The following is a 57,671-nucleotide window of genomic DNA, read 5'->3' on the forward strand; positions in this document are numbered from 1 at the left end:
CAAAAATTAATCAAAAGTCAACTACAGCAGTGGATTAACGGTCTGCCTAACTATATCAAGGCTTATTTGTCGATTTCAGTCTGCGAAGTTTGAGTTAATAGTAAAAGTTTAAATTCATACTTTTAATTAGAGATTTAATAAAGTTTATTCGCATTCCTTCTATTTTCATGATATTATAAGTTGTGATTTTTTTGTCATAAACTATTAAATTTATTGTGCCAACTATCATGTTTGGTTTTTTTTCTTTTTCAGACATTGTTCGGCAAAAGATTAAGTATAAGAGGGGTTCGTCTAATGGAATATTCAGATGCTTATATAGAATCCTTAGTTCAACCGCGTAATCAATTATTAATGGAGATGGAAAACTACGCAAGTATTCATCATGTGCCGATTATGCAATTGTCTGCGATCGATGCATTAAGTCAAATTCTTCGTATTCAAAAGCCATCTAACATTTTAGAAATCGGAACAGCAATTGGTTATTCAGCATTACGAATGGCTATTGCATTACCTGATTGCAAAATTGTTACAGTTGAAAGGGATTCTGAACGGGTAACAATGGCGAAGCATTTTCTATCTCGTTCGGAAGCAGCTAACCGAATTACACTCATTGAAGGGGATGCGTTAGAAGTAGATGTAGAATCATTACATTCTACTTTTGAGGCAGTTTTTATAGATGCGGCAAAAGGTCAATACCAGCGATTTTTTGAGAAGTTCTCTCCTCTCGTTCCATCCGGGGGGATATTGTATATCGATAATATGTACATGCACGGATTATCTGATTTAGATTTAAAAGATGTTCCTCGTCGTAAGAGAACGATGATTCGTAATTTGAAAAACTTTACCGATTGGATTATGAACCACCCAGACTATGAAAGTACATTTTTTCCAATTGGTGATGGATTGTTAATTTGTTTGAAGAGGTGAATAAATTGAAAAAACCTGAATTATTAGTTACACCAAAATCCGTTGATCATATTAAAGCACTTATTGAAGCTGGTGCTGATGCCTTTGTGATTGGTGAACAAAAATTTGGCTTACGTTTAGCTGGTGAATTTAATGTAAATGATGTAGAACAAGCAACAACTATTATTCACGAAGCTGGTAAAAAAGTATATGTAGCTGTAAATGCTATTTTCCACAACGATCGATTAGATGATTTAGACGACTATTTAAAAGACATGCAACGAATTGGTGTGGATGCACTATTATTTGGGGATCCCGCTGTTGTAATGGCTGTTCGTGAATTAGGCATTACCATTCCACTACATTGGAATCCCGAAACAATTGCGACAAACTGGTTCCAAGTAAACTACTGGAACGAACGTGGGGCAAAACGAGCTGTATTAGCACGCGAGCTTTCATTAGATGAAGTTGTTGAAATTAAAGAAAACGCCAATGCTGAAATTGAAGTTCAAGTTCATGGTATGACAGCGATGTTCCAATCAAAACGTTCGCTATTAGGGAACTATTTCTTATATCGTGATGAAGTAATGGAAATTGAAAATCGTAAAGAAAATAAAAACATGTTCTTACATGATAAAGAGCGTAAAAATAAATATCCAATTTATGAAGATTTAAATGGAACACATATTTTCTCACCAAACGATATGTGTCTAATTGATGAGTTAACAGAGCTATTTGAAGCAGGTATTGATTCATTAAAATTTGACGGTGTTCTACAAACAGAAGGATATATTACAACTGTTACAAATTGTTATCGTCAAGCAATTGATGCTTACTTTGACAATGGTGAAGATGCTTATGATGAAATGAAGGACGAACTGTTAGAAAAAATTGAAGAAATCCAACCAGCTATTCGTCCGTTAGATACAGGATTTATCTTCAAAGAAACAGTGTATTAGGAACGGAGGGTATGACTTGTTACAACTAATAGAAAATGAAAAGATTCGCAAAGTCGTTAACGGAAAACGTGTCATAACGAAAAAGCCTGAATTATTAGCACCAGCAGGAAGTTTAGAAAAATTAAAAGTTGCTGTACATTATGGAGCAGATGCAGTTTTTATTGGTGGACAAGAATTCGGCTTGCGTTCAAATGCTGACAACTTCTCTATTGAAGAAATGCGTGAAGGTGTCGAATTTGCAAATAAATATGGTGCCGTAGTTTATGTTACAACAAATATTTTCGCTCATAATGAAAATATGGATGGTTTAGAAGAATATTTACAAGCAATTGAAGGTGCTGGGGTTAAAGGAATCATTGTTGCCGACCCTTTAATTATCGAAACTTGTCGCCGTGTAGCTCCTAAACTTGAAATCCACCTTTCGACACAGCAATCATTATCTAACTGGAAAGCAGTTAAATATTGGAAACAAGAAGGCCTGCATCGTGTTGTATTAGCACGTGAAGTGGGTGCTGAAGAAATGCTAAAAATGAAACAAGAAGTGGATATTGAAATTGAAGCCTTTGTACATGGTGCAATGTGTATCGCATATTCTGGGCGTTGCGTATTATCAAACCATATGACGGCTCGCGACTCAAACCGTGGTGGATGTTGCCAAAGCTGTCGTTGGGACTATGACTTATATGAAAATGTAGGTGGTGAAGAAAAAGCGTTATTTAATGAAGGTGACGCACCATTTGCAATGAGTCCTAAAGATTTAAAATTAATTGAATCCATTCCTCACATGATTGAGTTAGGTATTGATTCTTTAAAAGTTGAAGGTCGTATGAAATCCATTCACTATATTGCAACAGTTATTTCAGTATACCGAAAAGTAATTGATGCATATTGTGCAGACCCTGACAACTTTAAAATTAAAAAAGAGTGGTTAGAAGAATTAGATCGTTGTGCAAACCGCGCAACTGCATCTGCTTTCTTTGAAGGTGAACCAAGCTATAAACAACAAATGTTTGGATTCCACGCACCAAAAATGAAATGGGATTTTGCAGGACTAGTCCTTGATTATGATCAGACAACAAACATGGTGACATTACAACAACGAAATTACTTCAAACCAGGGGACACAATTGAATTCTTCGGTCCAGAAATTGATTCGTTCAAAATGGAAGTAGGCCAAATTTGGGATGAAGAAGGCCAAGAAATAGAAGTAGCAAACCACCCATTACAAATTGTGAAGTTTAAAGTAGATCGTCCGTTGTTCAAGTTCAACATGATGCGGAAGGAGAATAAATAAATGTCAAAAAAGCGTCCTCTAGTTATAGGGATTGCAGGAGGTTCATGCTCGGGAAAAACGAGTGTAACCCATGCCATTTATGATGTTTTCAGAGAGCATTCCGTAGTTGTTATTGAACAAGATTTTTATTACAAAAATCAAAGTCATTTAACATTTGAAGAGCGTTTACAAACAAATTATGACCATCCTTTAGCCTTTGACAATGATTTACTCATTGAACACTTAAATCGCTTATTGAATCGTCAAGCTATTGATAAGCCGGTCTATGATTATGTAAACCATACCCGGGCAAACGAGGTAATTCACGTCGAACCAAAAGATGTAATTATTTTGGAAGGTATTCTTGTTTTAGAGGATAGTCGATTACGAGAATTAATGGATATCAAACTGTTTGTGGATACAGATTCAGATTTACGTATAATTCGTCGTATTGAGCGGGATATTAAGGAACGTGGTAGAACAATTGATTCTGTCATCGAACAATATTTAACGGCTGTACGTCCAATGCATAATTTATTTATAGAACCTACAAAGAGATATGCTGACGTTATTATTCCAGAAGGTGGAGAGAATGAAGTCGCAATTGATCTAATGGTAACAAAAATTAAAACAATTCTTGAAACTATGACCAATGTGTAATATGATGTGTTACAGTTGGTATAATTTAGTATTACTAATTGAAAATTAATATGTAAAATGTAAAATTCGGTTACTAGTTAAGTTGACAATATTGCTTCTAATTGGGGCAAGTGTCTCATATGCTTAACTACTAACCGGGTTTTATTATTACATTTTTTAATATTGTTCAATTTGTACTAACTGTTGGAACAATATTAAAAAGATTGTGAAACAGAATATACGCCAATAACTTTCAATTAATTAGATGTGTATCGTTTTTAAGAAAAGCAAAAATGAAAACGATTGCGTTTTTCGAAGGTGTATAGTAATGTTTCAAATAAATTTATTGCGAGTATTTAAGGAGTGATTGTCTTGTCAAATGAAAAACAGTATCCAATGACACTAGCGGGAAAACAAAAATTAGAAGAGGAATTAGAGCATCTAAAGACGGTTAAACGTAAAGAAGTTGTTGAGCGTATTAAAATCGCTCGTAGCTTTGGGGACCTATCAGAGAACTCTGAGTACGATTCTGCAAAAGAAGAACAAGGGTTCGTTGAAGGGCGTATTTCTGCCATTGAATCAATGTTGCGTAATGCTATCATTATAGAAGAAACTGCAGGTCAAAGTGATATTGTCACTTTAGGAAAGACAGTTAAATTTATTGAGCTTCCTGATGGTGACGAAGAAGAATATACAATCGTAGGATCAGCTGAAGCAGATCCATTCGAAGGTCGTATTTCGAATGATTCACCAATTGCAAAAGCATTACTTGGTCATAAAGTTGATGACATCGTAAAATTAACAACACCTGGTGGAGACATGGAAGTTCGCATCGTTTCAATCAGTACTGCAAAATAATACCATTCATAATTTGGCTAACTTTCATACATAGCCATATGACAAATGTCGGCAAAACCTTACAAAGGATTTGTCGACTTTTTCAATTTCGTAACAGATATATTAAATATAAGGCTTGTAATGGAAATAACAGATCAATTATTGATAAAATATAGTATGTTTAAAAGCATGAAGGAGGTTTCAATCGAATGAAAAATGGTAAGCCTGAGAAATCTACACGTCTTGAAAAAAGACAACGCTATCAAGCTAAAAAACCACGTAAAAAGATGGATCGCCTTCTAAATATACTTATCGCAATTGTTTCGATCTTGATTGTGCTGAACTTGGTAAGTATTTTTACGGGGGATGACGAAAAACAAAATACGAAAGAAACTAAACAGATAACAGAAGAAAACAAAAAAACAGAAGAATCTAAAGAAGTTACGACTAATATATCGGACGTAGAAGATCAATCTAATGGTGATCACTCCACAGAACAGATGTCTAATACAGAAACTTTAGAAAGTGAACTAATCGTTCAAACATCAGCAGATCCTGTTGTAGATGAAGTACTGGTAGATCCTAATTGGCAAGCTACACCTACAAAACAGACAGGCGAACATGTTTCAGCTTATGAAGAAGGACACATCGACTATGAAGAGAAAAAGGAAACATTCCGTAATGCAGTTGGACTTGGAGAAGATGAAATTATTTTCTGGTCAGTAAAAAATAACGGAAATGCAAATTCATCAGTGGCTGTTGTTTCTTCAAATGACTCCAATCGTTCAAATAAATATCGTGTATATATCGAATGGATCGACAATGAGGGATGGAAACCGGTAAAAGTAGAAAAACTAAATCAACTGGCTGATTCATATTAATTTTATTGACGTACCGTGGAAAAATCTTTATCGTTAAGTTGACGTAGAATGGAGGAGCTTATGAAAATCGCAGTAATTGGAGCAATGGAAGAAGAAGTAGAACTATTACGAAATGCCCTAGAAAACACAAATGTAACGACGATTGCCAACAGTGAATATACGTTAGGTACATATAATAATAAAGAGGTCGTTTTATTAAAAAGTGGTATTGGAAAAGTGAATGCAGCAATGTCAACAACGATCTTATTGCATGAATTTAAACCAGATGTTGTCATTAATACAGGTTCTGCAGGTGGTTACGACCCAAGTCTAGATGTGGGTGCTGTTGTTATTTCTGATGAAGTACGCCACCATGATGTAGACGTAACAATTTTTGATTATGAAATGGGGCAAGTTCCACAAATGCCACCAGCTTTCAAATCCGATGAAGAATTGATTAAAGTGGCACAAGAGGCAGTTACTGAAATTGGTGAGCATCAGGTAGGTGTAGGATTAATTTGCTCTGGTGACTCATTTATGAATGATCCAGAACGAGTGGAAAAAGTAAGGTCATATTTCCCGCAAATGAAAGCCGTTGAAATGGAAGCCGCTGCAGTAGCACAAGTTTGTTACCAATTCAAAACACCATTTGTTGTAATTCGTGCATTATCAGATATTGCCGGGAAAGAATCTAACATCAGTTTCGATGAATTTTTACCAGTGGCAGCAAAGCATTCCACTGAAATCGTTTTAAAAACAATTGAAAAGCTTTAATATGTTAAACGCACTTGACGGTATTGAAAAAATGCAAGTAAGATAGAATGGTATTAATGTATATTAAAAATGTAAATAAATAGGAGGTTTGGACAATGTTATTATTAATGGGTGGTTCAGTAGCGATTACAGCAATTTTAGGAATTCTTATCTACTTCGGAGCTAATAGCGAATCAGCAAATCACTAATATAGGCAAAGCTCATTTAAGCTGGAGACAGTTTAAATGAGCTTTTATAATGGGAAAATGCTATTCAATTTTTGAAAGTCTCAAATCGTTTTCCGCCGCCTTTTTGCTTTCACGCTCAGCCTGATTGTGTTTAAATTGTTGGTAAAGTTTAACGAGAGCTCTTTTTTCAATTCTTGATACATAACTTCTAGAAATTTTCAGTTTTTTTGCAATTTCTTTTTGTGTTAACGGTTCATTATTTTTTAATCCATAACGATATACAATAATTTCTAGTTCCCGTGGTTCAAGCGTTCCTAAATATTCATATAATTGTTCAAAGCTTTCTTTTTGCTCAATTTTATCGATTGCGGGTTGTTCGTCAAGCTGCAACAAGTCTCGAATTTGTAAAGATTGTCCTTCTTTATCCACCCCAATAGGTTCAAAGAGCGATACATCTTTTTGAACTTTCTTTTGTGCTCTTAAATGCATTAATATTTCATTTTCTATACAGCGGGCTGCATAAGTTGCAAGTCTTGTTTTTTTATCTGGTGTATAACTGCTAACCGCTTTCATTAGACCGATAGTACCAATAGATATATAATCATCTAGTTGTTCGTGTTGTGGATGAAATTTTTTTACGACATGAGCGACTAGCCTCATATTTCGTTCAATTAAATCTAGCCGTGCTTGCTCATCTCCTGCCATAAACCGTTCTATACATTTTGCTTCTTCTTCTTTTGTGAAAGGACGATGAAATGCCTGCCCTTTTAAGTAGCCTAAAAAAGATGGGATGTCGAGCCAAAGCTGCATAAGAGACGCAAAAATACCGCTCAAATTACGTCATCCTTTCTGCCTTTTTCGACATTATATGATATGTTTTTATAGAAAATGATTAATAATTTTTAGTAAAAAAATGACCGATGCATACGCGGGTAAAGGATGCATCGATCGGGTCTAGACTTTCTTTAATTTAAATGTGCTAATCATTAAGAACGATAAGAAAGGGAATAAAAATAAATAACTTTGTGGTTCTACAATTGTGGTGAAAAAGTAAGAAAATGTTAGAAAAGTACCGGCTGCTGTAATCGGTAAACCTATGAAATATCCTTTTGTATCAGTTATATTAAATCTTGCTAAACGAAATGCTCCGGTTGCAATGTATAATATTGTTAAAATCATTCCAGCCATACCAAAATCCGTCATGATATTTTCATACATTAGTAGGGCGGGTGCGACACCAAATGATATAATATCACCCATAGAGTCTAATTGTTTTCCTAATTCTGATTCTTGATTAAACTTTCGAGCTACTTTTCCATCGTACCGATCAAGGAAAGCAGCAATAAAAATAAATAAGACGCTATAACTATAAGCTTCATTTAGTGTGGCCATAATGGAGGCACCACCAAATGACATATTACAGATTGTTATTAAATTAGCAGCGTGCGATTTTACTTTTTTAATCGTGGAATCCACCATATGGAGAAGAAACATGGGGGAACACTCCTTTACGCTCATTGTATTTTTATATTATACTTCGAAAAATAATAAATTGTAAGTAAATCAAAATATCCTATAAATGTTACACTCTTTTAAATTTTTAGGATATTTGACTCTATAGAACTAGGGGGGTACCTATGAAAGAGAAGATTTATCAACGTTTGATTGAATTAACAAATGGAAAGTACAGCTCCCTTTTGCTAAAAAGCATTGTAACATCTTCATTTAGTAAGAATCTTATTCGAGAGTATAGTAAAGTATACGAAATAGAACTGGCAGAAGTTTCAAAGGATTTGAACAGTTTTACAAGTTTACAAGATTTCTTTACAAGACAGCTAAAAACGGAAGCTAGAACAATCGATGCAAATGCAGAAACATTCGTAAGTCCTGTCGATGCAAAAATTGAATCCTTTGGTACAATACTTGAAAATGCGGTCTTCACAGTAAAAAATAAACCATATACATTAATCGATTTATTTGGTAAAGAAGAACTAGCCAAAAAATATATCAATGGAAAATATATTGTTTTCTACTTAAGCCCGGCAAATTATCACCGTATTCATAGTCCGTTTGATGCTACAGTTGTCCGTCAGTATGTGTTGGGCAACAAGTCTTATCCCGTAAATAATACGGGATTAACATACGGGAAAAAACCATTAAGTCATAACTATCGTATGATTAGTGAGTTGCAATACCAAAATAATAAAAATTTTACTTTAGTAAAAGTCGGAGCAATGTTTGTAAATAGCATTAAATTGACGAATACATCAAATCAATGGAAAAAAGGCGAAGAAGTGGGCTATTTTGCTTTTGGTTCAACCGTTGTTATGTTTTTTGAGGAAAATACGATTGCCTTCACTGAGAACCTCGTACAAGGCTATGAGGTGAAAATGGGAGAACGAATAGCAATTATGATATAATGAATAATAATGTTATCCAGAAATAGCAGCTAAGGGAAAAATTTCCCTAACTGATAGTATATAATTTACTGATGATCTTAGTTTTATGTCAGTATTTTGAAAAAATTAAGTTAAGGGGTTAAAGTGTTGTATAATTTTCTATTGCCGGATGAATATGTAAATACTGTATTTGAAATTACACCTGAAAAACTGAGTAAGCTAGGAATACGAGGAATTATTACCGACCTAGATAATACGCTCATCGAATGGGACAGACCCCATGCAACAGAAGAAATAGCAGCATGGATGGAAATGCTAAGAGAAGCAGGGATTCGTGTCATTATTGCATCAAATAACAATGAGGAACGTGTGAGACGTTTTGCAGAACCATTAGGCATTCCTTTTATCTATCGCGCAAGAAAACCATTGGGAAATGCTTATTATGCTGCATTGAAGGAGATTCGTTTAAAAACGAACGAGGTTGCCATGGTTGGAGATCAGTTACTTACGGATATTATGGGAGCTAATCGTTTAAGCTTATATACATTTTTAGTTCGACCTGTTGCAGAGTCGGATGGTTTTGTTACGCTTTTTAATCGGTTTGTAGAACGCCGAGTATTTAATATTTTAAAGCGTAAAGGAATTAAAACTTGGGAGGAACAGAAATGAACGAAATGCCAAATTGTATTGGCTGTGGAGCAGTAATTCAGACAGAAAACCCTAAAGAGGTAGGCTTTGCTCCAGCATCTTCTCTTGAGAAAGAAACAATAATTTGCCAACGTTGTTTTCGCCTAAAAAATTATAATGAAATTCAACCAGTCAATTTAACGGACGATGATTTCCTAAGAATATTAAATGGTCTTGGAAATCAACAAGGGTTAATCGTTAAGATTGTTGATATTTTTGATTTTAACGGAAGTTGGTTGCCTGGTTTGCATCGCTTCGTTGGAAAAAATCCAGTATTGCTCGTTGCGAATAAAGCAGATTTACTACCGAAGTCTGTGAAAACGAAAAAAGTAATCAATTGGCTAAAACGCGAAGCACGAAGTTTAGGACTACAACCGATTGATGTCTTGTTAGTTAGTGCCCATAAAGGAATGGGTATGAGTGATGTGGTTGAGGCTATCGAAAGTTATCGTGAAGGCAAAGATGTTTTTGTTGTTGGAAGTACGAATGTAGGGAAATCAACATTTATTAACCGAATTATTAAACAAGCTACTGGTGAGGGGAATGTTATAACAACATCTCATTTCCCGGGTACAACTTTAGATATGATTGAAATCCCATTAGATGATGGTGCTTCATTGTATGATACGCCAGGAATCATTAATCACCACCAAATGGCACATCATATTGATAGTAGTGAGTTAAAGTACATTACACCGAAAAAAGAAATTAAACCAAAAGTATACCAACAAAATGCCGGTCAAACTTTATTTATCGGTGCACTTGCTCGATTTGATTTCATTAAAGGCGAACGCTCTGCTTTTACAGTTTATGTCGCAAATGATTTACCAATTCATAGGACAAAACTAGAAAAAGCTGATTCCTTATATGCAGAACATAAAGGGGAACTTTTATCTCCACCTTCGAAAAAATATATCGAGCAACTACCAGAGCTTGTTCGGCATGAATTTGCGATTAAAGAAGGAAAAACGGATGTTGTTATATCTGGACTTGGATGGATTACGATTCAGCATGCTAATGTCGTCGTTGCAGCTCATGCACCAAAAGGGGTAGAAGTATTTATTCGTCCTTCCTTAATCTAAATGAGAGATGCTCAAAAAAATCAACTATACGTGACCTGCACTTTTGTCGGGAGTTACTGGTTTCTTTGGCAACTGTGTAAGTCGCTTTCTATTGGAAAAGAGGTTTGAAAATGAAGAAATGGTTTGCTGTTATTGGTGACCCAATAGAACATTCAAAATCACCTACCATGCATAATGGTTGGTTTGAAGAAATGAACATTGATGCCACATATATTCCGATTCATGTAAAGAGTGAGCAATTAGAACAAGCGATTTCCTCTTTAAAAACGTTAGGAGCAAGTGGTTGGAACGTGACTATTCCACATAAACAAGCAATCATTCCATTTCTAGATGAACTAGATGAGATGGCCCAAAAGATGGGGGCTGTTAATACAGTTGTTCGTAGCGCTGATGGAAAATTAAAGGGTTATAATACAGATGGTCCAGGATTTGTTCATTCTCTTGAAGAAGCAGTTGGAGATGGATATAAAGAAAAGCCTGTGCTATTAATCGGAGCTGGTGGGGCTGCAAGAGGAATTGCCTTTGCTCTTCAACAATATGGCTATCGAAATTTAACTATTGCTAATCGTACAGTCACAAAGGCACAAGAAATCACCCATGAACTGGGTGAAGGGCAAGCTTTATCTTTAGTGGATGCTGAACAAAGATTAGATGAGTTTGGTATAATTATTCAATCTACATCGGCTGGCTTAGCGAATAGTGAATTTAGCTTACCACTTTCATTAGAAAAGCTACAACAAGGAGCAATTGTAGCGGATATTGTGTATAATCCATTAATGACGCCATTTTTGTTGGAAGCTCAAAAGAAAAATGCAATCGTTGTAACTGGTCTAGGGATGTTTGTTCACCAAGGAGCAATTGCATTTAATCATTGGTTAGGACAATACCCTAATACAGAACATACAACAAACAAATTAACTGAGGAATTACAGGTAACAACCTGTTCGTAATAGGAGGAAATAAAATTGCTTACTGGCAAACAAAAACGATTTTTAAGAGCTGAGGCTCATCATTTAACACCGATCTTTCAAGTTGGAAAAGGTGGGGTTAATGATCAAATGCTGCGTCAATTACGTGATGCATTAGAAGCGCGTGAGTTAATTAAAGTGCGTATTTTAGACAATTGTGAAGAAGAAAAAGACGATGTTGCACAAGCACTTGCAGAAGGAACTGGGGCAGAACTAGTTCAATTAATCGGCTTAACAGTTGTTCTATATAAAGAATCTCGTAATAATAAGAAAATTGTACTACCAAAACCGAGCAAAAAGTAAGGTGTAAAACGGATGAAAAAAGTTGGCATTTTGGGAGGAACATTTAATCCTCCTCATATTGGGCATTTAATAATGGCAAATGAGGCGTATGATGCTTTGCAACTGGATGAAGTCCGTTTTATGCCAAATGCTATAGCTCCACATAAGCAATTGATTGATGATGCCTCTATGGAAAACCGTTTGCGTATGGTTGAAATTGCAATCGAACCGTATGAACATTTCAAAATGGAAACAATTGAGTTAGAAATGGGAGGCATTTCTTATACATATCAAACAATGGTTGAATTATGTAAGAGAGAGCCTGATGTTCAGTTTTATTTTATTATTGGCGGCGATATGATTGATTCCCTTCATTCTTGGCACAATATCGATGAATTAGTTCAACTAGTTCAATTTGTAGGTTTAAAGCGGCCTGGTACGCAATCTACAACTACTTACAACATTACGATGGTGGAAGCGCCACAACTTAATTTATCTTCAACATTAATACGGAATCGGTTAAAAAACGGCGGTACATTAAGATTTTTATTACCAGATGGTGTCCATGATTATATTCGAGAGGAAGGGCTGTATGGAGCGGGATGATTATTTAGCCAATGTGAAAATACGTATGCCTGAAAAAAGATATATTCATACTATTGGTGTAATGGAAACGGCAATATCGTTAGCGAAAAAATACGGTGAAGATGAAAAAAGTGCTGAAACGGCTGCAATTTTACACGATATTGCCAAATATGCTGATGAAAATTGGATGCGTGAAGTTGTCCAAACAAAAGGACTTGATCCAAGACTATTAGGGTGGGGTTCGGAAATTTTACATGGACCAGTAGGAGCATGGATAGCGCAGCATGAATTTAATATAACAAACGAAGATATTTTAAATGCGATTCGTTTCCATACAACAGGTAGAGCTGGCATGTCTAAGTTGGAAAAGATTATTTATATTGCAGATATGATTGAACCTAATCGTAATTTTCCAGGGGTTGAAAATTTGCGACAAATTGCAAATGAAAATTTAGAGTTAGCCATGGAATCATGTGTTAGTCATTCAATTACGTTTTTAGTTCAAACAAAACAACCAATTTTTCCAGCATCAGTTGAATGTTTTAACGACATCATTTCATAACCATTTGACATGATGATGAACGCATAAAAGAGAGGAACAGTGGAGAATGACAGAAAACTTATTACAAATTGCTTATAAAGCGATTGATGATAAACGTGGGGAAGATATAGTAGTATTAAATATGCAAAATATTTCTTTATTAGCAGACTATTTTATTATTTGTCATGGTAACTCAGACCGTCAGTTACAGGCAATTGCAAAAGAAGTTCAAGATAAAGCAGAAGAAAGCGGCTATAACATTAAACGAGTGGAAGGGTTCGATTCAGCTCGATGGATTTTAGTCGATCTTGGAGACGTTGTTGTACACATCTTCCATAAAGATGAACGAGCATTTTATAATTTAGAAAGACTTTGGGGAGATGCTCCTCAATTAGATGTTCAATAATCATGGTACAAGGTAGTTACGAACGATTTGCTCATATTTATGACGAGCTTATGCAAGACATACCTTATGACCAATATGTAAGTTGGGTTATGGAACATGCACCGAGTAATGACTACCCAACATTATTAGATGTAGGTTGTGGTACTGGCACCCTTTCCTTACAATTTCATGAGGCAGGCTATAATGTTACAGGTATCGATTTATCTGAAGAAATGTTGGCTGTTGCAAATGACCGTTTCCAAGAGGTGGGCGTTTCAATACCTTTGTTTGCGATGTCAATGGATCAACTTGAAGGATTTTCAGAAATTGATGTAGTCACGATTCCAATTGACTCAATCAATTACTTACAAGAAGACCGTGAAGTTGTTGAAACGTTAAAAAGAGTTCATTCTACCTTACGTGAAGGTGGTCAATTATTTTTTGATGTACATTCTCTTTATAAGATGGATGAAATCTTCATGGATAGTCCATTTACTTATGATGATGGAGTTATCACTTATATCTGGTTTACTGAACCGGCAGAATATGAGCATTCCGTTTTTCATCAAATGACTTTCTTTGTAAAAGATGAAACATCTGACCTTTTTGAACGATTTGATGAAGAACATTTTCAAAGAACATATCCAATTGAACAATACATTGAATGGTTGACTAATATTGGTTTTTCCAAAGTGATTATTACGGCTGATTGGCAAAACACAGAGCCAACAGAAGAAAGTGAACGCATCTTTATAAGAGCAATTAAATAAAAATAACACCTTTTCAGCAGAAGGGAAATTATGTATATTATTAATATACTCCATATGACACCCTCTGTTGTGAGGTGTTTTTAGATTTTGCATCTTTTGAAAAAATACGCTAAAACAATGCTATTCCCCAGCTTTGTTTTGATTTTTATCCTATTTTATTTCCTTCAACAAGACTCAAAGGATGAACCCTTTGAAAGTATTTCAACAATTCCACAACAACAAAGTGAACAACTAAATAATGAAAACGAAGAACAACCGATAGTGAATATTATGGTTGACGTAAAAGGTGAAGTATATTTTCCTGGTGTATACGAATTAACTACAGAAGATCGTGTAATTGATGCGATTAATCTGGCTGGTGGATATACAGAACAAGCAGAAACGAAACATGTAAACCATGCGCAAAAGCTTCAAGATGAGATGGTAATTTATATACCGAAGAAGGGTGAAGAACTAGAAAACCAGCCAATTGAATCCATTGTAATGAGTGGACAAGTCTCAAATGATACGAGTGATAAAATAAATATTAATACTGCTGATGAATCTCAGCTTACTACTCTTCCCGGTATTGGACCATCTAAAGCACAAGCTATCATTGCATACAGAGAAGAAAATGGGTCGTTTAAAACGATTGAAGATTTGACAAATGTTTCGGGTATTGGTGACAAAACCTTCGAAAAATTAAAAGAATTAATCGATATTAAGTAGATATACAATTGCATGATTCTTTTTTTACATCTAAACTAAATGGTATAGAGTTTGGAGGTTAGTCATATGGAGCGTATTACTTGGGATCAGTTTTTTATGGCACAAAGTCATTTATTAGCATTAAGAAGTACTTGTACAAGACTTGCGGTTGGGGCAACGATTGTAAGGGATAAAAGAATCATCGGAGGGGGCTATAACGGCTCTATTTCGGGAGATGAACATTGTATTGAAAAAGGATGTTATGTAGTAGACAATCACTGTGTGCGTACAATTCACGCAGAAACGAACGCTTTATTACAATGTGCTAAATATGGAACATCATCGAACGGGGCAGATGTTTACGTGACTCATTTTCCGTGTTTACAATGTACAAAAACGATCATTCAAGCAGGTATTCAAAATGTATACTATGCGAACGATTATAAGAATAGTCCCTATGCTTTGGAATTGTTCGAAAAAGCAAAAGTAAATGTCGTTCATATTCCTTTTGAACAATCAAATATTGATTTTTTAAAGGATGAAAAGTTTGATTTAGCTTTAGAGATGTTAATTAAGTTACGTAGTCTCGGCGCATCTGCCGAAGTATTAAAACCTTTTGAAGAGAAGGTGAAGTCCTTATTTGGAATCGTTGAAGTCTAAATCGATATATTATGCCTTATCAGTTCTAGTTGCCACAATAGCAGCCTTTGAATCGATGAGGCTTTTGTTTATACTTATTTTTCTCGTTTTGTTTCTAATTTATAAAAGATTGCACTTTATTCATATTCTAGGTGTAATCATCGCATGCTTTGTATTCTTTTATTATATCTCAGACGAATTAAAGAAATTAGAAGTACCTCTAACATTGCCACAAACCTTAACATGGACCCATGAATATAAGTTTAATGGTAATAAACTGCGCGGTTTTATGGAGGATCAAGATGGCAGAAATGTTTATGTCGTTTATACATTTCCCACTGAGAACGAAATGAAAAAATTCAAACAAATTTCATTAGCGGGGCAACAATTTTTAGTCTTTGGTCTCCTTGAAGAGCCGAATCGACCAGCACATCAATATGCTTTTAATATGAAAAAGTATTTAAAAAGTAAAGGCGCAATTGGTATCGTTGAGATAGCAAATTGGTCTTATGTTGGAACAAAAGAATCGATTGCTCAGAAAATTAATGTGCAACGTTTTAAATTAAAAACACATATTGAGCAAACCTTTCCCCAATCCCTCGTTGGAGAGGCACAAGCATTGCTCATTGGCTTACAAGAACATGTTGATGATGAAATGACACGAGCCTATCAAAAGCTTGGCATAACTCATTTATTTGCTATTTCTGGGCTACATATAGCCATCGTTTCATTTATCTTTTTCCAAGGATTGATTCGATTAAAAATTAGAAGAGAATTAGCAACGTTGATTCTTCTTGTCATCCTTCCTATCTACGGTATTCTTGCAGGTGGTGCACCTTCTGTATGGCGTGCTGTTACAGTGGTAGAGCTTATTCTTTTAAGTCGCGTAAAATGGCGTTTATCTGTCGATGATGCGTTGTCTATCTCTTTTATTTTATTTGTACTTTTAGAGCCATGGTCAATTTATCAAATAGGTTTTCAATTGTCTTATTTAGCAACAGCAAGTTTAATTTATTCCGGGAAAATTCTTCACCAATTCTCATCCTGGGTAGTACAATCGTTTTTCATTACTTTTGTATGTCAGTTACTCGTTTATCCTCTTTTACTTTTCCACTTTTATGAGATAAGCATCTCATCCTTCATCGTTAATATTTTTTTCGTACCGTTATTTAGTTTTATTATCTTACCCATTAATATTATTTTGTTAGTTGTTTCGTTTATACCGGGAGTACTGCAAAAGTTATTATTCACTTTGTACGAACCTAGTAGAGAGTTATTAACACATCTTATTAATTTGCTACAAAGCATCCCATATCAAATGTGGAACCCAGGAAAGCCATCACTAATACTAATTTTAATAGCATATCTGTCTATTTTTATTGTGTTTTATAGATTTGAAAACTATTCGAAGCTATACAAAACAGTAGCCATATTATGTATCCCACTAGTATTAATACATGTCTCGGGAAAACTATTTAACGAGATGAAAATTTCCTTTGTTAATGTTGGCCAAGGAGATTGTATTGTTGTTGAATTGCCGTGGCAGGAGGAAGTTTACATGATTGATACAGGGGGCTTATTAAGGTTTGAGCAGGAGAATTGGAAGTTGAATGATCGCCCCTTTGAAGTAGGAAGACAAATCGTGGTCCCTTATTTAAAAGGGAAGGGGATAACAAAAATTGATAAATTAATTATTACTCACGCGGATGCAGACCATGTTGAAGGTGCCGAAGAAGTTTTACAGGAAATTAAAGTAGAAGAGATTCACATTACCCCAAATTCTTATAAAAAGGACATTATGAGCGATTTATTAAAAGAAGCGCAAAAACAAAAAGTTGCGATAAAAGAGCAAATTGCCTCTAATTTATGGAGGGTTCGTGATATTTCATTTAGCTATCTTTGGCCTTTAGAAACAAACTATGAAGGTAATAATGATTCTCTAGTGTTGTTAATCACAAGAGGGGATTTTCAAGGTTTGTTTACGGGTGATTTAGAGAAAGAAGGGGAAGAGAATATACTTCAAAATTACCCTCATTTACAAGGCATTCACTTACTAAAAGCAGGCCATCATGGAAGTAAAACATCTAGTAGTGAAAAGTTTGTAGAGCAATTAGTGCCTAATTTAACAATCTTTAGTGCTGGTGAAAATAACCGCTACGGACATCCACACGAAGAAGTTGTAGAAAGATTTCAAAGGCTAAATTTACATTCATTAACTACCGGCGTAGTAGGAACAATTGAAGTGTCCATTAAGAATAATGGAATGGCAGTTAGTTATCCTAAATAAAAGAAAAAAGGACATCTCTTTTATGAGAAGTCCTTTTTTCTAATAGCATTATGCTGCTACATCAATAATTGTTGCAATAATAAACATAAGTGCGAAGAATACGAATGAAACACCAAATCCTACTCCAGCATCGATTGCTTGGTTACGCATTGTAGCGCCATTTTTACCTTCAAAAGGATTGTGTGTTACAACGTTTTCATTATGTGAAGCCATACCTATCCCTCCTACTCAAAGTAATTATAAGTCAATACATAGTAAAAATCTATATAGAATCTGTCAAATTCTATTAACTACCTTTCGTAATGTTGACACATTTTATACATACCTACGACCAAAAATAAAAAAACATGTATACTAATAATAGTATAACGATAAGGAGTGCCCAAAATGTTTACAAATGTATGGAAAGATATTAAAAATGGACAGATCGCTCCTGTATATTGCATTTACGGTGAGGAATCCTATTTTGTTGATGAAACAGTTAAACGGATTAAGCATGCGTTAAGTACAACGGAGGAAGTTGAAACAACGACTTTTGATTTAGAAGAATCCCCAGTTGACGTGATGGTGGATGAAGCAGATACTTTTCCCTTTTTCTCAGAAAGAAAGCTAATTGTTGCGAAAAATGCCTCTTTTTTAAAAGCAGCAGAAAAGGGCAAGGAAAAAATTGACCATGATTTAAAGCGACTTGAAAATTGGTTAAACCACCCATCTGATTTTTCTGTAACAATCTTAATCGCACCATATGAAAAATTGGATGAACGTAAAAAAATAACAAAATTAATGAAAGAAAAAAGTGTGATGCTTCATGCAGAAACACCGAAAGAAAACGACTTAGCTGTCTGGATTCGAACAGAAGTAAATCGGTTTAACAAAAATATAGAAGACGAAGCAGTGGATAAACTTGTCGAAATGGTTGGGGCCAACATGCTCCAGTTACAAATTGAAATCGAAAAAATATGTTTATACCTCGGAGACGAGTCTTACATAACAGTAGATATCGTAGAAAACTTAGTGGCAAAAACATTGGAGCATGATGCATTTAAAATGTTAAATGCATACTTGTCCCGTCAAAATGCTGAAGCAGTACAAATATATCATGATTTACTGCGTCAAAAAGAAGAACCTATTATGCTTGTTGGTCTTCTTTCATCGAATATTCGTACGATGAATAATGTTTATTATCTACAAAAAAAAGGCTATCACCCTACGCAAATTTCAAAACAATTAAAAATTCATCCATACAGGGTGAAGATAATGTTGGAAAACCGTAATCGACCAAGCGAGGAAAGATTATTAAAAGCGTTACATAATTTAGCTGAAATTGATTTAAAATTAAAATCTACTGGTGGTAATCGAGAACGGTTGTTAGAAATGTTTTTACTTAGAGAGCTATAATATTAAACAAAAAGACCATCCTTATTGGGAAGCCACTGAAAAACTAAATACCGATAAAAATTTATAGTAATTATTTGCTTCTAAATAGAAGGTGGGATTCACTTCGCTTTCCACGGGCTTGGCTTCAGCCTCCTCGTCGCAAGCTCCTGCGGGGTCTTCAGCTCAAGCTGTTCCCGTAGGAGTCTTCGTGAATCCCACTTCCTAAAAGATCTGAGCGTATTTTTATTATAAAAATTTATTAAAATCGACTTTTTCAGTGCCCTACTTATTGGGTGGTTTTTTATTTTTTGTGCATTATTTTTATTTAAAAATGAAAAAAGACCAATTCCCAAAAGGAAATTGATCTTTACAGTTTCATTAGTTAGCTTTTTTAGCTAGACGAGATTTTTTACGAGCAGCTGCATTTTTGTGGATAAGACCTTTAGAAGCTGCTGTGTCAAGTGCTTTAGAAGCTGCTAATACTAATTCTTGAGCGTTATCAGCGCCTGTAGCAAGAGCTTGTTCAGCTTTTTTCACAGTAGTACGCATAGCAGATTTTGCTTGAGAGTTAGCGATGTTTGCTTTTTCAGCAACTTTAACACGTTTAATTGCAGATTTAATGTTTGGCATATCTTTCACCTCCTAAATAAGGTACGAGATGAGTATCTTCTCAACTATTTCGTTTGTCAATACAACAAAAATCATTCTACCAAACCATGAGAATAATTGCAATACATAAATGCAAAGAATATTTACTTGACAGTTTGACCAACATATTTATGAGGTGATAAAAGATGATAGAAGTTAACTGGAGTAGAACCGATTTAATTGATGAAGCGCAAGAGGTGGTTGAGCATCAGACCAAGCAGCAGAAGGAGAAATTAGACAAATCTAGCGGCGTCAATATTGAGGAGTTTAACGAAGGTCGAGTCAAAATAACAAGAGTAGAAGTAGATCAAAATGGGCAAGAGCAAATTGGAAAAAAAGAAGGAAAATATATCACGCTCTCTGTTCCAACTTTAACAATAGATGATAACAATGGGTTTGAACAATTAGAAAAAGCATTTACAAAATATTTAGATGACATTCATCAAGATATTGATATTAACGAAGATAGTAAAATTCTTGTTGTTGGGCTTGGCAATAAAACAATTACTCCCGATGCTGTAGGGCCATTTGCTATTGATGCGATGCAAACGGAGCAATCCGAAAATCCAAGCGATCACTTTATTATGTACGCACCAGGAGTAACTGGACAAACGGGATTTGAAACAAGTGATTTTATTCAGGCCTTAACTGAGAAAATCAAACCAACTCTTGTTCTAGTAATTGATGCACTAGCAACTAGAGGTAGCTCAAGGCTTTGTAAAACGATTCAGATTACAGATACTGGTATACATCCTGGTTCAGGGGTAGGAAATCAACGAACAGAAGTTTCAAAGGAAGTAATGGGAGTACCTGTAACAGCAATTGGTGTTCCAACTGTAGTGGATGCGACAGTTATTATTGCAGATGCGATTGACAATGTATTTAGATCTATCGCAGCGAGAATTGAAGAAAAAAATAAGCCATCAGGAAAGTTATCGGTTAGATCATGGACGCCAGACCCGAATGCTCAAGTAAATTTAGATTTAATCAAACCAATTTTTGGTGAATGGTCAACATGGTCAACAAATGATCGACTTCAATTATTTGAAGAAGCTTTTGCATCTCATCCTGAAAGATTAATTGTTACGCCTAAAGAAGTAGACGTTTGGATTACAAAATATTCTCTGTTAATTAGTAAAAGTCTATTTAATTGGTTGGATCATAAAGTTAAGAAAGCAAAGTAGTTCTAAACTTCCTCTTCTCTCCATAAGGTAGTGGAAGGAGAGGATGTCATGTTAAAAAAAGTTCAAGTTCTAGCAGTTTTTTTATTCTTCTTTTTTATGTTACCCATCATTGCAGGACTATTGCCTTTTCCAAACAACGAAAAATATGAACCTCCTCAAGTTGAAGAAAAGCAAGTCGTCTTTGCATCAGCTGATGTTAGTACACAAGAAGCGCCTCCAACAGAAATGCCTATAGAAGTTACACCAGAGGAGCAAGAAACAAAATCGCAATCAGATGTAACTCCCTCAGTAAATTCTTATGATGTCTTATTCGTGTTTACGCATTCTCATGAGACGTATAAGCCATTTGTAAAAACTGAAAAGGGCAAGGTAGCTGTGTATGATGATCAAACAAACTTGCTCACAATGGCCAAAGTGATGGAAGATTATTTTCGGTTAAACGGATTAAATGCAAAGACTCTTGATGTAGATGTCATGTCAGTTATGAAACAGAAGGGTGTAACCATGGCGTCTGCATATAAAACAGTACGACCTTATTTAAGTAAAGAGTTACAACAAAATAGTTACGATTTAGTATTAGATATTCATAGGGATGCAACTGCTGCGGATAAATCAACCGTAATCCATAATGATGTTAAATATGCGAAAGTTGCTTTTGTAATTGGAGCTGAAAATCCTAATTATAAGTCGAATCTTTCTTATGCAAATACTCTAAGTCAATCTTTAAATAAAATTGTTCCTAATTTGTCTAGAGGGATAATTGAAAAAAAAGGTGCTGGGGTAGATGGGGTTTATAATCAAGATTTGTCTAAATCATTACTTTTAATTGAAATTGGTGGTATAGATAACACAGAAGATGAAGTATACCGTTCTATCGCAGTTTTGGCACAGGCGATTTCAAAATCCCTTGTTAATCAACAAGTAGCTAAAAATAATTAAGTATGAAATTGCTAGTTTCATCATATTTTTCTCACTCTAACATTGCTAAAGGTTATGTGTCACTGCTATAATTCAAATTAGTTTAGCCTTTTTTATAAAAGTAATGAAAACTTTCTCTCTTGAAGGTTTCTAAAATAATTTATTAGTAAATTTTATACTGATAAAGGTTAAAGCCTCCAGCGCATGCCTAAGATTGTATCTAAAGGCACTATTTCTACAAAGTTGATGTAGAAGAAGCGCGGGAGGCGTATTTGATTAGGAGTGGACACGACATGAATCGAGAAGAACGTTTAAAACGCCAAGAGAACATAAGGAATTTTTCTATAATTGCACATATCGATCACGGGAAATCTACTTTAGCTGACCGTATTTTAGAGCAAACAAAATCGGTTACGCAACGTGAAATGAAATCTCAATTATTAGACTCGATGGATTTAGAGCGCGAACGTGGAATTACAATTAAATTAAACGCTGTACAACTAAAATATAAAGCAAAAGATGGCGAAACTTATACATTTCATTTAATCGACACACCAGGACACGTCGATTTCACGTATGAAGTTTCTCGTTCTCTAGCTGCATGTGAAGGTGCAATATTAGTAGTAGATGCTGCTCAAGGTATTGAGGCCCAAACTTTAGCCAACGTTTATCTAGCTTTAGATAATGATTTAGAGATATTACCTGTTATTAATAAAATTGATTTACCTGCAGCGGACCCAGAACGAGTACGCCAAGAAATTGAAGATGTGATTGGCCTAGATGCGTCGGAAGCTGTATTAGCCTCGGCAAAAGCAGGTATTGGTATTGAAGAAATTTTAGAGCAAATAGTAGAAAAAGTGCCTGCGCCAGGTGGAGACCCAGAAGCACCATTACAAGCACTAATTTTTGACTCAGTTTATGATCCTTATAAAGGGGTTATTATTTCAATTCGTATCGTAAATGGTACCGTTAAACCAGGTGATAAAATTCGCATGATGGCAACAGGTGCTGAATTTGAAGTAATTGAAGTGGGCATCCACACACCTAAAGCTGTACCACAAGCGGAATTATCAGTTGGGGATGTTGGTTATTTAACAGCATCTATTAAAAACGTTGGAGATACACGCGTAGGGGATACTGTTACATTTGCAAACAATCGTGCTGCTGAAGCGTTACCAGGATATCGTAAGTTAAATCCAATGGTTTATTGTGGTCTATATCCAATTGATACAGCTCGCTACAATGATCTACGTGAAGCATTAGAGAAATTAGAATTAAATGACTCAGCATTACAATATGAACCTGAAACTTCACAAGCTTTAGGCTTCGGTTTCCGTTGTGGCTTCTTAGGCTTATTACACATGGAAATTATTCAAGAACGTATTGAGCGTGAGTTTAACATCGATTTAATCACGACTGCACCTTCCGTAATCTACGAAGTGTATTTAACAGATGGTACATCACTAAAAATCGATAACCCATCAATGATGCCAGATCCTCAAAAAATTGACCGTATCGAAGAGCCATATGTAAAAGCTACAATTATGGTGCCAAACGATTATGTAGGAGCTGTGATGGAGCTTTGCCAATTAAAGCGCGGTAACTTTATAGGTATGGATTATATCGATACAACTCGTGTAAGTATTCAATATGATATGCCGTTAGCAGAAATCGTTTATGACTTTTTCGATTACTTAAAATCAAATACGAAAGGTTATGCATCCTTCGATTACGAGTTAGCAGGATACAAGCCTTCTAAGTTGAGCAAAATGGATATTTTATTAAATGGAGAACAAGTTGATGCATTAAGCTTTATCGTACACCGAGACTTTGCTTACGAACGTGGAAAAGTAATCGTAGAAAAATTAAAAGATTTAATTCCTCGTCAACAATTTGAAGTACCAATTCAAGCAGCTGTTGGGCAAAAGATTATTGCCCGTTCAACAATTAAAGCGATGCGTAAAAACGTACTAGCAAAATGTTACGGTGGTGACATTTCACGTAAACGTAAACTTCTTGATAAACAAAAAGAAGGTAAAAAACGTATGAAGCAAGTTGGTTCAGTAGAGGTACCTCAGGAAGCGTTTATGGCAGTCTTGAAAATGGATGATAATAATAAAAAATAACTTTAAGCCGTCACTAAATAAGTGGCGGTTTTTATCATAGAATGAATGAGTGCACGATTTAGAAAAAAAATACCTTACACCGCCATGTCTCTAACTTTAAATTGATGGAATATTTAAAAAATTTACTTCCTCTTTCGAAATAAATATAGTACAATATTATTATAAGTTGGCTAGTTAATAACTACTAATTGGGGATTTATGGGTGTTTTGCTTCATGTGAAATACAACAAAGGGGAGATTTGATCAATGAGTAAAGTAATAGTAAATATTCCAAGCTGGTTTGAACTAGATGAATTGGTTGTCATCAATACAATTATTAATGAGGAGAACCCTACTTTTGGTACATTAATTGCAAGTGATAATGTTGACCAAGGGAAACCTTATCGCCCTAGAATAAGAGTTTATTTATTAAAACTAAATCATGAAAAATTCGATATTGAAAAAGAGCTAGGTGCATTTACTTTTAAATCACAAAAAGAGGCATTAGATTTTTCAGAAAAGTTTTCTACCATTACCGCTGTTGAATTAATACATAAACTTCATAGTGAACAAGTTGCTTTTGTAATTTAGTTTAACTAAGTCCCAAAGTTTGCATTTTAGCAAATCTATTGGGACTTTTTTGCATAGAAAGGGAGGTAAGACTTAGGTTATTTGTATCTTCAGAGAAGGCTTAGTATCATTAAATGTTGTATTTTGTTATTTTCTGTGCGATTAAATTGAATTTTTAAAGGCAAAGAGTACAATAAAGGGAAGCATTAAATTTTTAGGGAAAGAAGGGAAACAAATGGCGCGTGGTGTCTACATACATATTCCTTTCTGCCATCAAATTTGTAATTACTGTGATTTTAATAAAGTATTTTTTAAAAATCAGCCAGTAGATGAATATATTGAAGCGGTTGGAAAAGAAATGCAAATGGTTGTTCACAATATGCCGGATCAATTTGACAACATTGAAACAATATTCTTAGGTGGGGGAACGCCAACTGCTCTTTCAGCGGAACAAATTAAACGACTTTTAGATTTAATTCATAAGTATATCCCAACGAATAGACGCATTGAATTTAGCTCTGAAGCAAACCCAGATGAACTAACTATTGATAAGTTAAAAGCTTTATACAACGGTGGAGTTAATCGATTAAGCATGGGGGTACAATCATTTGATGAAGAATTACTAAAAAAACTCGGGCGAACACATTCAAATGAGCATGTATACGAAACGATAGAGCACGCTAAATCAGTTGGGTTTCAAAATATAAGCATTGACCTAATGTACGGACTACCAGGTCAGACAATGGAACAGTGGGAAGATACATTAAATAAAGCATTAAGGTTAAAACTTCCACATTACTCTGCATATTCTTTAATTGTCGAGCCAAAGACTATTTTTTATATTCGATATGCAAAGGGGAAGTTAAATTTACCTTCTGAGGAACTCGAAGCGGAAATGTATGATTTATTAATGCGAAAAATGGAGGAAAATGGACTAAAACAGTATGAAATTAGTAATTTTGCGTTAGATGGTTACCAATCAACACATAATAAAATTTATTGGGACAATGATGAATATGCAGGATTTGGTGCTGGTGCTCATGGTTACTTAAAAGGTGAGCGTTACTCAAATTATGGTCCAATAAAAAGATACATTGACTCAGTTATGAATTCAGGTCGGCCTCTTCTCCAAACGCACAAAGTCTCAATCGAGGAAATGTATGAAGAGCAAATGTTTTTAGGACTAAGGAAAAATGAAGGCGTTTCGGTTAAAGAGTTTGAAAGAAAATTTGGAGTACATCTTAAAGATTTATATGGCGAGACAATCCAACAACTAGAGAAAGATGCTTTACTAATTAATGATGGCCATCATGTGAAATTAACTAGGAAAGGTCGTTTTATCGGGAATGAAGTGTTTCAACAATTTTTAATTGAAGATTAGGTATTTTCGTTGACATAATATGTGAGATTTGATAATTTAAAATAAGTATTAGCACTCTAAACAATTGAGTGCTAACAGAGGTGAAGACATGTTAACAAATCGACAATTACAAATTTTGCAGGTAATCGTTGATGATTTTGTTATTTCAGCTCAGCCAGTAGGGTCACGTCAAATTTCAAAAAAAGAATGGATTCCTTTTAGTCCTGCGACAATTCGCAATGAAATGGCAGATTTAGAGGAGTTAGGTTATTTAGAAAAAACCCATACCTCTTCTGGTCGTGTCCCGTCAGAAAAAGGATATCGTTTTTATGTTGACCACTTGTTACAACCAAAATCAATGTCCTTTGAAGATATTGGTTTAATTCAATCAATTTTTAAAAATCAAATTGTAGAAATGGAACAAGTAATTCGTGAATCTGCTAACATTTTATCTGATTTAACTTCATATACAACGATCTTACTTGGACCAAATGTTGGAAAGCATCGTGTGAAAAGGTTTCAAATTGTTCCTTTATCCACTGATACAGCTGTTGCAATTATTATCACAGATAATGGACACGTTGAAAATCGGACTATCACGTTACCACAGGGCTTTAATCCATCAGATATTGAAAAAACAGTTAATATCTTAAACGAACGATTAGTCGGTGTTCCATTATTAGAACTACAATCAAGGTTACAATTAGAGACATTTGAAGTATTAAGACAACATGTTCATACTGCAGATGCAATCTTTCAATCATTAAAAAATGTTACAGCCGTTCAAAATGAAAATAAAATTTACTTTGGCGGTAAAACAAATATGTTAAATCAACCGGAGTTTCACGATTTAAACAAAGTTCGTGCATTAATGGAATTAATGGATAAAGAAAGCCAAGTGATTTCACTTTTCCACCCTGGTGATACAGGAATTCATATTCGTATTGGATCTGAAAACAATCACCTAGCAATGGATGATTTAAGTGTAATTACAGCAAGCTATTCAGTTGGTAATGAACTAGAGGGGTCAATTGCTATCATTGGTCCAACACGAATGGATTATCAGCGTGTTATTTCATTATTAGATATTATGCGCAACGGACTTTCTCGTGTGCTTTCTAATAAACATACTGATGGGTTATAAGGAGGATTTAAGGTGTCTGAAACGACAGAAAACAAAGAACAACAAGAGCAAGTTACTCAAACTACAGAAACAGAAATAACTGAAGAGATCAATGTACAAGAAGAGCAAGCAGATAATGTTGAGTTAACTGCTGAAGAAAAGCTTAGTGCAGAAGTTGCAGAATTGAAAGCAAAATTGGAAGAGGAAGAAAATCGATTCCTTCGCCTAAGAGCAGATTTTGATAACTTACGTCGAAGAACACAATTAGATCGTGAAGCAGCGGAAAAGTACCGTGCACAAAAGCTTTTATCGGATCTATTGCCAGTAATTGATAACTTCGAACGTGCACTACAAGTTGAAGTGAATTCGGAAGATGCCCTAGCATTATATAAAGGGATTGAAATGGTTTATAAAACATTTATTGAAGCTACAAAACAGGAAGGCTTAGAAGTTATTCCGGCTGAGGGACAAATTTTTGATCCAACAGTACACCAAGCTGTTATGCAAGAGGCAGATTCAGATAAAGAATCTGGAATTGTATTACGCGAGCTTCAAAAAGGTTATAAATTAAAAGATCGCGTATTACGACCTTCAATGGTTTCAGTAAATGAATAATACTACTTTTAGAAATTAACTTATTTAGTTGGTTTAAATAATAGGAGGAAAAATTTAATATGAGCAAAATTATTGGTATTGACTTAGGAACAACAAACTCTTGTGTGGCTGTCTTAGAAGGCGGCGAACCAAAAGTAATTCCAAATCCAGAAGGGAACCGTACTACTCCTTCTGCTGTTTCATTTAAAAATGGCGAACGCCAAGTTGGTGAAGTAGCAAAACGTCAATCAATTACGAACCCAAATACTATTTTGTCTATTAAATCAAAAATGGGTACTTCTGAAAAAGTAACAATAGAAGATAAAGATTATACACCGCAAGAAGTTTCAGCAATGATTCTTCAATACTTAAAAGGTTATGCAGAAGACTACTTAGGTGAAAAAGTAACGAAAGCGGTTATTACTGTTCCTGCTTATTTTAACGATGCACAACGTCAAGCAACTAAAGACGCTGGTAAAATTGCAGGTCTTGAAGTAGAACGTATTATTAACGAACCAACAGCGGCAGCACTTGCATATGGGTTAGATAAGCAAGACGTTGACCAAAAAATATTAGTATTTGACCTTGGTGGTGGTACGTTTGACGTATCTATTCTTGAACTAGGTGAAGGCGTATTTGAAGTATTAGCAACAGCTGGTGATAACAAACTTGGTGGGGACGACTTCGACCAAAAAGTAATGGATTATTTAGTTCAAGAATTCAAAAAAGAAAATGGCGTTGATTTATCAAAAGATAAAATGGCAATGCAACGTTTAAAAGATGCTGCTGAAAAAGCGAAAAAAGATTTATCAGGTGTAACATCAACACAAATTTCATTACCATTCATTACAGCAGGCGCTGATGGTCCATTACACTTAGAGTTAAACTTAACTCGTGCAAAATTTGATGAAATTACTCGCGATTTAGTAGAACGTACAATTATCCCAACTCGTCAAGCATTATCTGATGCTGGTCTTTCAGCTTCAGATTTAGATAAAGTTATTTTAGTAGGTGGATCTACTCGTATTCCTGCTGTTCAAGAAGCTGTGAAGAAAGAAACGAACCAAGAGCCACATAGAGGTGTAAACCCTGACGAAGTAGTAGCAATGGGTGCTGCAGTTCAAGGTGGAGTTTTAACAGGTGACGTTAAAGATATCGTTTTACTTGACGTAACACCACTTTCACTTGGTATTGAAACAATGGGTGGAGTATTCACAAAATTAATCGATCGAAATACAACAATCCCAACTTCAAAATCACAAGTATTCTCTACAGCAGCTGACAACCAACCAGCAGTAGATATTCACGTATTACAAGGTGAGCGTCCAATGGCTGCAGACAACAAAACATTAGGTCGTTTCCAATTAGCAGACATTCCACCAGCTCCACGTGGAATTCCTCAAATCGAAGTAACATTTGATATTGATAAAAATGGTATCGTATCTGTAAAAGCAAAAGATTTAGGTACTCAAAAAGAGCAAACAATCGTTATTCAATCAGATTCAGGTTTAACAGATGAAGAAATCGAACGTATGGTAAAAGATGCTGAGGCAAACGCAGAAGCAGATGCGAAACGTAAAGAAGAAGCAGAATTACGTAACGAAGCAGATCAATTAGTATTCCAAGTGGATAAAACAATTTCTGATCTAGGGGAACAAATTTCTGAAGATGAGAAAAAATCTGTTGAAGATGCAAAAGAAGAGTTGAAAAAAGCATTAGAAGCAGGTGAAATTGAAGGAATTAAATCTTCTAAAGAAAAATTAGAAGGTGTTCTTCAGCCACTAGTAATGAAAGTATACGAACAAGCTGCAGCAGCTGCACAAGCAACACAAGGTGGAGCAGAAGCTGGTGCTGAAGCAGGGAAAAAAGATGACGGCGTTGTAGATGCTGACTTTGAAGAAGTAAAAGACGATAAGTAATTTAGTTAGCGGGCGTTTGCTCTGAAAGTCTCAAAAAGTACTTAAACGTGAAGTAGTAGTTTAGGTGACATAGGAGTTAGTCTAGCTAGTAAATGTTTGTATAAATCAAGGAAGTAAAAAGTCAAAGACCGAATTTGTCTTTGACTTTTTCATTGCACAGATGAAGTACATTCTATGATACAATATTGGTTATGTAATAGAGCGGAGTGTGAGGTATGAGTAAACGGGATTATTATGAAGTACTTGGCGTCAGCAAAAGTGCGAGCCAAGATGAAATCAAAAAGGCATATCGGAAGCTATCAAAACAGTATCATCCTGATATCAATAAAGAGCCTGGGGCGGATGAAAAATTTAAAGAAATAGCAGAAGCTTATGAAGTGTTAAGTGATGACACTAAACGTGCCCAGTATGATCAATTTGGCCATGAAGGTCCTAACCAAGGTGGTTTTGGAGGCTTCGGTGGTTCTGGCTTTGGTGGATTCGAAGATATTTTTAGCTCATTTTTTGGTGGTGGAACTCGCCGACAAGACCCTAACGCACCAAGAAAAGGTGATGATTTACAATATCGGATGAATATATCATTTGAGGATGCTGTGTTCGGTAAACAAACCGAAATTGAAATTCCAAAAGATGAAACATGTGATACATGTAAAGGGTCAGGTGCAAAACCAGGAACAAGTCCAAAAACATGTACAACATGTAGTGGTTCAGGTCAAATCAATCAAACAGTGGAGACACCATTTGGACGTATGGTGAATCGACGTGCATGTAATACATGCCGCGGAACTGGAAAAATTATTGTGGAAAAATGTTCTACATGTCATGGAGCTGGAACAGTACAGAAACGTAAGAAAATTAAAGTTACAATTCCAGCGGGTGTAGATGATGGTCAACAATTACGTGTATCTGGCCAAGGTGAGCCTGGTATAAACGGTGGGCCAGCAGGTGATTTATATATCGTTTTCAATGTAAAGGAACATCCTTATTTTGAACGCGACGGAGATGACATTTACTACGAATTAAAATTAACATTCCCACAAGCTTCTCTTGGTGATGAAATTGAAGTCCCTACAGTTCATGGGAAAGTTAAGTTGAAAATTCCAGCTGGTACACAATCGGGTGCACAATTCCGAATTAAGGATAAAGGTGTAAAAAATGTACACGGTTATGGCACAGGACATCAATATGTCATCGTAAAAGTTGTAACACCTACAAAACTAACTGAAAAGCAAAAGCAATTATTACGTGACTTTGCAGAAATTAGTGGAGATATCCCGGAAGAACATAGCAGTTCACTATTTGATAAAATAAAAAAAACTTTCAAAGGTGAATAGTATTTGAAAAGAATTAAAAATTTTTAGGAGGAGCTGATTGCAAGTGACATGGACAGAACTGTCTATATTAACAACAAACGAAGCGGTTGAGGCGATTTCAAATATTCTCCATGAAGCAGGCGCGAGTGGTGTTGTCATTGAAGATTCAACTGAATTAGGGAAAGAGAGAGTAGATCAATTTGGTGAAATTTATGCGCTAAATCCAAATGATTACCCTATAAGTGGGGTAGTGGTGAAGGCTTATTTACCAGCATCTAGTTTTTTAGCCGAAACAGTCGAAGAAATTAAGCTTGCAATCGCGAATCTTAGTAATTTTGATATAAATCTCGGGGAAAATAACTTTACAACAACAGAAGTGAATGAGGAAGATTGGGCTACAGCTTGGAAACAGTACTATCATCCCGTAAAAATATCAGAGCGTTTTACAATTGTTCCAACTTGGGAAGACTATACTCCAGTGAACACTGACGAATTAATTATTGAACTAGACCCTGGTATGGCTTTTGGAACTGGTACACATCCAACGACTATTATGTGTTTACAAGCGTTAGAAAAAGTCGTAAAGCCTGATGATATTGTCATCGATGTCGGTACTGGATCAGGTGTCTTAGCTATTGCTGCGGCGATGTTAGGTGCAAAAAAAGTTCATGCCCTAGATTTAGATGAAGTTGCCGTAAAATCAGCTCGAGAAAATATTGAACTGAACAAAGTGCAAGAAATTGCTGAAGTGTTTCATGGCAATTTATTAGATACTGTTTCAGAACCAGCCGATGTTGTAGTAGCAAATATCCTAGCTGAAATTATCATGACTTTCACAGATGATGCCTTCTCAATTGTAAAACCTGGTGGGCTTTATGTAACATCAGGTATTATCGGTGCAAAGAAAGAAGATGTAAAATCAGCTCTTGAGAAATCAGGATTTATAATTGAGGAAGTATTAATGATGGAAGATTGGGTTGCAATTATTGCAAGACGACCATAATTTACAGGAGTTGTCCCAAACCCGTGGGTCAACTCCTTCTTTTTATTACATATTACTTTTGATTGAGGTGCAAAATGCAGCGTTATTTTATAGACGAACAATTTAACGACCAAAATGAAGTGATCATCACGGGGGAAAATGCGAAACACATATTAAAAGTGATGCGAATGGAAGTAGGTGATTCACTCATTGTTGTACAAAACAATATTGCCTTTATTTGTGAAATTGTTAATTCAGGACAAAATGTCGTGGTCAAACAAACGGGAGAAACAATTAAATCACCAGAAATGCCTGTACAAGTAACGATTGTATGTGGTTTACCAAAGGGTGATAAACTTGATTTAATTACTCAAAAGGGAACAGAACTTGGTATGTATGCACTTATCCCATTCGCAGCGGAACGTTCCATCGTGAAATGGGACGACAAAAAGGGAGAAAAAAAGACAGAACGCTTACAAAAAATTGCAAAAGAAGCTGCCGAACAATCCCATCGAACACACGTACCTGAAATTGTAAGTCCTATTTCTTTTAAACAATTACTGGAAATGGTTCCTAGATATGATGCTGTATTTATTGCAGATGAAGAAGATGCTAAACAAGAAAAGCGTACAAGATTTGCGGATAAACTAAAAAAAGTGTATGATAATGAATCGAAGTCTATTTTATTAATTTTCGGTCCTGAAGGTGGAATATCTCGCAATGAGGCAAAAAGCTTAATAGAAGCGGGTAGTGAAACCATGTCTCTGGGACCTCGGATATTACGAGCAGAAACTGCGCCATTATATGCGCTTTCAGCTATTTCATATGAATTTGAATGATAGAGGTGTAGACAAATGTCAACGGTGGCTTTTCATACATTAGGCTGTAAAGTAAACCATTACGAAACAGAAGCAATTTGGCAACTTTTTAAAGAGCAAGGCTATGAACGTACTGATTTTGAACATCAAGCAGACGTTTATGTTATTAATACATGTACTGTAACAAATACTGGTGATAAAAAATCACGCCAAGTAATTCGTCGTGCAGTACGCCAAAATCCAGATGCAGTAATTTGTGTTACGGGTTGTTATGCACAAACTTCGCCAGCAGAAATTATGGCAATTCCTGGTGTTGATATTGTCGTTGGTACTCAAGATCGTCAGAAAATGCTCGGGTACATAGATCAATACAGACAAGAACGCCAACCGATTAATGCAGTTCGCAACATTATGAAAAACCGGGTATATGAAGAACTAGATGTGCCGTATTTCACAGACCGTACGCGAGCATCTTTAAAAATTCAAGAAGGATGCAATAACTTCTGTACGTTTTGTATTATTCCATGGGCACGTGGTTTAATGCGTTCACGTGATCCTCAAGAAGTGATTAAACAAGCACAACAACTTGTGGATGCAGGTTATCTTGAAATAGTTCTGACAGGTATTCACACAGGTGGATATGGTCAAGACTTTAAAGATTATAATTTAGCTCAACTTCTACGTGATTTAGAAGCGAACGTAAAAGGGTTAAAACGATTACGTATTTCATCCATTGAAGCATCTCAATTAACAGATGAAGTCATTGAAGTATTAAAAAATTCAAATATTGTTGTACGCCATTTACACATTCCAATCCAATCTGGTTCGGATACTGTGTTAAAACGTATGCGTCGTAAATATACAATGGATTTCTTCGCAGAACGTCTTGAACGTTTAAATGAAGCTTTACCTGATTTAGCCATTACATCCGATGTTATTGTTGGGTTCCCAGGTGAAACAGAAGAAGAATTTATGGAGACGTACAATTTTATTGCAAAACATAAATTTGCTGAACTTCACGTATTCCCATTCTCAAAACGTACGGGAACACCAGCAGCACGAATGGAAGATCAAGTGGATGAAGATATTAAAAATGAGCGAGTACATCGTTTACTAACTTTAAACGATCAACTTGCAAAAGAGTATGCATCTCGTTTTGAAGGTGAAGTTTTAGAAATTATTCCAGAAGAGCACTATAAAGAAAGTGAAAATCCAAATCTTTATGTAGGTTATTCTGACAACTATTTACGTGTTGTATTTGAAGGTTCAGAAGAGCTTATTGGAAAATTGATTAAAGTAAAAATTACAAAAGCGGGTTATCCTTATAATGAAGGACAATTTGTACGGGTATTAGAAGAACAAGTACTATAAATTTTTAGCGACAAAACGAATTACAGGTTTTGTCGCTTTTTATTTATTCGAGAATGGGCAATATATAAAAACAAACAATCTGTAAATTCGATAATTTTTTATTTAATGGTATTATTAAGATGAACGGACAACTTAAATTGTTAAAGGAGTAATATTCATGACAAAAAATTATGCATCATTAATTGATCATACTTTACTAAAACCAGAAGCAACGAAAAGTCAAATTGAAAAATTATGTGATGAAGCAAAAAAATATGAATTTGCATCGGTTTGCGTCAATCCAACATGGGTTAGTGTAAGTGCTCAATTACTAAAAGGTACCAATGTAAAAGTTTGTACCGTCATCGGATTCCCATTAGGTGCAACAACTTCAGATGTAAAAGCTTTTGAAACAAAAAATGCAATTGAAAATGGCGCACAAGAAATTGATATGGTTATCAACATTGGCGCGTTAAAAGAAGGTCAGTATCAATTAGTTGGTGACGATATTAAAGCGGTTGTGGAAGCTGCGAATGGCACTTTAGTGAAAGTTATTATTGAAACATCTTTATTAACAGATGAAGAAAAAATTAAAGCTTGTGAACTTTCAGTAGAAGCTGGTGCTGATTTTGTAAAAACTTCTACAGGTTTTTCAACAGGTGGCGCTTTGGTAGAAGATGTTGCACTGATGAGAAAAACGGTTGGACCAACGATTGGTGTTAAAGCTTCCGGAGGCGTTAGATCATTAGAAGATATGCAAAAAATGATTGAAGCAGGAGCAACAAGAATTGGAGCTAGTTCCGGTGTTGCTATTATGCAAGGACTAATTTCCGATTCGAACTATTAAAAATAATTCTTTCTATTGACTGAATAAAAACTATACGATATAATTCTTTAGTACACAAGTAACGGTAAGTTAAATGTGTATTGACGTGTGTTCGGAGGGAGGGAAAGAGAGATGTCAAAAACTGTCGTTAGAAAAAACGAATCGCTTGAAGATGCTCTTCGCCGCTTCAAACGTACTGTATCTAAAAGTGGTACAATTCAAGAGGTTAGAAAACGCGAATTTTATGAAAAACCGAGCGTAAAACGTAAAAAGAAATCAGAAGCTGCACGTAAACGTAAGTGGTAATTTCCTAACAATCCCTACGTTCATAACACGCAATTTTATGATTCACTGAGGACAAAAAATGATATACCCTAGTATTTGTAATTATACAGATACTGGGGTATTTTACTTTTATGTCCTTTTTACAATTTGTATTATATGCATTTTCGATGATTTTATAAGATGTTCCCGAAAAAAGATTCAGAATAAATAAAAAAAGATATTCCAAATTTACATTAAATTTTTGATATGTAATTCACATATAATTTGAAACTTTTTATAGACTTAGTCGTAAATAAGGTATTAGTCGTTTTTGCAATGGGAGGTGGAAAAGTGAGAAAGGTAAGAAGCTTGAGTTGGATTCTATTATTACTACTATCATTTAGTTTACTATTTCCTACTTTAACTGTGCATGCAAGTGAACGAGTATATCATGTTCTTCTTGAAAATGAGGTAGAAAAGGGGTTACAAGCCTATTTAGAGCGTGCATTTAATGAAGCAAGTGAAGAAGGAGCTAAAACTGTCATTTTAGAAATACATACACCTGGAGGATTCACAGAGGCTGCAGAAAATATAGCAAAATTAATGGATAATGCACCTTTTGAAATTATTGCTTTTATTAATTCGAAAGCGCATTCAGCTGGAGCATATTTAAGTTTACATGCCGATAAAATTTATATGGTCCCAAATGGAACGATTGGCGCTGCAGCAATTATTGATAGTGCAGGGAATGCTGCAGAAGAAAAAGCAAATAGTGCTTGGATTGCAGAAATGAGAGCAGCTGCTGAATCTTCCGGGAGAGACCCGCGCTATGCAGAAGCAATGGCTGATAAAACAATTGATTTACCGAAATATCGTGCACCATCTGGGAAATTGCTTACATTATCAGCAGATGAAGCGTATGAGGTAGGGTATTCTGATGGGACAGTAGCTAATTTAAGTGAAGTTCTTTCTTTTAATGGACTATCTGATAGTAAAGTTATCACGATTGAACCAACACTAGCTGAAAAAGTTGCGCGATTCATTACAAATCCGATTGTCGTAACGTTATTACTATCGATTGCGAGTTTAGGCTTAGTTATGGAATTATTTTCACCAGGGTTTGGAGTACCTGGACTTGTCGGGCTTACATCTTTTGCAGCATTTTTCTTTGGTCATACAGTTGCCGGATTTGCAGGATATGAAACAATTTTAATTTTTGCAATAGGCTTTGTATTATTAATTGCAGAACTTTTTGTGCCAGGCGGTATTGTCGGCATTATTGGTGGTGCATTAATGATCATTAGTTTATTATTTGCAGGAGAGAGTGTGGTTCATATGGCGTATTCAATATTAATTGCACTGATTATTTCTGTTATAGGAATGGTGGTATTAATGAAATTCTTTGGAAAAAATCTTCATGTTTTCAACAAGCTTATTTTAAGAGATGCCACGACAACGGAAGAAGGCTATGTATCCAATGTAAACCGAATTGATTTATTAGGTAAAATTGGTCATACAATAACACCTCTTCGGCCTGCGGGAACAGTTCTAATTGAAAACGAGAGAATCGACGTTGTGTCAGAGGGCAGTTATGTTGATTCCAATAAGAAAGTTGAAATAATTCAAGTTGAAGGGTCAAGAATAGTTGTGAGAGAATTGAAAAAAGGAGTGGAAGAAGTATGATTTTAGATGCAGCAGCCATTAGTTTAATTATAGGCATTGTTGTAGTTATTTTTGTATTAGGTGTTTTCTTTACTTTTGTACCGGTAGCACTATGGATTAGTGCAATTGCAGCAGGTGTAAGAGTTAGTATTTTTACTTTAATTGGGATGAGATTACGTCGAGTAATTCCGGCAAGAGTAGTCAACCCTTTAATTAAGGCGCATAAAGCTGGTATTGATGTAACAATTAATCAATTGGAATCCCATTACTTAGCAGGCGGAAATGTAGACCGAGTAATCAATGCTTTAATTGCCGCTCAACGCGCAAATATTGAATTATCCTTTGAACGTTGTGCAGCGATTGACTTAGCAGGTCGTGATGTATTAGAAGCTGTGCAAATGTCCGTTAATCCAAAAGTTATTGAAACGCCATTTATCGCTGGGGTTGCCATTAACGGTATTGAAGTTAAGGCAAAAGCTCGTATTACAGTGCGCGCAAACTTAGATCGTCTAGTTGGTGGTGCTGGAGAAGACACGATTATCGCTCGTGTTGGTGAGGGGATAGTATCAACTATCGGTTCTAGTGAAAGTCATTCAAAAGTTTTAGAAAATCCAGATTTAATTTCTCAAACAGTACTTTCTAAAGGTTTAGATTCAGGTACGGCCTTTGAAATCCTCTCAATCGATATTGCAGACGTAGATGTTGGGAAAAATATCGGTGCAGAATTACAAATTGAGCAAGCACAAGCGGATAAAAATATTGCACAAGCAAAAGCGGAAGAACGTCGTGCAATGGCTGTAGCAAAAGAACAAGAGATGGTTGCAAAAGTTCAAGAAATGAAAGCAAAAGTAGTTGAAGCTGAGGCAGAAGTACCAATGGCAATGGCTGAAGCATTACGTTCTGGAAACTTCGGTATTATGGATTATATGAACTATAAAAATATTCAAGCAGACACTTCAATGCGTGACTCTATTGCAAAAGTAACAAACGATAAAAATGATACACCAAAAAAATAGATGTTTCACACACCTGATGAAGGGAGTGTATTAATTTGGAAGGCATAATTATGATGGTGGTACTGTTTATTATTAGTTCTTTATTAAGTGGAAATAAAAAGCAAAAAGAACAAAAGCCAATGCCGCCATTTAGTAATAAAAATGCACCCGTTTTTGAACAAAAGAGACAACAACAACCTAAAAAAGCAAGAACGCTAGAAGATTTTGCTAGTGAAATTTTTCAACAATTAAATGAAAAAGCAAATCCAACAGTTCAACCAGAAGTAAAAATGGAAAAGCCAACAGTTGTTAATGAGAAATCACAAAATTCGCGGCCTACTTTTGATGTTAATCGTTCTAGTAAACAATTAGCAAAAGTGACGGAAAATCAACAACATGATGTAATAAAAAGTAAAGAAATTGGAAGTTTTATTCCAAAAGACAGAGATGCGCTTGTCCAGGCAATTATTACATCAGAAATATTAGGGACACCTAAAGCAAAACAACGATAGTTTACAACGATGTAAATTGTGTAATTAAATAGAGAATCACGAAATTCAAATCATGTCCCTTTTTGCACAAGCATATACTTTGCGAAAGGGGGCATTTTTAATTTGAAAAAATTATTCCATAGTGATCCATTAATTGAAATGATAAATTGTCGCCAATTAAGATTGATTGGTACATATAAATTTTTAGAAGCATCCGAAAAACATTGTGCATTTTTATATGAAAACTTTTCTATATTAATAAAAGCGGAGGAAGTACATATAGATGTGTTAAAAGAGGAAGAATTCATAATACATGTAGAAGAATTGCAAAGTATTGAAATGAAAAGACAGGTGAATGACTATGAAAAAATACGATAATCGACCTGTTGAAATACGCATCAATAAAGGAAGTGGTGCACATGCCTTTATTCAGCATCTACATGTTAAGAAAGTGAAAATAAAAAATTTAACACATCTTGATCAGGAAATCCGCTTTGAAATAACGAGGAAAGATATACCCATTATCCGGTCATCAAGAAAGAAATACCGTTTGAAAGTTAAAATTCGCTATTTACAAGTATCACGAATTTTACAAAAAAATAGTTGGACAGCTTTAGGAATATTATTTTTAATTTGCATTCCAATACTTTTCTCTCAATTTATTTGGGATGTTAAAGTTGAAGCGGAAACACCTGAACTAAGAGTTGCGGTTGAAAAAGTAATAAAGGAAAAGCTTGCTTTTGATCATCCAACAATTAAAGGACAAGTAAAATCAGATTTTGAAATACGTCAAACAATTATGGAACAGCTAAGAGACTTGTCGTGGGTGCATATCATAAAATCAGGTAGTAGCATCACGATTGTTCCACAGCTTGCACCTATAACAGATAATAAGGAAAATAAAACAAAGGGGAAACATCATTTAGTTGCATCTAAAAGTGGTGTTGTCACGCATTTTGAAATTGCAAGTGGAGAACGTCGTGTTTTACCGAATACAACTGTATATGAAGGGGATACACTGGTATCAGGCGTTATTACAGTTGGAGACAAATCGATTGTAATAGGGGCTTCAGGTGATGTTTATGCTGATTACTGGCTAGAAACGGAATTTACGATTCCACGGGAAGTTAAATATGTTTCAGCAAGTAATCGAGAGTGGATATTTGATTTCAAAATAAATAATGAAAAGGAGCAAGGAAAATCGTTTCAAAAAGTCGATTTGCCAAAGTGGCTTTCAAAATTTATCGAAATCAAAAAGACTCAAAAGTACACTACAGTAACGGAAGAGATTACCGAAGAACGACTAGAATCGTTCATTTTGCCGCTATTGCACGAAAAAATTTTAAAATCTTTACCACCGAAAACGATCATAAAAAAAGAAAACATTTTGCACGTTACATTCGATGATGATAAAGTTAAAGGGAAAGTCCTATTTTTGGTAAATGAAAATATTGCTAAAAACTACCCTATTGTCCAAGGAGATTGATTATGTCAGAACAATTATCAGAATTACAAGTTGAGAACCCAAATGAAGCAGTAATGTTACTTGGAATGAGTGATGCCAACTTAAAGTTAATTGAAGAAACATTTCAAGTTCAAATTATTACCCGTGGCGAAGTAATTCAAATTGCTGGGGAAGAAGAAAAGAAAATACAAGTGACAAGCCTTCTACAAGCATTACTTAAAGTAATTCGTAAAGGAATTAATATTGATTTACGTGATGTTTCTACTGCAATAGAAATGGTAAACAAAGGGACAATCGAATATTTTGCTGAATTGTATCAAGAAGAAATTGCTAGGAACTATAAAGGTAAGCCAATCCGTGCAAAAACAATTGGTCAGCGCGAATACATAAAAGCGATTCGTCATAACGACCTTGTATTCGGAATTGGTCCTGCTGGTACTGGTAAAACCTATTTAGCTGTTGTAATGGCAACACAGAGCCTAAAAAATGGTCACGTTAAACGAATCATTTTAACACGTCCAGCAGTAGAAGCTGGGGAATCACTTGGATTTTTACCAGGTGATTTAAAAGAAAAGGTAGATCCATACCTTCGCCCACTTTATGATGCGTTACATGATATTTATGGGCCTGAACAAACTCAAAGATTAATCGAACGTGGAACAATAGAAATTGCACCTTTAGCCTATATGCGCGGTCGTACACTTGACGATGCCTTTGTTATTCTTGATGAAGCGCAAAATACAACTCACGCACAAATGAAAATGTTTTTAACACGATTAGGATTTGGATCGAAAATGGTCATTACTGGAGATAAATCTCAAATCGACTTGCCAAAAAATACAGAATCCGGGTTAATCGTTGCAGAACGAACACTGAAATATGTGAAAGATATTAATTTCCAAATTTTAGAGGCTGGAGATGTTGTGCGTCACCCGCTAGTAGCGAAAATTATACAAGCTTATACTGATCAAGAATTATAGAACATAAAAAGAATGCTCGCTGTAACAAAAGAGATAATCGGAAGTACACTTTTTGCCCTAAATTATACTTAATTCAAAATGGTGGATGTAGAATATTACCTATTTTTAAATCAAATAAAAAAGAAATGTGTGCGAAAATCGTACACATTTTTTCTTTTTCTTGTAACATTTCATGAAATTATACTAATAAATTGGTAAACTATTATAGAAAGAATTTTTTGGGGGTGCATAATGAGTAGGCACTATAAAAAAATTGTGAATATAATTAGTTTTCGAACTTTATTAATAGTTGTACTACTAGTGACAGGATTGCTTCAATTCTTTTTAATGCTAGGCAATGTTCGTGGTACAACCTATGATATTCAGGCTTTTCAATTAGCACCGGAAACAATTCGCTCGGTTAAAACCGTCGAGGATACGATGAAAACTGAGCAAGATCGAGATAATGCTGAAAATAACGTAGATCCTGTATATGTCTTTAATAAGGAAACTGCAGAACATCGTGTAGCTTTATCGAATTCTATATTTGAAATTGTGTCAGACTTTCGTAAAGAATTAAAATCCAAAAATGAAGTTGTTACTGAGAACCAAGTAAATCAATTACGTAGTAAACTAAAAGAAATTACGGAGAGTCAATCTCAACTTGTTTTTACAAATAGTCAGTTACAATCATTATTAACAGTACAAGATTCTTCAATATACAGTGCAACGAAATTGATTGCGGATTTAATTGAAACAATACTAAGTGAACCTATTCGAGTAGAAGAAGTTACATCAAAACGGAATGAAATTGAAACAAAAATTCGACAATCTACAAATGTGGATGAAAGTATATTAAATGCCATTATTGTAATCGCAAGAGCTGCAATCATTGAGACGGAAACTTTAGACGAGGAGAAAACGGAAGAATTAATACATCAAGCTCGTGAAGAAGTGGAGCCTACTCGTATATTACAAGGACAAATTATTGTCTCGGAAGGTGAACTGGTTAATCGGGAAGTTTATAGACAGCTTGAACTACTTGGATTGTTAAATAATGATACAACGCTAAAACCTGTTATTGGGCTTGCTATTTTAATTATTTTGCAAATGTCCTTTATGTTTATTTTGTTTGAACGTTCAAAAATTGAGTTGGAAAAAAGAAGAAATATTGTTTTTGTAACAGCCATAGTTTACTCAATGTCAATTATTGTAATGAAAATATTAAGTCAATTAATACACCAATTTGATGAAACGATTACATTCCTTTATCCAACTGCTTTAGCTACAATGCTTGTACGACTTTTAGCTAATGAAAGGGCAGCAACACTGGTAACCGTTTTAACTGCTGCTTCAGCTGGGATTATGTTCCATGAAGGGTACGCTGCAGTTCTTCAAATGGATATTGCTTTATATATTATTTTTGGTGGATTAGCGAGCATTTTCTTTATGCGCAATATTGAGAAACGGTCCGATTTACTAAAAGCTTGTGGAGTCGTTTCAATCATTAATATCGTATTTATTGCTTTTTACTTATTAATGTCTCAATCTGATTACGGTCTATCTGAGTTAGTGTTCTATGCGGTTGCAGGTATTACTTCCGGCATGCTTTCTGGTGCATTAACAATGGGATTATTACCGTTCCTTGAATCAGCATTCGGAATTTTGTCGACAATGAAGTTAATTGAATTATCAAATCCGAATCATCCATTATTGAAAAAGCTATTAACAGAAACACCGGGTACTTACCATCATAGTGTTATGGTTGCGAACTTAGCTGAAGCTGCATGTGAAGCAATTGGGGCTGATGGATTGCTTGCAAGGGTTGGTTGTTATTACCATGATTTAGGGAAAACAAGGCGACCTGCATTCTTCATAGAAAATCAAATGTCAGGCATCAATCCTCATGATTCGTTACCGCCTGAAAGAAGTGCAGAAATTATTATTGCTCACACAACGGATGGTGCAGAGCTACTGCAGCAATATAAAATGCCTAAGGAAATTATTGATATTGCCTTGCAACATCACGGAACGAGTACGTTGAAATACTTCTTACATAAAGCAAAAGAAGAAGGTAAAGAGATTGATGAGAGTGTATTTTCTTATCCAGGACCAAAACCACAAACAAAAGAGTCGGCAGTGATTAGTATAGCGGATAGTGTAGAGGCAGCAGTTCGTTCCATGAAACAACCTAATGCTGAAAAAATACAGAAGCTTGTGCATTCCATTATTCAAGGAAGAGTTCAAGAACATCAATTTGATGAATGTGATGTATCGTTAAGAGAGTTAAAGAAAATAGAAGAAGTTTTATGTGAAACGTTGAATGGAATATTCCACTCAAGAATTGAATATCCGAAAGACGACAAGTAGGAGGTAAAAATGCTTAATATCGATTTTTTAGATGAAACAAGCCAAGTACAAAAAGAGCATATCGAACTTGTTGAAAAATTGCTTCAACATGCAGCAACAGTGTTAAATATTGAAGATGGTAGTGAAGTTTCAATTACGTTTGTGACAAACGAAGCAATTCATGAAATTAACCGGGAATATCGCCAAAAGGATCAGCCTACTGATGTTATTTCCTTTGCGTTAGAGGAATTGGGTGAAGGTGAGATTGAGATTGTAGGAGAGGATTTGCCAAGAATATTGGGGGATATTATCATCTCGATTGACCGGACACGTGAACAGGCGCAAGAATATGGACATACCTTTGAACGCGAATTAGGATTTTTAGCTGTCCATGGCTTTTTACACCTTTTAGGCTACGATCATATGACGCCAGATGATGAAAAAACTATGTTTGGAAAGCAAGACGAAATTCTTTCATCTTATGGTTTAGGTCGTGATTAAGTGGACTTTCGTAAATTAGTTAGATCCTTTCGATATGCTTTTTACGGGATGTATACTGCACTATCTGAACAAAATATGAGAATCCATATTATTAGTGCAGTAATTGCCATAGCAGCAGGTTTTTTTACAGGTTTGAGTAACAGTGAATGGTTAGTGCTCATCCTTTTAATCGCAATAGTAATAAGTACAGAAATGGTCAATACTGCAATTGAAACCGTAGTAAATTTAGTTTCCCCTGACTTTCATCCACTTGCAAAAAAAGCTAAGGATGTTGCTGCTGGGGCAGTACTTGTATTTGCGATTGCAAGCGTTATAATCGGTTTACTTATTTTTATACCGAAATGGTTTTAATTATAAAGAGTAGAAGGAGTGGGGGATTATATGAAAATGGAAATCAGTAATTTGATAGCTCAATCAAAAATTGCACGAGAAAAAGCATATGTTCCATACTCAAAATTTAAAGTGGGCGCTGCTCTTTTAGCAGAAGACGGTACGATTTATCAAGGGTGTAATATTGAAAATTCTAGTTATGGTCTAGCGAATTGTGCGGAGCGTACTGCCATTTTTAAAGCAGTGTCAGAAGGTGTTAAAAAATTCTCAGCAATTGCTGTAGTTGCAGATACTGTGGGTCCTTGTTCCCCATGTGGTGCTTGTAGACAAGTAATTTCTGAGTTTTGTGCACCCGACATGCCTGTCTACTTAACCAATTTAAAAGGCGATATTCAACAAACTACAGTAGGCGATCTTTTACCAGGCGCCTTTACACCGGAGGATTTAAATAATGCAGGAAAACTTCAATAACTACAAGTCAGGCTTTATCTCAATTATTGGACGACCAAATGTAGGAAAATCGACTTTTTTAAATAGAGTAATCGGTCAAAAAATTGCGATTATGTCGGATAAACCACAAACAACTAGAAATAAAATACAAGGCGTATTAACTCGCGAACAATCCCAAATGGTTTTTATCGACACACCTGGAATTCATAAACCAAAGCATAAACTTGGCGAATTTATGATAAAAGTATCAAAAAATACGTTACGAGAAGTCGACGTTATTATGTTTATGGTGAATGCAGAGCAAGCGATTGGAAAAGGAGATGAATTCATTCTAGAACTTCTAGAAGGTACGAAAACGCCTGTATTTTTAGTCATTAACAAAATTGACCAAATACATCCTGATGAATTAATCGGCATAATAGAATCTTATAAAGGGAAATTCAATTTTTCAGAAATTATTCCTATTTCGGCGCTTGAAGGAAACAATATTGATAACCTTTTAGCAACAATCGAAAATTATTTACCTGAAGGGCCACAATATTACCCGGCTGATCAAGTTACAGACCATCCTGAACGTTTTATTATTTCGGAATTGATTCGAGAAAAAGTTCTTCATTTAACAAGAGAAGAAATACCTCATTCAATAGCTGTTGTTATTGATAAAATAAAACGTGATGAAGATAACGAAAATATGATTCGTGTTCAAGCTACGATTATGGTGGAGCGTGATTCACAAAAAGGGATTGTTATCGGTAAACGCGGTGCTTTACTAAAAGAAGTTGGAACTCTTGCTAGAAAAGATATTGAAATGCTTTTAGGATCAAAAGTCTACCTTGAATTATGGGTAAAAGTACAAAAAGATTGGCGCAATAAAATGTCTCAACTGCGGGATTTTGGTTACCGCGAAGACGAATATTAAATTTAACGAAAGAATACTTGCGAAGCGTAGGTATTCTTTTTTTGTATCTGAGCAACCAAAAATGATAATGTGTTAGGTTATCTAATGTATAATTAAGACAGGAAATAATGAAAAGGAAGTGCCGCCAATGTTAAATAAATGGGAAGGCATTGTTATAAAATCTCGTTCTTATGGAGAATCCAATAAAATTGTAACTTTGATGACTAGAGAAGTGGGTAAAGTGGCGGTCATGGCTCGTGGTGCAAAAAAACCAACAAGTAGATTAGCTGGGGTTACACAAACTTTTATGCATGCCATGTACATGGTACAAAGAACTTCAGGAATGGGTACTCTTCAGCAAGGAGAGCATATTAGCTCAATGCGTAACTTGCAAACGGATATTGTGTCTACAGCATATGCCAGTTATATCGTTGAACTTATAGATCGACTTGTAGAAGAAGGAAGACCTGAACCTTTTGCATATGATGTTCTTCACCAAGCTCTTCATGCAATAGAGGAGGGGTATGATCCAGAAGCAATTGCCCTTTTTGTAGATTGGAAGTTACTACCATATACAGGGGTGCAACCAATTTTACATGCATGTGCAGTTTGTGGTGAAGTAGCTGGCGAATTTGCTTTTTCTTTTTCACAAGGAGGTTTTTTGTGCCATCGCTGTTTTCACGTAGACCCATATATTATTCGTCTATCTCCAAGGCAGTTAAAGTTAATACGTATGTTTTATAGTGTACCTATTGACCAGGTAGGGAAGTTAGAGTTAAAACGCGAAACAAAACAATTTATTAAAAAAATCGTAACGACAATATACGAAGAACAAACGGGAATGAGATTAAAATCCCGTTCCTTTATTGAACAATTAGAAAGAACCCCACTACTTACCCGTAAGCCTAGTGAGGATCATGAAGTCTAAAGAACCTTTCTAATGATTTCTAACACATCTTCTTTTAAGCATTGCCAAAACATTGCCTCTGTTTCTTTATAAAAGTTTTGCTCTTTCGTCTGTTTAAAGTTGTTATATAGATAATCAATCGAATCGTGGTGGAAATGTAAGCGATGGTTCATTTGTTGAATATCAATACTAAGTTCCATATAACCGTCAACTAACATTTGTAATTGGCTAATTTGTTTTTGTAATTGCTCATAAACTTTTTGATGATATTGCCCCGTATGGAACCCCGGTTGTATTTGTTTGCGGTGATAGTTTAATAGATTGTTTAAATACTCTAAATTAGTATTAGCAGTAAATAAAATATGGTGCTGAGATTGATGCTGAGGTAGCTCTTTGCTAAGTAAGGTTAAGATTATTTCTAATAATTTGTCTGCAGGAGTTTTTTCAAGATTAGTTGTTTTTCGTTCTTGTTTAAATAAAGTTTGAATGAACATCAATCTTCACCTCTCTTTTTTTGTTTTCATTATAATCTAAATTTTCTAACAAATCACGAACAAAATGAACAAAATATACTAAAATGAATAAAATTTGGTTACTGAGTGAGACCATACAAAAAGGCACTGCGCATACATGTTTGTATGTTCAGTGCCTTATTTTTAGGCTTTATTAAAATTGTAAATGTTTTTCAATGTAAGCTTTAACATCTGAAATAGGCATACGAGTTTGTTCCATAGAATCACGGTGGCGTACCGTTACTTGACCGTCTTCTTTTGAATCAAAATCATAAGTAATACAGAATGGTGTACCAATCTCATCTTGACGGCGGTATCGTTTTCCAATTGATTGTGACTCATCATAATCAACTGGGAATGACTTACGAAGCTCTGCCCAAACTTGTTCTGCTTCATCACCTAGTTTTTTCGATAACGGTAGAACTGCAGCTTTAAATGGTGCAAGCGCGGGATGGAAACGTAAAACGGTACGAGAATCGCCACCTTCTAATTCCTCTTCATCATAAGCGTCGCATAGGAATGCTAAAGTAACACGGTCCGCACCTAATGATGGTTCGATACAATATGGTACATAACGTTCATTTGAAATAGGATCAATATAAGTGAAATCTTCGCCTGAATGTTCCATATGTTGTTTTAAGTCATAATCTGTGCGGTCTGCAATGCCCCATAGTTCACCCCAACCGAATGGGAAGCGGAATTCGATATCCGTTGTCGCATTTGAGTAGTGTGATAACTCATCTTCTTCATGATCGCGAAGACGCATACTATCTTCTTTCATGCCTAAATTTAATAGCCAGTTTTTACAGAATTCTTTCCAATACTCTTGCCATTGTAAATCTTCACCAGGTTTACAGAAGAACTCTAATTCCATTTGCTCGAATTCACGAGTACGGAATGTAAAGTTACCTGGTGTAATTTCGTTACGGAATGATTTCCCAATTTGAGCAATTCCAAAAGGTGTTCGTTTACGCATTGAGCGTTGTACGTTTTTGAAGTTTACAAATATACCTTGTGCTGTTTCTGGACGAAGGTAGATTTCATTTGAAGAGCTTTCTGTTACACCTTGGAATGTTTTAAACATTAAATTGAACTGACGAATATCTGTAAAATCATTTTTCCCACATTCCGGACATGTTACAGATAATTCTTCCATTTTCGCTTTCATTTGGTCAAAGCTCATACCATCAACGATAATTTCTTTTCCTGTTTTTTCTAATGACGCTTCTTCGATTAATTTATCCGCGCGGTGACGAGCCTTACATGATTTACAATCGATCATCGGGTCATTAAAGTTTCCAACATGGCCAGAAGCAACCCATGTGCGTGGGTTCATAAGAATTGCAGCATCTAGTCCTACGTTATACTCAGATTCTTGAACAAATTTTTGCCACCAAGCTTTTTTAATGTTGTTTTTTAATTCAACACCTAGTGGACCGTAATCCCAAGTGTTAGCAAGACCTCCGTAAATTTCAGAGCCTGGGAAGACAAATCCGCGATGTTTTGCTAAGCTAACGATTGTTTCCATTGATTTTTGTGCCATGAATAATTCCTCCATATTTTTATAAATTAAAAGCACCCGTCTCCGGGCGTTTAATGCCCGGGGACGAGTGCGTATATACACCCGCGGTTCCACCCCGCTTGATTGTTCGGTTGAAGTCAAGCGCTCGCATTCATCGTCACTCGTCAAAAATTAATCCTAGGCAAACACGATGTTTGTCATGCGGACGTTGCCACAGGACGTGGCGTTTTTAGTCCGCAAACATCTATATTATCACTGCGGTTAATTTTTTCCTCGTTCCTCGAATGACAAACGCTTTCTTTTCAACCTCTCTCGTTTGAAGTTAAGCGCTCGCATTCATCGTCACTCGTCAAAAATTAATCCTAGGCAAACACGATGTTTGTCATGCGGACGTTGCCACAGGACGTGGCGTTTTTAGTCCGCAAACATCTATATTATCACTGCGGTTAATTTTTTCCTCGTTCCTCGAATGACAAACGCTTTCTTTTCAACCTCTCTCGGTTGAAGTCAAGCGCTCGCATTCTTTTCAATCTTACTTAATTGAAGTTAAATGCTTGCGAATAACGTATATATTCGAACAATCCTCTTTTATAAAAATGGCTCAAGGGTGCCGTTTCGCTTTTCTTGTAGGCTTTCACCAGCTCCTACTCGCTATTGTTGAAAAGGTACTTATTTTTCCTATCATTGCCTAATATTAAGTTCTATATGATATTTTATGTTAAGTGATATAACTGTGTCAATATTGTAGCACGAACACTTTTTTTCGCAAAGTTAAGCAGAATAGTATATAATAATTAAGTAATCAGTATAACACTATTCGAAGTGGGTGAGTCCAATAGAACTCAATAAACGGCAGGATACAATTCTGCAAATCGTCAAGGAGAACGGTCCAATAACAGGTGAGCAAATAGCAGAGCGCCTCAATTTGACTCGGGCTACTCTTAGACCAGATTTAGCGATATTAACAATGGCAGGTTTTTTAGACGCAAGGCCACGTGTCGGCTATTTTTACTCTGGTAAAAAAACGATGACTTCAGTTACAGAGTCGATGATGAATTTGAAAGTAAAGGATTTTCAGTCATTGCCAGTAGTTGTTTCTGAAAATATGACTGTGTACGACGCGATTGTACATATGTTTTTAGAAGATGTCGGTACTTTGTTTGTTGTAGATGAAAATACACTGCTCCAAGGTGTATTATCTAGAAAAGATTTGTTAAGAACAAGTATAGGAAGCCAAGACTTAAATACAATACCCGTTCATATTATTATGACTAGAATGCCAAACATTGTTTATTGTAAAAAAACAGATTCATTAATTGTTGCTGCCAAAAAATTAATTGAAAGACAAGTCGACTCCTTACCGGTTGTTCATGAAACGGATAAAGGATTTGAAATTGTAGGGCGACTTACAAAAACCAATATAACGAAAGCATTTATTTCTTTAGCTGAAACCCATGACTTATAAGGAGTGCTAATTTGAAGAGTTTAAAAGTATTTGTTGTTTCGGATTCTGTAGGTGAAACAGGAGAGCAAGTTGTAAAAGCTGTTATAGCCCAATTTAGACCAAATTTTGAAAACACCGTTATACGGAGATTTCCTCATATAGAAAACGATGATCATATTAAAAATATTGTCGAAATTGCTAAAGCTCAAGATGCACTAATTGTCTATACATTAGCTGAAGAAAAAATGAGACAAAAAATACATCACAGTTGCCAACAGGAAAATATTTTATCAATTGATTTGTTAGGTCCGATCATTCAATTATTTCAAGAGAAGATTGATGAGCCACCATTAGAAGAGGCAGGACTTGTTCACAAGTTAGATGATGATTATTTTAGAAAAATCGAGGCAGTTGAATTTGCTGTAAAATATGATGACGGTCGAGATCCAAGAGGTTTATTATTAGCAGATGTTGTGTTAGTTGGTGTGTCAAGAACGTCTAAAACACCACTTTCTCAATATTTAGCACATAAACGTTATAAAGTTGCTAACGTTCCGCTTGTTCCTGAAATAAATCCTCCTGAAGAACTTTTTTTAGTAGACCCGAAAAAATGTTTTGGTTTAGTTATATCACCTGAAAAATTAAATATTATTCGGAAAGAACGTTTAATTGCATTAGGTTTAAACGACGATGCTATCTACGCAAAACAAGAGCGAATTAAACAAGAAATTGCACATTTCTATAAAGTTGTAGAACGGATTGGGTGTTCTGTATTAGATGTGACAAATAAAGCAGTAGAAGAAACTGCAAATGATATTATTGAAAGAATAGAACAAAATAAATAATTAAAGCCACCTCTTTTAAGTAAGAGGGGGTTTTTATTGTGGAGTTATCTAATTTTTTTCATAAAAAAGTGGAAAATATGCAGAAATTGTTTTATAATAAGAGAATTGTGGTAAAAATATTACTAAGAATTCATGATTTATAAATTCACTATTTTTTGTCGGAAAATAGAGGATTATTAAAATTTATCGCGAATATTGTTATTTAGCAAATGAAGTTGGTGATCAAGTGAACGGGAAAATACCTGAGGAAATGATAGAGCAAATTCGTTCTCAAGTAGATATTATTGATGTAATAAGTGATTACATGCAATTAACAAAAAGAGGACGTAACTGGTTTGGATTATGCCCATTTCACGGTGAAAATACACCTTCATTTTCTGTGTCACAAGATAAACAAATTTTCCATTGCTTTGGATGTAGTGCGGGTGGAAATGCTATTACTTTTGTCATGGATATTGAGCATATTCCGTTTCCTAATGCCGTTGCGAAACTAGGAGAACGGGTCGGGATTTATTTAGATATCCAAAATGATAGTATGAACAAAGATAACCAAAGTTATTCCAAAAAAGAAGAAAAAATGATTGAGGCACATGAATTTGCTGCGCAATTTTATCATCATTTGTTGATGAATACGGAAGATGGTGAAAAAGCGCTAAATTATCTTCTAAAAAGAGGATTTACTAAGGAACTTATCGAAACGAATGGTATAGGTTGGTCAATGCCATCGTGGGATACATTGTCAGTTTTGTTAAAAAGAAATGGCTATGACTTAGAAGAAATGGCTGAGTGCGGACTCATCATCCAGAAGGAAAGTGACCATACTTACTTTGATAGATTTAGAAACCGAGTCATGTTTCCTATTCGGGATGAAAATGGTAAGGTAATTGCATTTTCAGGCCGAATAATTGATTCTTCAGATGATGCTAAGTATTTAAATAGTCCAGAATCACCAATTTTTCATAAAAGCCAAGTTCTTTTTAATTTAGATAAGGCAAGAACTTATATTCGTAAAAAGCGTCAAACTATCTTGATGGAAGGTTTTATGGACGTACTGGCAGCAAATCAAGCTGGTGTATACAACGCAGTAGCAACTATGGGTACATCTTTAACCGGGCAACATGTCACAAAGCTAAAGCGCTTAAGTGAGCAAATTATTATTTGTTATGATGGTGACAATGCAGGTTGGGATGCGGCAAAAAGAGCTGCAGAGATGCTCTATACGGATAACTTTAAAGTAGAAGTCGCTGTATTACCGCAAGAGTTAGATCCAGACGAATATATTCGAAAATTTGGACCAGAATCTTTCGCAAAACAAATTTTAGAAAAACCTCATGCATATATTTCTTTTATGATGATGTATGCAAGGCGTAATAAAAATTTTCAGTTTGAAAATGATGTTCTGCAATATATTCAAGAAGTACTAGAGCAACTTGTGGGGCGATCTTCCCCTATTGAACGAGATTTGTATATAAAACAGTTATCAAGTGAAACTAATATTTCTGAAGAAGCAATAAATGCACAATTTCGAAAATTTACAGCTGATAATGAAAAGAATTTTAAACGAGCTGAACAAAGAAATCAATTAAAACCATTTGAAATACAGCAGAAAAAAACGTTATCTGCTACAGACCGCGCTGAACGATTATTATTATCTCACATGTTAAGTAATAATGAGGTTGTAGATAAAATCTTAAAAAGCGATGATCCACAGCCCTTTGCAAAAGACGAATATGCAGCAGTATTCGTACGGCTCGTGGGGTTTTATGAAGAACATTCAGCTGCAGACTATCAAAGATTTTTAGAAATTCTTGAAGACCCTGCTTTAAGGAAAATCGCAATGGAAGCAGCCCTTGTTGAAAGAGACCCAGAACATGCAGAAGCTGAAATTGTAGATTGTCTAAAACAGTTAAGAAAACATAAAATTGAAATGCAAATAAAAACATTACTTCATGAATCACAGGAAGCGGAAAAAATGCACGAGCATAGACGCGCTCTTGAAATCGCAATGCAAATTATTCAATTAAAGAAATCACTATCGGCAATTTAAACCGATTCGTTTTGTTTAAGGAGGAAGGTTTATGGCGGACAAGTCAGAACAATCAAAAGAAGTTGTTAATGGACTTACAGTTGAAGAAGTAAAATCAATTCTTCAAGAAAAAGCAAAAAAGAATAATGAAATTTCAATGAAGGAAATTTCAAACAATCTTGCACAATATGAGCTGGAAAATGAGGAGATTTTCCACTTTGCTGAAGATATAGAAAAAAGCTACGGCATTCAAGTTGAAGGAAAAGAAGAATTTGAAGATGAAGTGCTTGCAAAACACGAAGAAAGTGAAGAAGCATTTGATTTAAATGACTTAAGTGTTCCTCCTGGTGTAAAAATTAATGACCCGGTACGTATGTATTTAAAAGAAATAGGTCGAGTTGATTTATTATCTGCTGAAGAAGAAATCAGTCTCGCAGAACGTATTGAAAATGGCGATGAAGAGGCGCGTAAACGTTTGGCAGAAGCAAACTTACGACTGGTTGTATCGATTGCAAAACGTTATGTTGGTAGAGGTATGCTATTCCTTGATTTAATCCAAGAAGGGAATATGGGTCTCATTAAGGCGGTCGAAAAATTTGATTACCGTAAAGGATTCAAATTTTCTACGTATGCCACATGGTGGATTCGTCAGGCGATTACTCGTGCTATAGCAGACCAAGCTCGTACAATTCGTATTCCTGTACACATGGTTGAAACAATCAATAAATTAATCCGTGTGCAACGTCAATTATTACAGGACTTAGGCCGCGAACCATCCCCTGAGGAAATCGGGGAAGAGATGGACTTAACTCCTGAAAAAGTGCGCGAAATCTTAAAAATTGCCCAAGAACCTGTTTCATTAGAAACGCCAATTGGGGAAGAAGACGACTCTCACTTAGGAGACTTTATCGAAGATCATGAAGCACAATCACCTTCAGATCATGCTGCTTATGAATTATTAAAAGAACAGCTTGAAGACGTATTAGATACATTAACAGATCGTGAAGAAAATGTATTACGACTTCGCTTTGGATTAGATGATGGTCGTACGCGCACTTTAGAAGAGGTAGGGAAAGTGTTTGGTGTAACACGTGAACGTATTCGTCAAATAGAGGCAAAAGCATTAAGAAAACTACGTCACCCATCAAGAAGTAAACGTTTAAAAGATTTCTTAGAATAAGATTGAAAAGGCATCCAACGAACTGGGTGCCTTTTTACGTTTGTGATAATAGAAATAGGAAAACATACTGTAAAAAAAGACCAGACCACGACTTTATATGCATGTATTGATGGGAAAATTAAGATAAAATAAAGAGCATACATAATTAAACATATTTGGAGAAAAAGCTTATGCCAAATAATCGGAAGAAAATAATTTTAAATGAAATACTTTTTTGGAAACAGAATAAACTTTTACCTGAACACTATTGTGATTTTTTAATGACCCTCTATTCGGAAGGGAATGAAATCGAAGTAGAAGAGGATATAAGCCATAAAAAAGCGGTAAAAGCACAAGAGAAACGTAAAAATGTTATATTAACACTTTCAGTAGGTTTTATAGCAGTGTTACTACTCATACTTTTACTAGTTATTCATCATTATGTTTGGATAATTGCTTTATTAACTGGGGTTATTGCTTGTGTCATGATGATTAGTGCATACATACTTGCAAAAAAAAATGCACTCATTACACCAATTTTACAAGTTATATCGGCCTTGCTCATTTTTGGTCTTTCCGTAAAGGTAAGTCTTACATATTTTGCAGATCAAACAATCATTTTATTTATACTGCTTATTGCAAATTGCATTATGTGGCTTGTTTCGGGCATTAAATTGAAATTAACCTATTTTACATTATCAGGTGTACTAGGACTCGTCATTATAATCGGATATCAAATTTATATAAGTATTTAATTTTGAAGTGCCAAATAGTTAAGCTAATTTTTCAACAGTTGTAAGAATATATCTATTATGATGTTGAAAAAATTCTTGACTAGGGGTGACTAATTTGAACTTCGATTTAACAGAAGAGCAAACCATGTTATATAAAATGATCCGAGAATTTGCAGACCAAGTCGTTGCTCCAGGTGCGGCTGAAAGAGATCGGACGAAAACATTTCCAATTGATGTTTTTAAACAATTAGCTGAAATGGGAATAATGGGGTTACCTTTTCCAGAAGAGTTTGGCGGTGCAGGTGCAGATACTATTAGTTTTGCAATTGTTACAGAGCAGTTAAGCCGTGCTTGCGCTTCAACTGGAATTACTTACTCTGCCCATATATCACTTGGTGGTGTGCCAATTGCTCTTTTTGGTACGAAAGAACAAAAAGAAAAATATTTAGTCCCAATTTGTACAGGAGAATCTTTTGGTGCTTTTGGATTAACAGAACCGAACGCAGGGTCAGATGCAGGGGGTACGGAAACAAAAGCTGAAGATAAAGGTGATCACTTTGTCATTAATGGATCCAAAGTTTTTATCACGAATGCAAGTTTCGCCAAACACGTGGCGATTACTGCAATTACAGGCAAAGATAACGGCAAGAAAGAAATTAGTGCGATTATTGTACCAACTGATTCAGAAGGATTTACAATTAAAAGTGATTATGAAAAAATGGGACTAAACGCATCAAATACAACCGAATTAATATTTGAAAATGTTAAAGTCCCAAAAGAAAACCTTTTAGGAAAAAGAGGAGACGGCTTTAAACAGTTTTTAAAAACGTTAGATGGTGGGAGAATTGGAATCGCTGCCATGGCTGTAGGAATTGCACAGGCAGCATTTGATAAGGCGATAAACTATTCAAAGCAAAGAAAACAATTTGGTAAGTCATTAGCACAATTTCAAGCAACACAGTTTAAACTAGCTGATATGGCGGTTAAAATAGAATTAGCTCGCAATATGGTGTATAAAGCTTCTTGGTTAAAGGACCAAGGAAGACCATATAGTAAGGAAGCTTCAATTGCTAAGTATTATGCTTCTGAGATTGCGATGGAAGTTTGTGATGAAGCAATACAAATACATGGTGGTTATGGGTATATTAAAGAGTATGAAGTGGAAAGATATTTAAGGGATGCAAAATTAACGGAGATTGGTGAGGGAACATCTGAAGTGCAAAAGTTGGTCATCGCGAGGCAAATTTTACAACTTTGACTTATAATTGTCGATTTTGTGTCAAACCCTGTAAAAGTTGTCGTTTAGGTCTTTTCGTTTTTGGAAATATGCAGTACAATAATGATTGTTGACTAGATTCTATATTAATAGATGTAGAAAAATTGATAATAAAAGGGAGGGTAACCAATGAAAAACAATCCAATTATTCCTTATATTCTAATCATGGTATTCGGTATCGGACTTATCTTCTTCATGTCATTAGAAGGTGTAGGAAACAAAGAAGAAATCGCTGGTGGTCACGAAGGTGCTGCAGCAGAAGAAGGCGGCGAAACAGCTGGTGGTGCTGATGGTGAAGCATTAGTAAGCGCTTGTATCGGTTGTCACGGTGGTGATTTAACTGGTGGTATGGGGCCAAGCCTTGTTGGTTTAGATGCTGAACATATCGTTGATGTATTAGAAAACGGTATTGAAGGTACTCCAATGACTCCAGGTTTAAAAACTGGTGCTGAAGCGCAAGCAATCGCTGATTACATTTCTTCATTACAATAATATTTTTCCACAAATCCTTAGTTTAAAAACGACTAAGGATTTGTTTTTTTATATAATAGAATTGGTCAAATTTAGAAAAAGGCGGTAAGTTATGAACGCACAGAAATTATCAAAACGATTAGAGAAGGTGGCTTCTTTTGTACCAACTGGCGCAGTTGTTGCTGATATCGGGAGTGACCATGCTTATTTACCATGTTATTTAGTACATCAAAAAATCGTCAGTAAAGCTATTGCGGGTGAAGTAGTAAAGGGTCCGTATGAATCGGCATTTAGACAAGTTAAACTTGAAGGATTAGAGGACAAAGTAGTAGTCCGTTTAGCAGATGGATTAGAAGCAATACAAAAAAATGATCATGTTGATACGATTACAATAGCTGGAATGGGCGGACCATTAATCGTATCAATTTTAGAAAAAAATCCTGATGCATTAAATTCCGTAACACGACTCATTTTGCAGCCTAATATACATGCGAAAGTGATTAGAGAATGGGCAATACGCAATGGGTGGGCTATTTTAGACGAAGTAATCTTAGAAGAAGATGAGAAGATATATGAAGTATTAGTATTACAACGGGGCGAAATGACATTAAATGAACAGCAGATTCTCCTTGGACAACATTTACTTGCTGAAAAAAATGAAACATTTCTTAAAAAATGGATAAGAGAAATTGAAAACTGGAAACGGGTTTTACAATCTATCGAACAAGCAGAACAAACAGCAGAAATAGCAGAAAAACGTAAAGAGCTACACCATCTAATACAACTAGTAGAGGAGGCGATAAAGTAATGAAAAAGCCAAATGGAAGTGAGATTATCCAACTGTTTGAAAGTTGGTCTCCGAAAAAAATTGCATGCATGGAGAATGATCCAATTGGCCTTGCAATCGGTACGTTAAACAAAGAAATTACTAAAGTTCTTGTTACATTGGATGTCAATGAGAAAGTAGCAGATGAAGCGATTGAAAAGGGGTGTCAATTAATCATTGCACATCATCCGCCAATCTTTCGCAAACTTTCAAATTTACGTACTGATACGCCTTCTGGTAAGTTATATGAAAAGTTGATAAAAAATGATATCGCTGTATATGCAGCACATACGAATCTAGATGTTGCAGAGGGAGGAGTAAATGATTTATTAGCAGATGCTCTTGAACTTGAAAACCGTGAAATTTTAGAGAAAACATATCATGAACACTTAATGAAACTTGCAGTGTTTGTTCCAGATGACTATGCTGACAAGGTTCGTATTGCATTATCAAAAGCTGGAGCAGGAAAAATCGGAAATTATGATTCGTGTAGCTTTTCTACGAATGGACAAGGTCGTTTTAGAGCGTTAGAGGGGGCAGATCCTTTTATTGGGAATATTGGTGAAATGGAGACAACGGATGAGGAAAAAATTGAAGTTGTTTTTCCACATTCAATAAAAAATAAGGTATTGAAAGCGATGTTAAATGCCCATCCATACGAAGAACCAGCATACGACATTTATACGTTAGCCGTTGAGACGAATATAATGGGCCTAGGTCGTATTGGATACTTAAAACAACCAATGTCATTGGCAGCATTTGCTGAGCATG

The 57,671-nt window shown here is 35.3% G+C and carries 61 protein-coding genes (1 of these 61 running past the window's edge); 55 read left to right on the forward strand and 6 right to left on the reverse strand.

Going from position 1 to position 57,671, the window contains the following annotated elements:
• The first annotated feature begins 294 nt into the window (after positions 1-294).
• The 7 genes from CRO00_RS15085 (at position 295) to mtnN (ending at position 6,248) form a co-directional block, all read left to right on the forward strand.
• Positions 295-927 (forward strand): O-methyltransferase, encoded by a 633-nt coding sequence (locus tag CRO00_RS15085; RefSeq protein WP_097074496.1) that lies wholly within the window; start codon positions 295-297, stop codon positions 925-927.
• A 5-nt stretch (positions 928-932) separates the two neighbouring features.
• A complete protein-coding gene (locus CRO00_RS15090; RefSeq protein WP_097074497.1) occupies positions 933-1,865 on the forward strand; it encodes a peptidase U32 family protein in 933 nt (310 codons plus the stop codon).
• Positions 1,866-1,881: 16 nt separating this feature from the next.
• A complete protein-coding gene (locus tag CRO00_RS15095; protein ID WP_097074498.1) occupies positions 1,882-3,159 on the forward strand; it encodes a peptidase U32 family protein in 1,278 nt (425 codons plus the stop codon).
• Positions 3,160-3,798 carry a uridine kinase gene (udk, locus tag CRO00_RS15100; RefSeq protein WP_097074499.1) on the forward strand — a complete coding sequence of 213 codons (639 nt, stop codon included), beginning with the start codon at positions 3,160-3,162 and terminating at the stop codon, positions 3,796-3,798.
• 351 nt (positions 3,799-4,149) lie between these two features.
• Complete coding sequence (gene greA, locus CRO00_RS15105; protein ID WP_097074500.1) at positions 4,150-4,635, forward strand: transcription elongation factor GreA; 486 nt, start codon at positions 4,150-4,152, stop codon at positions 4,633-4,635.
• Positions 4,636-4,823: 188 nt separating this feature from the next.
• Positions 4,824-5,495 carry a YrrS family protein gene (locus CRO00_RS15110; RefSeq protein ID WP_097074501.1) on the forward strand — a complete coding sequence of 224 codons (672 nt, stop codon included), beginning with the start codon at positions 4,824-4,826 and terminating at the stop codon, positions 5,493-5,495.
• Between the two features lie 60 nt (positions 5,496-5,555).
• Positions 5,556-6,248 (forward strand): 5'-methylthioadenosine/S-adenosylhomocysteine nucleosidase, encoded by a 693-nt coding sequence (gene mtnN / locus CRO00_RS15115; protein WP_097074502.1) that lies wholly within the window; start codon positions 5,556-5,558, stop codon positions 6,246-6,248.
• A gap of 248 nt (positions 6,249-6,496) precedes the next feature.
• On the opposite strand, the gene sigK is transcribed toward mtnN, so the two are convergent.
• Together sigK and pssA are read right to left on the reverse strand one after the other, a co-directional pair.
• Entirely contained in the window at positions 6,497-7,249 is a 753-nt protein-coding gene (gene sigK / locus CRO00_RS15120; RefSeq protein ID WP_097074503.1) for an RNA polymerase sporulation sigma factor SigK, read from the reverse strand.
• Positions 7,250-7,369: 120 nt separating this feature from the next.
• On the reverse strand, positions 7,370-7,909 hold the full coding sequence (gene pssA, locus CRO00_RS15125) for a CDP-diacylglycerol--serine O-phosphatidyltransferase (protein WP_097074504.1): 540 nt from the start codon (positions 7,907-7,909) through the stop codon (positions 7,370-7,372).
• Positions 7,910-8,052: 143 nt separating this feature from the next.
• On the opposite strand from pssA, the gene CRO00_RS15130 reads away from it, so the two are divergent.
• From CRO00_RS15130 to CRO00_RS15185, 12 genes are all read left to right on the forward strand, one after another.
• A complete protein-coding gene (locus CRO00_RS15130; protein WP_097074505.1) occupies positions 8,053-8,835 on the forward strand; it encodes a phosphatidylserine decarboxylase in 783 nt (260 codons plus the stop codon).
• A 123-nt stretch (positions 8,836-8,958) separates the two neighbouring features.
• Positions 8,959-9,483, forward strand: coding sequence for a YqeG family HAD IIIA-type phosphatase (locus CRO00_RS15135; RefSeq protein WP_237658438.1), 525 nt, complete (start codon positions 8,959-8,961; stop codon positions 9,481-9,483).
• Positions 9,480-10,583, forward strand: a complete 1,104-nt coding sequence (yqeH, locus tag CRO00_RS15140) for a ribosome biogenesis GTPase YqeH (RefSeq protein ID WP_097074507.1) — start codon at positions 9,480-9,482, stop codon at positions 10,581-10,583. Before CRO00_RS15135 ends, yqeH begins: the two co-directional genes overlap by 4 nt.
• Before the next feature lie 110 nt (positions 10,584-10,693).
• Complete coding sequence (aroE, locus tag CRO00_RS15145) at positions 10,694-11,533, forward strand: shikimate dehydrogenase (protein WP_097074508.1); 840 nt, start codon at positions 10,694-10,696, stop codon at positions 11,531-11,533.
• Positions 11,534-11,548: 15 nt separating this feature from the next.
• Positions 11,549-11,854 (forward strand): ribosome assembly RNA-binding protein YhbY, encoded by a 306-nt coding sequence (gene yhbY / locus CRO00_RS15150; protein WP_097074509.1) that lies wholly within the window; start codon positions 11,549-11,551, stop codon positions 11,852-11,854.
• Between the two features lie 12 nt (positions 11,855-11,866).
• Positions 11,867-12,439, forward strand: a complete 573-nt coding sequence (locus CRO00_RS15155; RefSeq protein WP_097074510.1) for a nicotinate-nucleotide adenylyltransferase — start codon at positions 11,867-11,869, stop codon at positions 12,437-12,439.
• Entirely contained in the window at positions 12,426-12,980 is a 555-nt protein-coding gene (gene yqeK, locus CRO00_RS15160) for a bis(5'-nucleosyl)-tetraphosphatase (symmetrical) YqeK (protein ID WP_097074511.1), read from the forward strand. The genes CRO00_RS15155 and yqeK overlap by 14 nt, the downstream gene beginning before the upstream one ends.
• A gap of 46 nt (positions 12,981-13,026) precedes the next feature.
• Positions 13,027-13,365, forward strand: coding sequence for a ribosome silencing factor (rsfS, locus tag CRO00_RS15165; protein ID WP_097074512.1), 339 nt, complete (start codon positions 13,027-13,029; stop codon positions 13,363-13,365).
• A gap of 2 nt (positions 13,366-13,367) precedes the next feature.
• The gene (locus tag CRO00_RS15170) at positions 13,368-14,114 is read left to right on the forward strand and encodes a class I SAM-dependent DNA methyltransferase (protein ID WP_097074513.1); all 747 of its coding nucleotides are present in this window, start codon (positions 13,368-13,370) and stop codon (positions 14,112-14,114) included.
• Positions 14,115-14,252: 138 nt separating this feature from the next.
• The gene (locus CRO00_RS15175; protein ID WP_237658439.1) at positions 14,253-14,822 is read left to right on the forward strand and encodes a helix-hairpin-helix domain-containing protein; all 570 of its coding nucleotides are present in this window, start codon (positions 14,253-14,255) and stop codon (positions 14,820-14,822) included.
• Positions 14,823-14,888: 66 nt separating this feature from the next.
• Entirely contained in the window at positions 14,889-15,461 is a 573-nt protein-coding gene (locus CRO00_RS15180; protein WP_097074514.1) for a ComE operon protein 2, read from the forward strand.
• A gap of 109 nt (positions 15,462-15,570) precedes the next feature.
• A complete protein-coding gene (locus CRO00_RS15185; RefSeq protein WP_237658440.1) occupies positions 15,571-17,727 on the forward strand; it encodes a DNA internalization-related competence protein ComEC/Rec2 in 2,157 nt (718 codons plus the stop codon).
• 48 nt (positions 17,728-17,775) lie between these two features.
• Here the strand turns inward: CRO00_RS15185 and CRO00_RS15190 are convergent, their stop codons facing one another.
• Entirely contained in the window at positions 17,776-17,940 is a 165-nt protein-coding gene (locus CRO00_RS15190; protein ID WP_097074515.1) for a YqzM family protein, read from the reverse strand.
• 174 nt (positions 17,941-18,114) lie between these two features.
• Here CRO00_RS15190 and holA point away from each other — a divergent pair, with 174 nt between their 5' ends.
• Positions 18,115-19,125 (forward strand): DNA polymerase III subunit delta, encoded by a 1,011-nt coding sequence (holA, locus tag CRO00_RS15195; RefSeq protein WP_097074516.1) that lies wholly within the window; start codon positions 18,115-18,117, stop codon positions 19,123-19,125.
• A 357-nt stretch (positions 19,126-19,482) separates the two neighbouring features.
• On the opposite strand, the gene rpsT is transcribed toward holA, so the two are convergent.
• Positions 19,483-19,734, reverse strand: coding sequence for a 30S ribosomal protein S20 (rpsT, locus tag CRO00_RS15200; protein ID WP_097074517.1), 252 nt, complete (start codon positions 19,732-19,734; stop codon positions 19,483-19,485).
• 164 nt (positions 19,735-19,898) lie between these two features.
• On the opposite strand from rpsT, the gene gpr reads away from it, so the two are divergent.
• The 26 genes from gpr (at position 19,899) to recO (ending at position 46,106) form a co-directional block, all read left to right on the forward strand.
• Positions 19,899-20,936, forward strand: coding sequence for a GPR endopeptidase (gene gpr / locus CRO00_RS15205; RefSeq protein WP_097074518.1), 1,038 nt, complete (start codon positions 19,899-19,901; stop codon positions 20,934-20,936).
• Positions 20,937-20,984: 48 nt separating this feature from the next.
• Positions 20,985-21,875, forward strand: coding sequence for a stage II sporulation protein P (spoIIP, locus tag CRO00_RS15210; RefSeq protein ID WP_097074519.1), 891 nt, complete (start codon positions 20,985-20,987; stop codon positions 21,873-21,875).
• A gap of 272 nt (positions 21,876-22,147) precedes the next feature.
• Positions 22,148-23,980, forward strand: a complete 1,833-nt coding sequence (lepA, locus tag CRO00_RS15215; RefSeq protein WP_097074520.1) for a translation elongation factor 4 — start codon at positions 22,148-22,150, stop codon at positions 23,978-23,980.
• Positions 23,981-24,226: 246 nt separating this feature from the next.
• Positions 24,227-24,550, forward strand: coding sequence for a hypothetical protein (locus tag CRO00_RS15220; protein ID WP_097074521.1), 324 nt, complete (start codon positions 24,227-24,229; stop codon positions 24,548-24,550).
• A gap of 214 nt (positions 24,551-24,764) precedes the next feature.
• A complete protein-coding gene (gene hemW, locus CRO00_RS15225) occupies positions 24,765-25,910 on the forward strand; it encodes a radical SAM family heme chaperone HemW (protein ID WP_097074522.1) in 1,146 nt (381 codons plus the stop codon).
• Between the two features lie 88 nt (positions 25,911-25,998).
• Positions 25,999-27,033: a heat-inducible transcriptional repressor HrcA gene (gene hrcA / locus CRO00_RS15230; RefSeq protein WP_097074523.1), complete on the forward strand. Its 1,035-nt coding sequence runs from the start codon at positions 25,999-26,001 to the stop codon at positions 27,031-27,033.
• Between the two features lie 12 nt (positions 27,034-27,045).
• Complete coding sequence (grpE, locus tag CRO00_RS15235; RefSeq protein WP_097074524.1) at positions 27,046-27,627, forward strand: nucleotide exchange factor GrpE; 582 nt, start codon at positions 27,046-27,048, stop codon at positions 27,625-27,627.
• A gap of 59 nt (positions 27,628-27,686) precedes the next feature.
• Positions 27,687-29,525: a molecular chaperone DnaK gene (dnaK, locus tag CRO00_RS15240; RefSeq protein WP_097074525.1), complete on the forward strand. Its 1,839-nt coding sequence runs from the start codon at positions 27,687-27,689 to the stop codon at positions 29,523-29,525.
• Positions 29,526-29,740: 215 nt separating this feature from the next.
• On the forward strand, positions 29,741-30,859 hold the full coding sequence (gene dnaJ, locus CRO00_RS15245) for a molecular chaperone DnaJ (protein ID WP_097074526.1): 1,119 nt from the start codon (positions 29,741-29,743) through the stop codon (positions 30,857-30,859).
• Between the two features lie 43 nt (positions 30,860-30,902).
• Entirely contained in the window at positions 30,903-31,841 is a 939-nt protein-coding gene (prmA, locus tag CRO00_RS15250; RefSeq protein ID WP_097074617.1) for a 50S ribosomal protein L11 methyltransferase, read from the forward strand.
• 74 nt (positions 31,842-31,915) lie between these two features.
• Positions 31,916-32,659 (forward strand): 16S rRNA (uracil(1498)-N(3))-methyltransferase, encoded by a 744-nt coding sequence (locus tag CRO00_RS15255; protein WP_097074527.1) that lies wholly within the window; start codon positions 31,916-31,918, stop codon positions 32,657-32,659.
• Positions 32,660-32,674: 15 nt separating this feature from the next.
• Positions 32,675-34,009, forward strand: coding sequence for a tRNA (N(6)-L-threonylcarbamoyladenosine(37)-C(2))-methylthiotransferase MtaB (gene mtaB / locus CRO00_RS15260; protein ID WP_097074528.1), 1,335 nt, complete (start codon positions 32,675-32,677; stop codon positions 34,007-34,009).
• 157 nt (positions 34,010-34,166) lie between these two features.
• The gene (deoC, locus tag CRO00_RS15265) at positions 34,167-34,835 is read left to right on the forward strand and encodes a deoxyribose-phosphate aldolase (protein ID WP_097074529.1); all 669 of its coding nucleotides are present in this window, start codon (positions 34,167-34,169) and stop codon (positions 34,833-34,835) included.
• Between the two features lie 111 nt (positions 34,836-34,946).
• Positions 34,947-35,120 (forward strand): 30S ribosomal protein S21, encoded by a 174-nt coding sequence (gene rpsU, locus CRO00_RS15270; RefSeq protein ID WP_004227078.1) that lies wholly within the window; start codon positions 34,947-34,949, stop codon positions 35,118-35,120.
• 309 nt (positions 35,121-35,429) lie between these two features.
• Positions 35,430-36,761, forward strand: coding sequence for an NfeD family protein (locus tag CRO00_RS15275; RefSeq protein ID WP_097074530.1), 1,332 nt, complete (start codon positions 35,430-35,432; stop codon positions 36,759-36,761).
• Positions 36,758-37,756: a flotillin-like protein FloA gene (floA, locus tag CRO00_RS15280; protein WP_097074531.1), complete on the forward strand. Its 999-nt coding sequence runs from the start codon at positions 36,758-36,760 to the stop codon at positions 37,754-37,756. Before CRO00_RS15275 ends, floA begins: the two co-directional genes overlap by 4 nt.
• Before the next feature lie 35 nt (positions 37,757-37,791).
• Entirely contained in the window at positions 37,792-38,247 is a 456-nt protein-coding gene (locus tag CRO00_RS15285) for a hypothetical protein (RefSeq protein WP_097074532.1), read from the forward strand.
• A gap of 102 nt (positions 38,248-38,349) precedes the next feature.
• On the forward strand, positions 38,350-38,604 hold the full coding sequence (locus CRO00_RS15290; protein WP_097074533.1) for a hypothetical protein: 255 nt from the start codon (positions 38,350-38,352) through the stop codon (positions 38,602-38,604).
• On the forward strand, positions 38,588-39,712 hold the full coding sequence (locus CRO00_RS15295; protein WP_161946706.1) for a sporulation protein YqfD: 1,125 nt from the start codon (positions 38,588-38,590) through the stop codon (positions 39,710-39,712). The genes CRO00_RS15290 and CRO00_RS15295 overlap by 17 nt, the downstream gene beginning before the upstream one ends.
• 2 nt (positions 39,713-39,714) lie before the next feature.
• Complete coding sequence (locus CRO00_RS15300) at positions 39,715-40,671, forward strand: PhoH family protein (protein WP_097074535.1); 957 nt, start codon at positions 39,715-39,717, stop codon at positions 40,669-40,671.
• 231 nt (positions 40,672-40,902) lie between these two features.
• Positions 40,903-43,020 carry an HD family phosphohydrolase gene (locus tag CRO00_RS15305; protein WP_097074536.1) on the forward strand — a complete coding sequence of 706 codons (2,118 nt, stop codon included), beginning with the start codon at positions 40,903-40,905 and terminating at the stop codon, positions 43,018-43,020.
• A 9-nt stretch (positions 43,021-43,029) separates the two neighbouring features.
• Positions 43,030-43,500 carry an rRNA maturation RNase YbeY gene (gene ybeY, locus CRO00_RS15310; protein WP_097074537.1) on the forward strand — a complete coding sequence of 157 codons (471 nt, stop codon included), beginning with the start codon at positions 43,030-43,032 and terminating at the stop codon, positions 43,498-43,500.
• A complete protein-coding gene (locus CRO00_RS15315) occupies positions 43,501-43,851 on the forward strand; it encodes a diacylglycerol kinase family protein (RefSeq protein WP_097074538.1) in 351 nt (116 codons plus the stop codon).
• A 30-nt stretch (positions 43,852-43,881) separates the two neighbouring features.
• A complete protein-coding gene (locus CRO00_RS15320) occupies positions 43,882-44,301 on the forward strand; it encodes a cytidine deaminase (protein ID WP_202615692.1) in 420 nt (139 codons plus the stop codon).
• Complete coding sequence (era, locus tag CRO00_RS15325; RefSeq protein WP_097074539.1) at positions 44,282-45,199, forward strand: GTPase Era; 918 nt, start codon at positions 44,282-44,284, stop codon at positions 45,197-45,199. The genes CRO00_RS15320 and era overlap by 20 nt, the downstream gene beginning before the upstream one ends.
• A 127-nt stretch (positions 45,200-45,326) precedes the next feature.
• Complete coding sequence (gene recO / locus CRO00_RS15330) at positions 45,327-46,106, forward strand: DNA repair protein RecO (protein ID WP_097074540.1); 780 nt, start codon at positions 45,327-45,329, stop codon at positions 46,104-46,106.
• On the opposite strand, the gene CRO00_RS15335 is transcribed toward recO, so the two are convergent.
• Complete coding sequence (locus tag CRO00_RS15335; RefSeq protein ID WP_097074541.1) at positions 46,103-46,579, reverse strand: hypothetical protein; 477 nt, start codon at positions 46,577-46,579, stop codon at positions 46,103-46,105. The two genes, recO and CRO00_RS15335, sit on opposite strands and share 4 nt — an antisense overlap.
• Positions 46,580-46,751: 172 nt before the next feature.
• Positions 46,752-48,140: a glycine--tRNA ligase gene (locus CRO00_RS15340; protein ID WP_097074542.1), complete on the reverse strand. Its 1,389-nt coding sequence runs from the start codon at positions 48,138-48,140 to the stop codon at positions 46,752-46,754.
• An 805-nt stretch (positions 48,141-48,945) separates the two neighbouring features.
• On the opposite strand from CRO00_RS15340, the gene CRO00_RS15345 reads away from it, so the two are divergent.
• The 9 genes from CRO00_RS15345 to CRO00_RS15385 all read left to right on the forward strand — a co-directional run.
• On the forward strand, positions 48,946-49,584 hold the full coding sequence (locus CRO00_RS15345; RefSeq protein ID WP_097074543.1) for a transcriptional regulator CcpN: 639 nt from the start codon (positions 48,946-48,948) through the stop codon (positions 49,582-49,584).
• 11 nt (positions 49,585-49,595) lie between these two features.
• The gene (locus CRO00_RS15350; RefSeq protein ID WP_097074544.1) at positions 49,596-50,408 is read left to right on the forward strand and encodes a pyruvate, water dikinase regulatory protein; all 813 of its coding nucleotides are present in this window, start codon (positions 49,596-49,598) and stop codon (positions 50,406-50,408) included.
• Positions 50,409-50,634: 226 nt separating this feature from the next.
• Positions 50,635-52,455 carry a DNA primase gene (dnaG, locus tag CRO00_RS15355; RefSeq protein ID WP_097074545.1) on the forward strand — a complete coding sequence of 607 codons (1,821 nt, stop codon included), beginning with the start codon at positions 50,635-50,637 and terminating at the stop codon, positions 52,453-52,455.
• A gap of 31 nt (positions 52,456-52,486) precedes the next feature.
• Complete coding sequence (gene rpoD / locus CRO00_RS15360; protein ID WP_097074546.1) at positions 52,487-53,614, forward strand: RNA polymerase sigma factor RpoD; 1,128 nt, start codon at positions 52,487-52,489, stop codon at positions 53,612-53,614.
• Between the two features lie 170 nt (positions 53,615-53,784).
• On the forward strand, positions 53,785-54,348 hold the full coding sequence (locus CRO00_RS15365; protein WP_097074547.1) for a hypothetical protein: 564 nt from the start codon (positions 53,785-53,787) through the stop codon (positions 54,346-54,348).
• A gap of 94 nt (positions 54,349-54,442) precedes the next feature.
• Positions 54,443-55,585, forward strand: a complete 1,143-nt coding sequence (locus CRO00_RS15370) for an acyl-CoA dehydrogenase (protein ID WP_097074548.1) — start codon at positions 54,443-54,445, stop codon at positions 55,583-55,585.
• 147 nt (positions 55,586-55,732) lie between these two features.
• Positions 55,733-56,095 (forward strand): c-type cytochrome, encoded by a 363-nt coding sequence (locus CRO00_RS15375; RefSeq protein WP_097074549.1) that lies wholly within the window; start codon positions 55,733-55,735, stop codon positions 56,093-56,095.
• 91 nt (positions 56,096-56,186) lie between these two features.
• On the forward strand, positions 56,187-56,882 hold the full coding sequence (locus CRO00_RS15380) for a tRNA (adenine(22)-N(1))-methyltransferase (RefSeq protein ID WP_097074550.1): 696 nt from the start codon (positions 56,187-56,189) through the stop codon (positions 56,880-56,882).
• Positions 56,882-57,671, forward strand: the 5' portion of a protein-coding gene (locus tag CRO00_RS15385; protein WP_097074551.1) for a Nif3-like dinuclear metal center hexameric protein. The gene runs 332 nt beyond the window's last position; the window shows 790 of its 1,122 coding nt (coding positions 1-790); the start codon lies at positions 56,882-56,884; the stop codon falls past the right edge of the window. The genes CRO00_RS15380 and CRO00_RS15385 overlap by 1 nt, the downstream gene beginning before the upstream one ends.

This window comes from Ureibacillus xyleni (genome assembly GCF_900217795.1).
Taxonomy (GTDB): Bacteria; Bacillota; Bacilli; order Bacillales_A; family Planococcaceae; genus Ureibacillus; species Ureibacillus xyleni.

Coding starts and splice junctions, on each gene's coding strand:
- CRO00_RS15085 (WP_097074496.1), top strand. CDS start 295: ATGGAATATTCAGATGCTTATATAGAATCCTTAGTTCAACCGCGTAAT.
- udk (WP_097074499.1), top strand. CDS start 3,160: ATGTCAAAAAAGCGTCCTCTAGTTATAGGGATTGCAGGAGGTTCATGC.
- CRO00_RS15110 (WP_097074501.1), top strand. CDS start 4,824: ATGAAAAATGGTAAGCCTGAGAAATCTACACGTCTTGAAAAAAGACAA.
- mtnN (WP_097074502.1), top strand. CDS start 5,556: ATGAAAATCGCAGTAATTGGAGCAATGGAAGAAGAAGTAGAACTATTA.
- pssA (WP_097074504.1), bottom strand. CDS start 7,909: ATGTTTCTTCTCCATATGGTGGATTCCACGATTAAAAAAGTAAAATCG.
- CRO00_RS15130 (WP_097074505.1), top strand. CDS start 8,053: ATGAAAGAGAAGATTTATCAACGTTTGATTGAATTAACAAATGGAAAG.
- yqeH (WP_097074507.1), top strand. CDS start 9,480: ATGAACGAAATGCCAAATTGTATTGGCTGTGGAGCAGTAATTCAGACA.
- aroE (WP_097074508.1), top strand. CDS start 10,694: ATGAAGAAATGGTTTGCTGTTATTGGTGACCCAATAGAACATTCAAAA.
- CRO00_RS15155 (WP_097074510.1), top strand. CDS start 11,867: ATGAAAAAAGTTGGCATTTTGGGAGGAACATTTAATCCTCCTCATATT.
- yqeK (WP_097074511.1), top strand. CDS start 12,426: ATGGAGCGGGATGATTATTTAGCCAATGTGAAAATACGTATGCCTGAA.
- rsfS (WP_097074512.1), top strand. CDS start 13,027: ATGACAGAAAACTTATTACAAATTGCTTATAAAGCGATTGATGATAAA.
- CRO00_RS15170 (WP_097074513.1), top strand. CDS start 13,368: ATGGTACAAGGTAGTTACGAACGATTTGCTCATATTTATGACGAGCTT.
- CRO00_RS15180 (WP_097074514.1), top strand. CDS start 14,889: ATGGAGCGTATTACTTGGGATCAGTTTTTTATGGCACAAAGTCATTTA.
- CRO00_RS15190 (WP_097074515.1), bottom strand. CDS start 17,940: ATGGCTTCACATAATGAAAACGTTGTAACACACAATCCTTTTGAAGGT.
- holA (WP_097074516.1), top strand. CDS start 18,115: ATGTTTACAAATGTATGGAAAGATATTAAAAATGGACAGATCGCTCCT.
- rpsT (WP_097074517.1), bottom strand. CDS start 19,734: ATGCCAAACATTAAATCTGCAATTAAACGTGTTAAAGTTGCTGAAAAA.
- gpr (WP_097074518.1), top strand. CDS start 19,899: ATGATAGAAGTTAACTGGAGTAGAACCGATTTAATTGATGAAGCGCAA.
- spoIIP (WP_097074519.1), top strand. CDS start 20,985: ATGTTAAAAAAAGTTCAAGTTCTAGCAGTTTTTTTATTCTTCTTTTTT.
- lepA (WP_097074520.1), top strand. CDS start 22,148: ATGAATCGAGAAGAACGTTTAAAACGCCAAGAGAACATAAGGAATTTT.
- CRO00_RS15220 (WP_097074521.1), top strand. CDS start 24,227: ATGAGTAAAGTAATAGTAAATATTCCAAGCTGGTTTGAACTAGATGAA.
- hemW (WP_097074522.1), top strand. CDS start 24,765: ATGGCGCGTGGTGTCTACATACATATTCCTTTCTGCCATCAAATTTGT.
- hrcA (WP_097074523.1), top strand. CDS start 25,999: ATGTTAACAAATCGACAATTACAAATTTTGCAGGTAATCGTTGATGAT.
- dnaK (WP_097074525.1), top strand. CDS start 27,687: ATGAGCAAAATTATTGGTATTGACTTAGGAACAACAAACTCTTGTGTG.
- dnaJ (WP_097074526.1), top strand. CDS start 29,741: ATGAGTAAACGGGATTATTATGAAGTACTTGGCGTCAGCAAAAGTGCG.
- CRO00_RS15255 (WP_097074527.1), top strand. CDS start 31,916: ATGCAGCGTTATTTTATAGACGAACAATTTAACGACCAAAATGAAGTG.
- mtaB (WP_097074528.1), top strand. CDS start 32,675: ATGTCAACGGTGGCTTTTCATACATTAGGCTGTAAAGTAAACCATTAC.
- deoC (WP_097074529.1), top strand. CDS start 34,167: ATGACAAAAAATTATGCATCATTAATTGATCATACTTTACTAAAACCA.
- rpsU (WP_004227078.1), top strand. CDS start 34,947: ATGTCAAAAACTGTCGTTAGAAAAAACGAATCGCTTGAAGATGCTCTT.
- floA (WP_097074531.1), top strand. CDS start 36,758: ATGATTTTAGATGCAGCAGCCATTAGTTTAATTATAGGCATTGTTGTA.
- CRO00_RS15295 (WP_161946706.1), top strand. CDS start 38,588: ATGAAAAAATACGATAATCGACCTGTTGAAATACGCATCAATAAAGGA.
- CRO00_RS15300 (WP_097074535.1), top strand. CDS start 39,715: ATGTCAGAACAATTATCAGAATTACAAGTTGAGAACCCAAATGAAGCA.
- CRO00_RS15305 (WP_097074536.1), top strand. CDS start 40,903: ATGAGTAGGCACTATAAAAAAATTGTGAATATAATTAGTTTTCGAACT.
- ybeY (WP_097074537.1), top strand. CDS start 43,030: ATGCTTAATATCGATTTTTTAGATGAAACAAGCCAAGTACAAAAAGAG.
- CRO00_RS15320 (WP_202615692.1), top strand. CDS start 43,882: ATGAAAATGGAAATCAGTAATTTGATAGCTCAATCAAAAATTGCACGA.
- era (WP_097074539.1), top strand. CDS start 44,282: ATGCAGGAAAACTTCAATAACTACAAGTCAGGCTTTATCTCAATTATT.
- recO (WP_097074540.1), top strand. CDS start 45,327: ATGTTAAATAAATGGGAAGGCATTGTTATAAAATCTCGTTCTTATGGA.
- CRO00_RS15335 (WP_097074541.1), bottom strand. CDS start 46,579: ATGTTCATTCAAACTTTATTTAAACAAGAACGAAAAACAACTAATCTT.
- CRO00_RS15340 (WP_097074542.1), bottom strand. CDS start 48,140: ATGGCACAAAAATCAATGGAAACAATCGTTAGCTTAGCAAAACATCGC.
- rpoD (WP_097074546.1), top strand. CDS start 52,487: ATGGCGGACAAGTCAGAACAATCAAAAGAAGTTGTTAATGGACTTACA.
- CRO00_RS15365 (WP_097074547.1), top strand. CDS start 53,785: ATGCCAAATAATCGGAAGAAAATAATTTTAAATGAAATACTTTTTTGG.
- CRO00_RS15375 (WP_097074549.1), top strand. CDS start 55,733: ATGAAAAACAATCCAATTATTCCTTATATTCTAATCATGGTATTCGGT.
- CRO00_RS15380 (WP_097074550.1), top strand. CDS start 56,187: ATGAACGCACAGAAATTATCAAAACGATTAGAGAAGGTGGCTTCTTTT.